This window comes from Spongiactinospora sp. 9N601 (genome assembly GCF_044326295.1).
GTDB classification, from domain to species: domain Bacteria; phylum Actinomycetota; class Actinomycetes; order Streptosporangiales; family Streptosporangiaceae; genus Spongiactinospora; species Spongiactinospora gelatinilytica.
In genome coordinates this window covers 1-55,247 of sequence record NZ_JBIRBB010000027.1, presented here as the reverse complement: position 1 = coordinate 55,247, position 55,247 = coordinate 1, and the positions used below count along the sequence as shown (strand labels likewise).

General features: G+C 70.8%; 55 protein-coding genes (1 of these 55 running past the window's edge). 31 read left to right on the top strand and 24 right to left on the bottom strand.

From position 1 onward, the window contains the following. Nucleotides 1-295 carry the 3' end of an aminotransferase class IV family protein gene (locus ACH34R_RS41035; RefSeq protein ID WP_397567024.1) on the top strand. 491 nt of this gene lie to the left of the window's left edge, so only the last 295 of its 786 coding nucleotides appear in the window; its start codon lies off the left edge, out of view; it ends in the stop codon at nt 293-295. A 21-nt stretch (nt 296-316) separates the two neighbouring features. On the opposite strand, the gene ACH34R_RS41030 is transcribed toward ACH34R_RS41035, so the two are convergent. Next, entirely contained in the window at nt 317-775 is a 459-nt protein-coding gene (locus ACH34R_RS41030; protein ID WP_397567023.1) for a GNAT family N-acetyltransferase, read from the bottom strand. 53 nt (nt 776-828) lie between these two features. After that, nucleotides 829-1,836 carry a hypothetical protein gene (locus ACH34R_RS41025; protein ID WP_397567022.1) on the bottom strand — a complete coding sequence of 336 codons (1,008 nt, stop codon included), beginning with the start codon at nt 1,834-1,836 and terminating at the stop codon, nt 829-831. 174 nt (nt 1,837-2,010) lie between these two features. On the opposite strand from ACH34R_RS41025, the gene ACH34R_RS41020 reads away from it, so the two are divergent. The 13 genes from ACH34R_RS41020 (at nt 2,011) to ACH34R_RS40960 (ending at nt 15,589) form a co-directional block, all read left to right on the top strand. Next, nucleotides 2,011-2,997 carry a radical SAM protein gene (locus ACH34R_RS41020; protein WP_397567021.1) on the top strand — a complete coding sequence of 329 codons (987 nt, stop codon included), beginning with the start codon at nt 2,011-2,013 and terminating at the stop codon, nt 2,995-2,997. Nucleotides 2,998-3,005: 8 nt separating this feature from the next. Next, entirely contained in the window at nt 3,006-3,857 is an 852-nt protein-coding gene (locus ACH34R_RS41015; RefSeq protein ID WP_397567020.1) for an aminoglycoside phosphotransferase, read from the top strand. 65 nt (nt 3,858-3,922) lie between these two features. Further along, the gene (locus ACH34R_RS41010) at nt 3,923-4,591 is read left to right on the top strand and encodes an AAA family ATPase (protein ID WP_397567019.1); all 669 of its coding nucleotides are present in this window, start codon (nt 3,923-3,925) and stop codon (nt 4,589-4,591) included. A gap of 580 nt (nt 4,592-5,171) precedes the next feature. Then, complete coding sequence (locus ACH34R_RS41005; RefSeq protein WP_397567018.1) at nt 5,172-5,945, top strand: IclR family transcriptional regulator; 774 nt, start codon at nt 5,172-5,174, stop codon at nt 5,943-5,945. Nucleotides 5,946-5,991: 46 nt separating this feature from the next. Then, nucleotides 5,992-7,296 (top strand): aspartate aminotransferase family protein, encoded by a 1,305-nt coding sequence (locus ACH34R_RS41000; RefSeq protein ID WP_397567017.1) that lies wholly within the window; start codon nt 5,992-5,994, stop codon nt 7,294-7,296. Further along, complete coding sequence (locus ACH34R_RS40995) at nt 7,293-8,342, top strand: ABC transporter ATP-binding protein (protein ID WP_397567016.1); 1,050 nt, start codon at nt 7,293-7,295, stop codon at nt 8,340-8,342. The genes ACH34R_RS41000 and ACH34R_RS40995 overlap by 4 nt, the downstream gene beginning before the upstream one ends. A gap of 22 nt (nt 8,343-8,364) precedes the next feature. Then, a complete protein-coding gene (locus ACH34R_RS40990; RefSeq protein ID WP_397567015.1) occupies nt 8,365-9,471 on the top strand; it encodes a PotD/PotF family extracellular solute-binding protein in 1,107 nt (368 codons plus the stop codon). 49 nt (nt 9,472-9,520) lie between these two features. After that, nucleotides 9,521-11,194, top strand: a complete 1,674-nt coding sequence (locus ACH34R_RS40985) for an ABC transporter permease subunit (RefSeq protein WP_397567014.1) — start codon at nt 9,521-9,523, stop codon at nt 11,192-11,194. Next, complete coding sequence (locus ACH34R_RS40980) at nt 11,191-12,129, top strand: succinylglutamate desuccinylase/aspartoacylase family protein (protein ID WP_397567013.1); 939 nt, start codon at nt 11,191-11,193, stop codon at nt 12,127-12,129. Before ACH34R_RS40985 ends, ACH34R_RS40980 begins: the two co-directional genes overlap by 4 nt. A gap of 46 nt (nt 12,130-12,175) precedes the next feature. Beyond that, a complete protein-coding gene (locus ACH34R_RS40975) occupies nt 12,176-12,796 on the top strand; it encodes an NADPH-dependent F420 reductase (RefSeq protein ID WP_397567012.1) in 621 nt (206 codons plus the stop codon). A gap of 49 nt (nt 12,797-12,845) precedes the next feature. After that, on the top strand, nt 12,846-13,418 hold the full coding sequence (locus tag ACH34R_RS40970; protein WP_397567011.1) for an ArsR/SmtB family transcription factor: 573 nt from the start codon (nt 12,846-12,848) through the stop codon (nt 13,416-13,418). A 111-nt stretch (nt 13,419-13,529) separates the two neighbouring features. After that, on the top strand, nt 13,530-15,011 hold the full coding sequence (locus ACH34R_RS40965) for an alpha/beta hydrolase family protein (RefSeq protein WP_397567010.1): 1,482 nt from the start codon (nt 13,530-13,532) through the stop codon (nt 15,009-15,011). Between the two features lie 80 nt (nt 15,012-15,091). Beyond that, nucleotides 15,092-15,589, top strand: a complete 498-nt coding sequence (locus tag ACH34R_RS40960) for a hypothetical protein (RefSeq protein WP_397567009.1) — start codon at nt 15,092-15,094, stop codon at nt 15,587-15,589. Here the strand turns inward: ACH34R_RS40960 and ACH34R_RS40955 are convergent. Next, nucleotides 15,561-15,752 (bottom strand): WYL domain-containing protein, encoded by a 192-nt coding sequence (locus tag ACH34R_RS40955; RefSeq protein ID WP_397567008.1) that lies wholly within the window; start codon nt 15,750-15,752, stop codon nt 15,561-15,563. The genes ACH34R_RS40960 and ACH34R_RS40955 overlap by 29 nt on opposite strands. On the opposite strand from ACH34R_RS40955, the gene ACH34R_RS40950 reads away from it, so the two are divergent. The 3 genes from ACH34R_RS40950 (at nt 15,678) to ACH34R_RS40940 (ending at nt 17,340) form a co-directional block, all read left to right on the top strand. Beyond that, nucleotides 15,678-15,908, top strand: a complete 231-nt coding sequence (locus tag ACH34R_RS40950) for a hypothetical protein (protein WP_397567047.1) — start codon at nt 15,678-15,680, stop codon at nt 15,906-15,908. The genes ACH34R_RS40955 and ACH34R_RS40950 overlap by 75 nt on opposite strands. Nucleotides 15,909-16,013: 105 nt before the next feature. Further along, the gene (locus ACH34R_RS40945) at nt 16,014-17,015 is read left to right on the top strand and encodes a hypothetical protein (protein ID WP_397567007.1); all 1,002 of its coding nucleotides are present in this window, start codon (nt 16,014-16,016) and stop codon (nt 17,013-17,015) included. Between the two features lie 22 nt (nt 17,016-17,037). Next, nucleotides 17,038-17,340 carry a hypothetical protein gene (locus ACH34R_RS40940; protein ID WP_397567006.1) on the top strand — a complete coding sequence of 101 codons (303 nt, stop codon included), beginning with the start codon at nt 17,038-17,040 and terminating at the stop codon, nt 17,338-17,340. Between the two features lie 8 nt (nt 17,341-17,348). Here the strand turns inward: ACH34R_RS40940 and ACH34R_RS40935 are convergent, their stop codons facing one another. After that, the gene (locus ACH34R_RS40935; RefSeq protein WP_397567005.1) at nt 17,349-19,181 is read right to left on the bottom strand and encodes a helix-turn-helix domain-containing protein; all 1,833 of its coding nucleotides are present in this window, start codon (nt 19,179-19,181) and stop codon (nt 17,349-17,351) included. On the opposite strand from ACH34R_RS40935, the gene ACH34R_RS40930 reads away from it, so the two are divergent. Next, complete coding sequence (locus ACH34R_RS40930) at nt 19,180-19,449, top strand: hypothetical protein (protein ID WP_397567004.1); 270 nt, start codon at nt 19,180-19,182, stop codon at nt 19,447-19,449. The two genes, ACH34R_RS40935 and ACH34R_RS40930, sit on opposite strands and share 2 nt — an antisense overlap. Before the next feature lie 276 nt (nt 19,450-19,725). Here the strand turns inward: ACH34R_RS40930 and ACH34R_RS40925 are convergent, their stop codons facing one another. The 4 genes from ACH34R_RS40925 to ACH34R_RS40910 all read right to left on the bottom strand — a co-directional run bounded on the left by ACH34R_RS40925 (nt 19,726) and on the right by ACH34R_RS40910 (nt 25,023). Further along, nucleotides 19,726-19,962 (bottom strand): type II toxin-antitoxin system VapC family toxin, encoded by a 237-nt coding sequence (locus tag ACH34R_RS40925; RefSeq protein WP_397567003.1) that lies wholly within the window; start codon nt 19,960-19,962, stop codon nt 19,726-19,728. Next, the gene (locus ACH34R_RS40920; RefSeq protein ID WP_397567002.1) at nt 19,959-20,198 is read right to left on the bottom strand and encodes a hypothetical protein; all 240 of its coding nucleotides are present in this window, start codon (nt 20,196-20,198) and stop codon (nt 19,959-19,961) included. Before ACH34R_RS40920 ends, ACH34R_RS40925 begins: the two co-directional genes overlap by 4 nt. Before the next feature lie 1,586 nt (nt 20,199-21,784). Then, the gene (locus tag ACH34R_RS40915) at nt 21,785-23,812 is read right to left on the bottom strand and encodes a SpoIIE family protein phosphatase (protein ID WP_397567001.1); all 2,028 of its coding nucleotides are present in this window, start codon (nt 23,810-23,812) and stop codon (nt 21,785-21,787) included. Between the two features lie 89 nt (nt 23,813-23,901). Next, nucleotides 23,902-25,023 (bottom strand): acetate/propionate family kinase, encoded by a 1,122-nt coding sequence (locus ACH34R_RS40910; protein WP_397567000.1) that lies wholly within the window; start codon nt 25,021-25,023, stop codon nt 23,902-23,904. A gap of 92 nt (nt 25,024-25,115) precedes the next feature. On the opposite strand from ACH34R_RS40910, the gene ACH34R_RS40905 reads away from it, so the two are divergent. Together ACH34R_RS40905 and ACH34R_RS40900 are read left to right on the top strand one after the other, a co-directional pair. Beyond that, a complete protein-coding gene (locus ACH34R_RS40905; RefSeq protein WP_397566999.1) occupies nt 25,116-27,467 on the top strand; it encodes a phosphoketolase in 2,352 nt (783 codons plus the stop codon). Beyond that, nucleotides 27,442-28,623 (top strand): zinc-dependent alcohol dehydrogenase, encoded by a 1,182-nt coding sequence (locus tag ACH34R_RS40900; protein WP_397566998.1) that lies wholly within the window; start codon nt 27,442-27,444, stop codon nt 28,621-28,623. The genes ACH34R_RS40905 and ACH34R_RS40900 overlap by 26 nt, the downstream gene beginning before the upstream one ends. Here ACH34R_RS40900 and ACH34R_RS40895 read toward each other — a convergent pair. Genes ACH34R_RS40895 through ACH34R_RS40850 form a run of 10 tightly spaced genes read right to left on the bottom strand, consistent with a single transcriptional unit; the run spans nt 28,601 to nt 39,108 of the window. Next, complete coding sequence (locus ACH34R_RS40895; RefSeq protein ID WP_397566997.1) at nt 28,601-29,635, bottom strand: NAD-dependent epimerase/dehydratase family protein; 1,035 nt, start codon at nt 29,633-29,635, stop codon at nt 28,601-28,603. The two genes, ACH34R_RS40900 and ACH34R_RS40895, sit on opposite strands and share 23 nt — an antisense overlap. Nucleotides 29,636-29,645: 10 nt before the next feature. Continuing rightward, complete coding sequence (locus ACH34R_RS40890; RefSeq protein WP_397566996.1) at nt 29,646-30,611, bottom strand: UDP-glucuronic acid decarboxylase family protein; 966 nt, start codon at nt 30,609-30,611, stop codon at nt 29,646-29,648. Then, a complete protein-coding gene (locus ACH34R_RS40885) occupies nt 30,608-31,588 on the bottom strand; it encodes a glycosyltransferase family 9 protein (protein WP_397566995.1) in 981 nt (326 codons plus the stop codon). Before ACH34R_RS40885 ends, ACH34R_RS40890 begins: the two co-directional genes overlap by 4 nt. Continuing rightward, nucleotides 31,579-32,283 carry an SDR family oxidoreductase gene (locus tag ACH34R_RS40880; protein ID WP_397566994.1) on the bottom strand — a complete coding sequence of 235 codons (705 nt, stop codon included), beginning with the start codon at nt 32,281-32,283 and terminating at the stop codon, nt 31,579-31,581. The genes ACH34R_RS40885 and ACH34R_RS40880 overlap by 10 nt, the downstream gene beginning before the upstream one ends. Nucleotides 32,284-32,287: 4 nt before the next feature. Beyond that, nucleotides 32,288-33,619: a PfkB family carbohydrate kinase gene (locus ACH34R_RS40875; protein ID WP_397566993.1), complete on the bottom strand. Its 1,332-nt coding sequence runs from the start codon at nt 33,617-33,619 to the stop codon at nt 32,288-32,290. Beyond that, nucleotides 33,616-34,167, bottom strand: a complete 552-nt coding sequence (locus tag ACH34R_RS40870) for an SIS domain-containing protein (protein WP_397566992.1) — start codon at nt 34,165-34,167, stop codon at nt 33,616-33,618. Before ACH34R_RS40870 ends, ACH34R_RS40875 begins: the two co-directional genes overlap by 4 nt. A 3-nt stretch (nt 34,168-34,170) precedes the next feature. Further along, nucleotides 34,171-35,367 (bottom strand): glycosyltransferase, encoded by a 1,197-nt coding sequence (locus ACH34R_RS40865; protein ID WP_397566991.1) that lies wholly within the window; start codon nt 35,365-35,367, stop codon nt 34,171-34,173. Continuing rightward, nucleotides 35,364-36,431, bottom strand: coding sequence for a glycosyltransferase family 9 protein (locus ACH34R_RS40860; protein WP_397566990.1), 1,068 nt, complete (start codon nt 36,429-36,431; stop codon nt 35,364-35,366). Before ACH34R_RS40860 ends, ACH34R_RS40865 begins: the two co-directional genes overlap by 4 nt. Next, entirely contained in the window at nt 36,428-37,471 is a 1,044-nt protein-coding gene (locus ACH34R_RS40855) for a glycosyltransferase family 2 protein (protein WP_397566989.1), read from the bottom strand. The genes ACH34R_RS40860 and ACH34R_RS40855 overlap by 4 nt, the downstream gene beginning before the upstream one ends. Then, on the bottom strand, nt 37,468-39,108 hold the full coding sequence (locus tag ACH34R_RS40850; RefSeq protein ID WP_397566988.1) for a carbamoyltransferase: 1,641 nt from the start codon (nt 39,106-39,108) through the stop codon (nt 37,468-37,470). Before ACH34R_RS40850 ends, ACH34R_RS40855 begins: the two co-directional genes overlap by 4 nt. A 207-nt stretch (nt 39,109-39,315) precedes the next feature. Between ACH34R_RS40850 and ACH34R_RS40845 the strand changes: the two genes are divergently transcribed. The 6 genes from ACH34R_RS40845 to ACH34R_RS40820 all read left to right on the top strand — a co-directional run bounded on the left by ACH34R_RS40845 (nt 39,316) and on the right by ACH34R_RS40820 (nt 44,116). Beyond that, nucleotides 39,316-39,840 carry a D-glycero-alpha-D-manno-heptose-1,7-bisphosphate 7-phosphatase gene (locus ACH34R_RS40845; protein WP_397566987.1) on the top strand — a complete coding sequence of 175 codons (525 nt, stop codon included), beginning with the start codon at nt 39,316-39,318 and terminating at the stop codon, nt 39,838-39,840. After that, complete coding sequence (locus ACH34R_RS40840) at nt 39,837-40,781, top strand: glycosyltransferase (protein WP_397566986.1); 945 nt, start codon at nt 39,837-39,839, stop codon at nt 40,779-40,781. Before ACH34R_RS40845 ends, ACH34R_RS40840 begins: the two co-directional genes overlap by 4 nt. 12 nt (nt 40,782-40,793) lie before the next feature. Beyond that, entirely contained in the window at nt 40,794-41,708 is a 915-nt protein-coding gene (locus ACH34R_RS40835; RefSeq protein ID WP_397566985.1) for an SDR family oxidoreductase, read from the top strand. A 71-nt stretch (nt 41,709-41,779) separates the two neighbouring features. Further along, nucleotides 41,780-42,133, top strand: coding sequence for a DUF3140 domain-containing protein (locus ACH34R_RS40830; protein WP_397566984.1), 354 nt, complete (start codon nt 41,780-41,782; stop codon nt 42,131-42,133). A gap of 23 nt (nt 42,134-42,156) precedes the next feature. Next, entirely contained in the window at nt 42,157-43,119 is a 963-nt protein-coding gene (locus tag ACH34R_RS40825; RefSeq protein ID WP_397566983.1) for a zinc-binding dehydrogenase, read from the top strand. A 151-nt stretch (nt 43,120-43,270) separates the two neighbouring features. Next, nucleotides 43,271-44,116, top strand: a complete 846-nt coding sequence (locus tag ACH34R_RS40820) for an LLM class flavin-dependent oxidoreductase (RefSeq protein WP_397566982.1) — start codon at nt 43,271-43,273, stop codon at nt 44,114-44,116. A gap of 182 nt (nt 44,117-44,298) precedes the next feature. Here ACH34R_RS40820 and ACH34R_RS40815 read toward each other — a convergent pair whose 3' ends face one another. Next, on the bottom strand, nt 44,299-44,652 hold the full coding sequence (locus ACH34R_RS40815) for a hypothetical protein (RefSeq protein ID WP_397566981.1): 354 nt from the start codon (nt 44,650-44,652) through the stop codon (nt 44,299-44,301). A 759-nt stretch (nt 44,653-45,411) separates the two neighbouring features. Here ACH34R_RS40815 and ACH34R_RS40810 point away from each other — a divergent pair. Beyond that, entirely contained in the window at nt 45,412-45,675 is a 264-nt protein-coding gene (locus tag ACH34R_RS40810; protein ID WP_397566980.1) for a hypothetical protein, read from the top strand. Between the two features lie 1,185 nt (nt 45,676-46,860). Here ACH34R_RS40810 and ACH34R_RS40805 read toward each other — a convergent pair. From ACH34R_RS40805 to ACH34R_RS40795, 3 genes are read right to left on the bottom strand one after another with little or no spacing between them, the layout of a single operon-like run. Further along, a complete protein-coding gene (locus ACH34R_RS40805) occupies nt 46,861-47,277 on the bottom strand; it encodes a type II toxin-antitoxin system VapC family toxin (RefSeq protein ID WP_397566979.1) in 417 nt (138 codons plus the stop codon). Beyond that, complete coding sequence (locus ACH34R_RS40800) at nt 47,277-47,528, bottom strand: type II toxin-antitoxin system Phd/YefM family antitoxin (RefSeq protein ID WP_397566978.1); 252 nt, start codon at nt 47,526-47,528, stop codon at nt 47,277-47,279. Before ACH34R_RS40800 ends, ACH34R_RS40805 begins: the two co-directional genes overlap by 1 nt. 32 nt (nt 47,529-47,560) lie before the next feature. Further along, on the bottom strand, nt 47,561-48,481 hold the full coding sequence (locus ACH34R_RS40795; protein ID WP_397566977.1) for an AEC family transporter: 921 nt from the start codon (nt 48,479-48,481) through the stop codon (nt 47,561-47,563). A 230-nt stretch (nt 48,482-48,711) separates the two neighbouring features. Here ACH34R_RS40795 and ACH34R_RS40790 point away from each other — a divergent pair, with 230 nt between their 5' ends. After that, nucleotides 48,712-50,634 carry an ABC transporter ATP-binding protein gene (locus tag ACH34R_RS40790; RefSeq protein WP_397566976.1) on the top strand — a complete coding sequence of 641 codons (1,923 nt, stop codon included), beginning with the start codon at nt 48,712-48,714 and terminating at the stop codon, nt 50,632-50,634. Between the two features lie 119 nt (nt 50,635-50,753). On the opposite strand, the gene ACH34R_RS40785 is transcribed toward ACH34R_RS40790, so the two are convergent. Further along, nucleotides 50,754-51,554, bottom strand: a complete 801-nt coding sequence (locus ACH34R_RS40785; RefSeq protein ID WP_397566975.1) for a Clp protease N-terminal domain-containing protein — start codon at nt 51,552-51,554, stop codon at nt 50,754-50,756. Between the two features lie 190 nt (nt 51,555-51,744). Between ACH34R_RS40785 and ACH34R_RS40780 the strand changes: the two genes are divergently transcribed. From ACH34R_RS40780 to ACH34R_RS40770, 3 genes are all read left to right on the top strand, one after another. After that, nucleotides 51,745-52,077, top strand: a complete 333-nt coding sequence (locus tag ACH34R_RS40780; protein WP_397566974.1) for a hypothetical protein — start codon at nt 51,745-51,747, stop codon at nt 52,075-52,077. Between the two features lie 114 nt (nt 52,078-52,191). Further along, nucleotides 52,192-52,656, top strand: coding sequence for an RrF2 family transcriptional regulator (locus ACH34R_RS40775; RefSeq protein ID WP_397566973.1), 465 nt, complete (start codon nt 52,192-52,194; stop codon nt 52,654-52,656). Between the two features lie 122 nt (nt 52,657-52,778). After that, a complete protein-coding gene (locus tag ACH34R_RS40770) occupies nt 52,779-53,918 on the top strand; it encodes an MFS transporter (RefSeq protein ID WP_397566972.1) in 1,140 nt (379 codons plus the stop codon). A 291-nt stretch (nt 53,919-54,209) separates the two neighbouring features. Here ACH34R_RS40770 and ACH34R_RS40765 read toward each other — a convergent pair whose 3' ends face one another. Then, complete coding sequence (locus tag ACH34R_RS40765; RefSeq protein WP_397566971.1) at nt 54,210-55,139, bottom strand: LLM class F420-dependent oxidoreductase; 930 nt, start codon at nt 55,137-55,139, stop codon at nt 54,210-54,212. Nucleotides 55,140-55,247: the final 108 nt, after the last annotated feature.

Below are 55,247 nucleotides of genomic sequence, written 5' to 3'. Positions count from 1 at the left end.
GGGCCCGACCTGGAACATCGGCTTCTTCGACGGCGAACGCGTCATCTGGCCGGACGGCGGCGGCACCATCCTGCCCGGCATCACCATGCGCCTGCTCCAGCAGGCCCACGACGCGACCATCACCGCCCCCGTCGGCTCCCGCGACCTCCCCGCCATGCGGGCCGCCTTCGCGACCAACACCGCGATCGGCGTACGGCCCATCACGGCCATCGACGGCCATTCCTTCCCGGCCGACCACCCGATCATCGGCCTGCTCCGCGACCGCTACGAAGCGATCCCGCAGGACCAGGTGTAGTCCCCGCGGGACGGGGTGGTCTCAGCGCGGATCGTAGTGGGGCCGCTCGAAGGGCCAATGCGTGGACAGCCAGGCTGATACGCCTTCGTACAAGGGCACGTCCAGCTCGGCTCGATCGGCCCTGACCCAGGAGCTCACATCGGCGTCGTGGTCGTCGCTGTCAGAGGGATAGATGTAGACACATCCGATCACCTCGCCGCTCGCCGGTTCGAGAACGGTGTAGGTGAATCCGCGGCGCTCGGTGAAGTGGTCCGCGTGGCGCCGCAGGTCGGCGAGGTTGGCCTCCAAGGTCATGCCGTCCACAGGAGGCCATCTTCCGTCCGGGAAGCCCGGGGTCGCGCGGATATGCTCGATGCTGCTGGTCCAGGCGGCGTGGTCGGCGGCGTTGTGCTCAGGGTTGAGGGGTTCCAGACGGAACCGCGGGGTGACCAGGGACCGGGGGACGGCGAAGTCACCGGGGACGAAAGCATGATCGCTCATACGCCGAGGCTATGCGGCCCGGCCGCCGCATGGCGACCGGCCGGCGCGGTGGCTCACGGGGTGTCATCCGCCGACCGATCGTCACAGAGCCGGTAGAGCGTGGGCAGGTGGCTGGTCAGCACGCGGGCGTACGCGGCCAGCCGGTAGGGCAGCTCATCGCCCTGCTTCCACGCGGCATTGGCCTGGTCCTCCAGTTGGCGCACCTTGTCCGCCACGCCCTCGCTCTGGTCGTCGGCCAGCTCCTCCATGCGCTTTTGCAACTCGTCCGCGTGGACCTTGGCCTCGACGGTGTTGTCCACGCCCACCGCCACCTCCCTGATCGCGGCGATCATCGCGGTCGGCGCGTCCACCTCCGCGAGATGCCGGATGAGCAGGCCGGTGTCCGGCAGGACCGGCGCCCGGTGCTCCAGCCACTGCGGCCCCCACAACCGCCGTCGCCGCGCCTCCGGCCACCCACCGGCCACCACCGTCACCCTGCCGTCGGGCAGCGAGCGCACCCGCAGCCCGACCCGCTCGGCGTACTCCCGCCCGCCCACCGGCAACAGCCCGGGACCGAGGTCGTGGCCGCTCAGGAACGGCTCGTCCAGCAGGACGGCCAGCTCGGCGTACTTCTGCACGTGCTCAGGGACGGCCGGCAGCAGGGCCAGCTCGTCATCCTCCATGTTCGCGGCCGGATCGGCCGCCCGTACGCGGACCACCGTCACCGACAGCCCGGTGAGCGCCGCCGCCACCGCGCACACGGACACATCCGCCCACCAGGCGGTGAACGCGTACGCCGCGTCTTCCAGCCGGTCTTCGCACTCCTCGGCCAGCAGCGTCCGGTGATTGATCATCGACCCCACCGGATCGATGCTCACCTCGGGCGTCGTACGCTTCCCCATATCGGGATGCCGGACCTCCTCGGCGTCGTACAGCTCCTGCCTGTTCCGCGCGGCGGCGGTGAAGTCGGCCAGCACCTTGTCGGTGACCTCCTCCAGGGTGTGCAGGATCCGCAGGATCATGTCCCGCTCCAGCACCTCCCCGGGCATAGCGGTGATCAGCGGTTCGCCATCGATCTTCATGCGTGGGGGGCTCCCTCGGCTGGGGTTCGAGCGTTCGTCTGTGTACCGCGATTCACGTATGGATGCGGAGTGCGTTCGCATGACTACGCTCAGGTTACCGGCCCACCCCGCCCCCGCCACCGAAATTCATCTCTTGGGTCTCCCGAGACGCATCCGACCTACGCAGGAGGTACGTTGCCCGAGCTTGACCTTCTCGATCACGCGTGGTGGGAGATCACGGGGCGATGCCAACTCGCTTGCCGCCACTGCTACGCCTCGTCCGGCCCCGACAAGGCCCATGGAACGATGACCGTCTCGGACTGGTACCGCGTCATCACCCAGACTCGCGCGGCCGGGGCGACGATGGGCCAGTTCATCGGAGGTGAGCCGACCCTGCACCCGGCATTGCCACAGCTCGTACGGCATGCTCTCGACATGGGGATGGAAGTCGAGATTTACACGAATCTCGTCCATGTCACCCCGGTGATGTGGGAGACCTTCCGCTTGCCCGGGGTTCGGCTGGCGACCTCCTACTACTCCGACCAGGCCGACGAACATCGGGCCATCACCAAGCGGCCATCCCTCCGGGCCACGACGAGGAACATCGCTCGCGCCAGGGAGTTCGGTATCCCGCTTCGCGCCGGCGTGATCAACGTTCTCCATCGGCAGCGTATCGACCAGGCCACCGCCGTCCTCGAACGACTGGGCGTCTCTGACATCGGGCATGACGATCTACGGGAAGTCGGGCGTGGCATCCGGGAGAGGCGTGGCATCCGGGAGAGCGGATCGGGCGTCGATCAACTCTGTGGCAACTGCGGAGACCGGCAAGTCGCCATCTCCCCCACCGGGGAGGTCTGGCCGTGCGTGTTCGCTCGTTGGCTGCCCGCAGGCGATGTCCATCGATCGTCACTACCGGCTATCCTCGTCAGCGAGACGTTCGGCCAGATCATGAGCGATCTGCGCAGGAAATTCGGGGAGCGTCCGGCTTGTAGTCCCAACAAGCCATGCCGACCCGACCCGTGCAGCCCAGACTGTAGTCCCTCGTGCCGGCCTCAGCACAACTGCCGCCCAACGAACAATTGCGCGCCGAACTATGGCTGCGGGCCCTGCGCCCCCAAAGATCAGAACTGTAATCCGGTAAGGAACTGCAAGCCCAACAAGTGCCGCCCCACGGAGAAGTAGGGATCGACATGACCAGCCGACACCACACGCCCGAGTCGGGGCAGCGCGCCTTTCTCCGTCGCGTTCTCGCCGACGGCGCCACCCGCCTTGGTGTGGCCCTCACCGGGGACGCGGTGTTCGGCTGGCATGACCGAACGATCGGTTCGGCGTGTTTCATGGGAGAGGACCGGCTGTGGCTGCGCGCCACCGCCGAGCACCACGATTGGGCGCAGGGCGAAACATGGACCGGCAATCAGGACGCCACTGCGATCACCGGGGTACCTAAACCCATCTTGATCTCCCGCACAGAATGGGATGAGACGCCGGTATCGATATACGTTGAATTGCTGACCTATGTGCCCGACCAGCCGTGCTCCGCCACCCCGGAATTGACAATGCCGCTGACATTTTCCGATTCCTGGTGGGCTGATCTGCGCGCGGCCGTCGACGCGCTTGCCGGACACTCGACCTCGCGAGGCAGTCGTGACCCGTCCGCACTGCCCCGCAATGTCGAAGCCTTCTACGGCAGAACGCTCGACCTCCCGGAAACGCCGAGCATTCGCACCGAGCACACCGACCTGCATTGGGCCAACCTCACTCGGCCTCGCCTGTGGCTTCTGGATTGGGAGTATTGGGGCCGCGCCCCCACGGGGTACGGCGCGGCCGTCCTCTACCTGCACAGCCTGCTGGTACCTACGACGGCCGCCCAGGTCTACGAGGCTTTCGCTGATGTTCTGGAAACCCCCACCGGCCGTCTGGCGCAACTGTCGGCTGCCGCACACATCCTCGACCGTGCGGAGCGGAGCGGCGACTATCCGGCGTTGGCCGGCCCGGTGCGCGCTCTTGCCGATCGGCTCGTGTCGCATGCCGGGAGCCGTTAGCCGTGCTGCTCACCCGACTGGCGGCCCGTAGTGTTCCTCCGGGGTGGCCCGCCGCTTTGGCACCTGTGGTGCAGCTCGCGCAGGATGGTCTCACACTGACCGACCCGGTTACCTTTCTCGTGGGTGAGAACGGGTCAGGAAAGTCCACTATCCTGGAGGCGATCGCCGATGTGTGCGGTATCAATTCCGCGGGCGGGAAGGCCGGTACCCGGTACGCCAGTAGTGGCGGGTCTCGGACACCCCTTGGAGAAGTTCTTGACGCCGACCTCACCGCAAGGGGGCTGCGACTTCTACATGGCCCCCGCCTAAAGCGGCGAGCCTTCTTCTTTCGCGCCGAAACGCTTTTCAACCTTGGGCAGAACGTTTCCGGCCGACATGGTTTCTGGGAGGACGACCTTACCGGGCAGTCCCACGGTGAGGGGTTCTTCACAGTGCTGGAACGCATGGTGTCCGGTCCGGGACTGTTCCTGATGGACGAGCCGGAAGCCGCCCTCTCCTTTCATTCGTGCGTCCGCCTGGTCGGTCTCATGGACCGGGTCGCACGGGCGGGTGGACAGATCATCTGTGCAACCCACTCGCCGATCCTCACTCGGCTTCCGGGCGCACAGATCGTCGAACTCGGTGACCATGGCATTCGCATGAGCACGTGGGAGAGCCTTCGCATGGTCGATGACTGGCGGCGTTTCCTTGCCAAGCCGGACTTCTATCTCCAGTACGTGCTGGACACGGAGTGAGAAGGTACGGGCCGGTTTCTATAGGGGAATCGAGGGCTCTGTCCCGGTCGCCAGGCGTTCAACGGGGGTGAGGCGGGTCTCGCGAGTGCGGCGCGGCGGCAGCGTCGGGCGAAGCCCGACACGGGAAAAGCGTCCGAGCGACAGCGAGGCCGATTGGGCGCGCGGGAGCGCGGGGCCCTGCTGAAGGCGGGTGGGGTGGGTTTCAGGCGGTGCTGGAACGGCGGGGTGGCACGGCGCATGCGAAACGCCGGGCACTGGGGCGCCACTGGGGACTGCGGGCGGCTGGTAGGAGGCCCTGCCGTACACCTGCGGGCGGCGCGGCGCCGGCGTCGGGCGAAGCCCGACATGAGAAGGACAGTCCGAGCGACAGCGAGGCCCATTGGACGCGCGGCAGCGCGCCTCCCGCCGGAGGCGGGGGTTTGGCGCGTAGCGCGGCCTTCTGCCGGGGGCGGGCGGGGTGTGCAGGACCGAAACCGGCGGGGGCTCGGGGATCTCAGCAGGTAAAACGTCTGATTTGGGAGATTTTGGTTGGACCGGAACCGTTGACACCCGATGCATGCCCTTCCTAGGGTGCTTCCCAATGAATGCAACCCCGCTTCCACTCAGTGGGAATGAGTCGCGTACCAGCTACCTCGCCAGGCTGCTGGACGTGATGGACGTGGCCGTCACCCACGAACGCGTCCCGCTGCAACTCGGTGAGATCGCCGCCGCCGCCGGTGTGCCGATGTCCACCGCGTCCCGCCTGTTGTCCCTGCTGGTCGAGCGGGGCATGCTGATCCAGCTCGGCAAGAGCGGCTACGCCCCCGGCCCCCGCCTGCTGCACATGGCGGTGCGTACGCTCGACCAGGTCCACGGTACCGACCGGCTGAAGGACGCCGTCGAGACGCTGTCGGAGGCGACCGGCGAGAGTGTCAGCGCCGGGGTGCTGGTCGGCGACCAGATCGTACTGGTGGCCAGGAAGGAACCGGACCACTCGCTGCGCGCCGTGGCCAGGATCGGCGACATCATCACCCCGCACACCTCGGCGATGGGCAAGGCGGTGCTGTCCCGGCTGCCCGCCGAGCGGCGGCTCGCGCTGGTGGCGGCGGCGGTGGGCGACGGCGACGCGGAAGGTACGCTCGCCGCCCTGCACGCCGAGCTGGCCACCGCCACGGCCGACGGCTATGCGATCGACGAGGAGAGCTACGCCGTGGGGTTGCGCTGCCGCGCCACCGCGCTGCTCGACCGGACCGGGCACGCCGTCGGCGCGATCTCGATCGCCGGCCCCGCCGCCCGTTTCACCAGGGAGAACGCCGCGGCCTGCGTGCCGACGCTGCTCGCCGAGGCGGCGCGGCTGTCCCTGGACACCCCCTGAGCGCCATGACCCGCCACCACCACCACATGAACAGGAGAACCCACCCGTGATCAGCTCGCGTGCGCTCTACCAGCGAGCCACCAGGCACGTCCCCGGCGGTGTGCACTCCAACACCCGCTTCCAGGCGCCGCACCCCACCTACTTCGCCCGCGCCGAGGGTGCCCACCTGTGGGACGTGGAGGGCAACCGCTACCTGGACTGCACCATGGGCAACGGTTCGGTGCTGCTCGGCCACGCGCACCCGCAGGTGGACGACGCCGTGTGCGCCGCCGTGCGCAGCGGCCTGACCACCGGCGTGGAGACCGAGGCCGCCGTGGTCGCGGCCGAGCTGATGGCGCAGATCATCCCCGACTTCGGCAAGGTCAGGTTCGCCAACACCGGCACCGAGGCGCTGATGCACGCGCTCGCCATCGCCCGGCACCGGACCGGCCGGGAGAAGGTCGCCAAGGCGGAGGGTTCCTACCACGGGTGGTTCGACCCGCTCTGGGTCTCGACCTGGGCGACCGCCGAGCAGGTCGGACCGGCCGAACGACCGGCGGCCCCGCCCAGTTCGGCCGGGCTGTCGAAGGTCGCGGCCGACACCGTCGTGCTGCCCTACAACGACCTGGACGCCACCGAACGCCTGCTCCGCGAGCACGCCGCCGAACTGGCCGCGGTCGTGGTCGAGCCGGTACTGATCGACATCGGCTTCATCCCGGCCACCGCCGAGTACCTGGCCATGCTCCGCGCGCTCACCACCGAGCTGGGCATCGTGCTGATCTTCGACGAGCTGCTGACCGGGTTCCGGCTCGCGCCCGGCGGGGCCCGTCAGGTGTACGGGATCGTGCCGGACCTGACCACGTACGGCAAGGCGCTCGCCAACGGCTACCCGATCGCCGCCGTGGAGGGCGCAGCCGAGCTGATGGCCGCCACCGACCCCAGCGTGGGCGGCCCGGTCGGCTGGGTCGGCACCTACAACGGGCACGGCACCGCCGTCGCCGCCACCGCCGCCGCGCTGCCGCTGCTGGCCGACGGCACCGCCCAGGGCTACCTGGACAAGCTGGGCGAACGGCTGCGCGACGGGTTCGGGGAGCTGGCCGGGCGGCACGGCATCCCGGTCGTGCTCGCGGGGGCCGGCGGCCACTTCCAGCCGTACTTCCTGCCCGCCCCGGCCACCGGCTACCGGACCGCGATGGCCAGCGACGCCCGCCGGTACGCGATCCTGCACAGGACCGCGCGCGAGCACGGCGTACTGCTGCCCGCCAAGCCGCTGCTGCACGCGGCCCTGTCCACCGCGCACACCGAGGACGACGTGGACCTGCTGCTCGGTGCCGCCGCCGAGGCGTTCGCCACCATGGAGCGTGAGACATGACCCCCCAGGCCCCCGACGCCGAGCTGCGCGAGATCCGCAAGGTCTACGACAACGGGGCGCGCGGCGTCGAACAGGTCGATTTCACCGTGGCCAAGGGCGAGTTCTTCGCCCTGCTGGGCCCGTCCGGCTGCGGCAAGAGCACCACGCTGCGCATCCTGGCCGGGCTTGAGGAGCCGACGTCCGGCGAGGTCTACATCCGGGGCGAGGCGATGCGCGGCCGGCCGTCCCACCGGCGGCCGACCAACATGGTGTTCCAGAAGCTGGCGCTGTTCCCGCACCTCACCGTGGCCGGCAACATCGCGTTCGGGCCGCGGCTGCGGCGGCGTCCGGCCAAGGAGGTGTCCGCCAAGGTCGCCGAGATGATCGAGCTGGTCGGCCTCTCCGGGTACGGCGACCGCCACCCCGCCCAGTTGTCCGGCGGCCAGCAGCAGCGGGTGGCCATCGCGCGGGCGCTGGCCAACGAGCCCGCCGTACTGCTGCTCGACGAACCGCTCGGCGCGCTGGACCTGAAGCTGCGGGTGCAGATGCAACAGGCGCTCAAGCGCATCCAGCACGACTCCGGCACGACCTTCGTCTACGTCACCCACGACCAGGTCGAGGCGCTGACCATGGCCGACCGGATGGCGGTCATGAACGAGGGCCGAATCGAGCAGCTCGGCCCGCCCGCCGCGCTGTACCGGCGGCCGGAGACGGTGTTCACCGCGACGTTCCTGGGCGACACGAACCTGTTCCGCGGCACGCCGCGCGGCGGCGTCCTGGAGGCCGAGGGGATCATCATCAAGATCCCGCAGCCCGGGTCGGTCGTGTCGGTGCGGCCCGAGCACGTCGCGGTCGGCGGCACGCTCGGGGATCGGTACGGCAACCGCTACCAGGGCCGCCTGGAGGACGTGATCTTCCAGGGCGCGAGCACCCGGTACCACGTCCGCCTGCCGTCCGGCGTGCTGCTGATCGCCGAGCAGCGCGAAGAGGCGGACCTGGGCATTTCCATCGGCGACGACATCGAGGCCGGGTGGAACATCACCTCGGCCGTCGTCCTGGACCACTGAACAGAAGGCTATGGAGGCAGTGATGCCGGAACGTTCCATTTCACGTCGGCGGCTGCTCACCGGCGCGGCCGGCGCCGCGGGACTCGCGCTCGCCACCGCGGCGTGCGGCGGCGTGCGGCCGGAGCCGTCCACCGGATCGACCGGGGCGGGCGGCAAGGTCAAGGTGACGATGTTCGCCTTCCTCGGCGGCGACCTGGGCAAGATGCCCAAGGAGTTCGCCAAGGAGTACGAGCAGGCGCACCGCAACGTCGAGGTCGAGATCTACGAGCAGTCCAACTCGGTCGGCTACACCCGGATGCTGGCCCAGCAGAAGGCGTCGCCGGACCAGCCGCTGGTCAACTTCGGCTTCTTCAACGCGCAGACCTCGGTGCAGGGCATCGACGACAAGATGTGGGCCAAGCTGGACTACTCCGCGATGTCCAACTCCGCCGACATCGACCCGCGGTTCCAGCGCGAGGACGGGTACGGCATCGGCATCGGCGTGGACCAGTTCGGCCTGGTCTACAACAAGGACAAGATCGGCAAGGCGCCCACCTCCTGGGCGGCCCTGTGGGACCACGCCTACCAGGGCAAGGTGTCGTTCTTCGGGTTCCCGTGGTACGCGGTCTACATGGCCGCCAAGCTCAACGGGGGCGGGCTTGACAACATGGAACCCGGCTGGGACCTGTGGGAGCGGGAGGCCAGGCAGATCCGGCTGCTGGTGGAGTCCAACCCGCAGTACCTCAACGTGCTGAGCAACGGCACCGCCCCGATGACCGCGTACTTCGCGGGCACCGGGCAGCAGTGGATCAACTCGGGGGCCCCGCTGACGTACGTCGTGCCGTCGGAGGGCGCGATTCCGCTGCCGATCTACATGCAGGCCGTGCAGGGTTCGACGCCACAGCAGCTCGAAGTCGTGCACGACATGATCAACGAGATGATCTCCCCCAAGTGGTGCGCCCGCTGGGCCGAGGTCAGCGTCGAGGCCCCGGCCAACGTCAAGACGCCGCTGCCGGCCAAGCTCAAGGACCTGCCGGCGTTCCAGAAGTCCACCACGGACGCCTTCCAGGACATCGACTACACGATCGTGGGGCGCAACAACGCCCAGTGGCAGAAGCGCTGGGAAACCGACATCGCCTCCCGAATCTGAGCCTCGCGCATCTGACCCCGCACCTTTCGCATCTAGGGAGAATCCGCCGATGCTACGCCGGCACCGCTCGGCATACCTCCTCGCCGCCCCCAGCCTGGTCGTGCTGGCCGCCGTCTTCGTCGGGGCGATGCTGACCCTGCTGGAGTACAGCTTCCACGAGTACGTCCCCGGCGGCGCGGACATCCCCGGCACGCTCGCGACCTGGGCGGAGTTCCTGACCAGCGGCTACCACTGGGGTGTGGTGGGCGAGACGGTCCGGCTCGGGCTGCTCAGCACGGCCGTGGCCGCGCTGGTCGGCTACCCCACGGCTCTCGCGCTGCACCGCATCCGCCGTCCCGGGTGGCGCTACGCCGGGCTTTTCGTGATCTTCGCGCCGCTGCTGACCAGCGTGGTCGCCCGCACCTACGGCTGGGAGCTGGTGCTCGGCGACAGCGGCCTGCTGAACGGCGTGCTCGGCGGGTTCGGGCTCGGCCCGGTGGAACTGCTCTACCAGCGCAGTTCGGTGGTGATCGCGCTGGTCCACATCCTGCTGCCGTTCATGGTCTTCCCGATCCTGAGTTCGCTCGGCCAGCTCGACCCGGCGCTGGACGAGGCGGCGGGCGACCTCGGCGCGGGGTCGCTGCGGCGGTTCGTCAAGGTGACGCTGCCGCTGACCGCGCCGGGGCTGCTCGCCGGGGCGCAACTGGTGTTCGCGCTGTCGATCAGCTCGTTCGCCACGCCCAGCCTGCTCGGCGGCGGCCGGGTCAACGTACTGGCCACCGACATCTACGACAACGTCAACAACGTGGACTGGCCGCTCGCCGCCGTGTCGTCGTACGCGCTGCTGATCCTCGCGGTGGTCGCGCTGGCGATCTTCGGCTGGCTGCAACGCCGCACCGCGCGGGCCGAGCAGGGCGGCGTGACCGCGGCGGGCGCGGCCTCGCGCGGGGTGCGCGGCTGGGGCGTCTGGCTCGCGCTGGTCTACGCGTTCGTCCTGCTGCCGCTGGCGATCATCGTGGTGAACTCGTTCTCCTCGGTGTCGTTCGGCACCTGGCCGCCGCCGGGCTTTTCCACCAAGTGGTACGCGAACCTGTTCGAGCAGGACGGCCTGGGCGAGGCCGCGCTGCTCAGCCTCCAGGTCGCGCTGATCGCCACGGTCATCACGGTCGCCATCGGCACCGCGGTGGCCACGGCGCTGGTCCGGTACCGGATGCCGGGCAGGTCCTTGATCCAGTCGCTGGTGCTGTCGCCGACCGTCGTCCCCAAGGTCGCGTTCGGCTTCGCGGGGTTCATCTTCCTGCACCGGCTCGGCCTGTTCGGCGGTACGGCGGGCCTGGTCGCCACGCACGTCGTGATCATGCTGCCGTTCGTGGTGATCGTGCTGACCGCCGCGCTGATGCGGGCCGACGCCACCCTGGAGGCCGCCGCCAAGGACCTCGGGGCCGCGCCGTTCCGGGCGTTCCGGCTGGCCACGCTGCCGCAGGTCCGGCCCGCGCTGATCGCGGCGGCGCTGTTCGCCTTCGTGGTCAGTTTCGACGAGGTGGACATGACGGTGTTCCTGCTCGCGCCGGACCAGAGCACGCTGCCCGTCTGGATGTTCGTTTACATGCAGAAGTACCAGGACCCGACGCTCGCGGCCCTCTCGACGCTGCTCATCGGGGCCGCGCTGATCATCGCCGGGTTCGTGGCGCTGCTGCTGCTCCGCTCCGGCATTCTCGCAACCAAGAAGGGGAACAACGAATGACCACCGCACACACCATGGAGCAGGTACCTGTCACGACGCTCGCCAACGGCCACCGCCTGGAACTCACCGTGCACACCCTGCGCGGCGCGTCTGCGGGCCCGCGCATGGTGATGTTCGGCGGCGTCCACGGCGACGAGCCGATGGGCGCGGAGACCGTACGCCGGCTGGTCGCCGCCATCGACCCGGCCGCGCTGCGCGGCACGGTCGTCCTGGTGCCGGTCGCCAACCCGTACGCCCACGCGGCGCTCACCCGAAACACGCCGCTGGACGGCATGAACCTCAACCGGACCTTCCCCGGTGACCGGGGCGGCAGCGTGACCGAGCAGCTCGCCGCCGTGCTGTGCGAGATCCTGACCGGGGCCGACTACTTCATCGACTACCACTCGGGCGGCAACTTCGCCAGCGTGGACTACGCCTACATCCACGACGAGGGCGCGGAGATGTCCAAGGCGTACGGGTGCCGGGTGCTGTACGCGGGCACGCCGTACCCGGGTTCGGCGACCGGCTGGGCGCTCACCCACGGCATCGCCTGCATGGTCAGCGAGCTGGGCGGCGGCGGGCAGCGCATCGACGAGTACCTGGCCAGGGGACTGGACGGCACGCTCAACGTGCTGCGCACGCTGAACATGCTGCCCGGCGAGCCGGTCGCGCCGCCCGCCGACCAGGTCGTGGTCGGCACCCTCAGCACGCTGCGGCCCACCGTGGGCGGCACGATGCTGTGCGAGTACGGCGTGGACCGGATCGGCGAGCGCGTCGCCAAGGGCACCGTGCTCGCCCGGATCGTCCACCCGGCGACCTCCGAGGAGCTGGAAGTCCTCACCGCGCCGTACGAGCCGAGCATCCTGGTGCTCGGCCGCGAGTCGCTGACCAACGTGGCCCCCGGGGACTACGGCCTGATGGTCGCCGACGGCTCGACCGCCACGCCCGCCGCCTGATCAGGGGGTATAGGGCGGCGGGGCCGCCGGCGGGTATGACACCGGCATGGTCATCGGATTCATCGGCAGCGGGCACATCGGCGCCACGCTCGCGCGCCTTTCCGTGAACGCCGGTCACTCGGTGGTGCTGAGCAACTCACGCGGCCCCGAGACACTGTCCGCCCTGGTGGCGGGGATGGGACCACACGCCACGGCGGCGACCTCGGCCGAGGCCGCCGCCCGGGGCGACATCATCGTGGTCTCCATCCCCTTCGGCCACTACCTCGACGTACCCGCGGAGCCGACGGCGGGCAAGGTCGTCATCGACGTCGGCAACTACTACCCGAAGCGGGACGGGGCGTACGCACAGCTCGACGACGGCACCACCACGAGCAGCGAACTCGTCGCCGCCCACCTCCCGGACGCCCGGGTGGTCAAGGCGTTCAACGTCATCCACTTCCAGGACCTCGCCGACGAGGGCCTGCCCGCAGATCATCCGGAGCGCCGCGCGCTGCCCATCGCGGGCGACGACGCCGACGCCAAGAAGACGGTGACCGAGCTCATCGACTCCTTCGGCTTCGACGTGGTGGACACCGGCCCGCTCGCCGAGGGCCGCCGCTTCCAGCCCGGTACGCCCGCCTACCTCACCCGGCTCACCGCCGCCCAGCTCCGCGAGGCCCTGTCCTAGAGTTGCAAACATGGTTTGCAAACACGCTTTGCAACTGTATAGTGCTCGCATGCCCGATCAGCCGGAGCCGCAGGAGATCACCGACGTCGCGGCGCTGAAGCTGCTCGCCCACCCCATGCGGCAGCGGATCGAACGCGTGCTCAGAGACGGGCCGGCCAACTCCACGGCGCTGGCCCGCGCTTTGGGCCAGAGCACCGGGGTCACCAGCTACCACCTGCGGCAGATGGCCGAGCACGGGTTCATCGAGGAGGTGCCCGAGCTGGCCAAAGGCCGGGAACGCTGGTGGCGGCACGTCCCGGCCGACCGGCGCGTCCCGCCGTACAGCGAACAGAGCCCGGAGATGCGCGCGGCGGTCGAGGAGATGAGCCGTCTCGACCTCGCCGACGACCTGGAGCAGTTCGCCCGCTTTCAGGTCGCCCGTGCCGAGCTGGGGGAATGGGCCGACGCGCTGGCCTGGTCCCGCTCGACGATGCGGCTCACGGTGGCGGAGCTGGCGGAGTTCCTTGAGGAGTACGTGAAGCTGCTTTACCGCTACAAACGGCCCGAGGAGGACACACCGCCGGAGGCCCGGACCGTCGTCGCCCGGCTGCTGGCCTTCCCCGCGACCGACGACGATCAGTGATCGGGCCGCCGAGCTGGCACTCGGCGGCCCGATGCGCAGGAATCACGCACCACCACGCCCGAGGGCGTGTCTCGACGTGTGCGCAACCCCACCAGGAAAGGAGAGCAGTTCATGCTGCTCCCATGCAAACCGGTTGTTGTGGTCGCCTTACTCGCGTCCCTGCTGACCGCGACGCCCGCGACGCCCGCCGATGCCGCCGCAACGGAGGTCTCCTTCACCGGAGGCGGCGGCGTCACATTGCACGGCACGATCGTGGCCCCGGCTCAGGCGCGGGGTCGCGCCCCCGGCATCGTCATGGTCCACGGCGCGGGGCCGGTCACCCGCGCGGAGTACCGGGACGAGGCCGAGGCGTACGCCAGGCGCGGCATCGCCACCCTCATCTACGACAAGCGCACCACCGGGTACTCCACCGTGGACCGCGACTACGACACGCTGGCCGAAGACGCCCTCGCCGCGGTACGCGCCCTGCGGGCCCGCCCCGAGGTGAACCCCGGGCGGGTCGGGATCTGGGGCCTGTCCGAGGGCGCGTGGGTGGCCCCGCTCGCGGCCGTCCGCTCGCCCGAGGTGGCCTTCCTCGTCGTGGCGGGCGCGATCGGCACGACCCCGGCCAGGCAGCAGTCCTGGGCGTACGGCCGGCGGCTGGACCACGCCGGGGTCCAGGGGTCCCTCGTCACCACCATGCGGCACCGGCTCATCCGGTTCGCCCAGGCCGCCGGCCTGTTCGCCGAGGCGGCGCACGATCCCGTGGCGAGCTGGGAACGGGTCCGCCAGCCGGTGCTCGCGGTTTGGGGCGCTTTGGACAGGGAGGCGATGCCCGCCGAGAGTTCGCAGGTCATCCGGCAGGCCCTGGAACGCGGAGGCAACGAGCACCACACGATCCACTTCATTCCGGGCGTACGACACAACCTCAACGGCACCCACGACGACGGCTTCGACCGCCCGGACCTGGTCCCCGCCGGTTACGCGGAAGTCGAGGCCGCCTGGATCAAGAACCTCGCGGGGCGGCGAAAGCCTGCGCCCGAGAACAGCGGCCCACCGGACACGTCCGCCACCTGGCACAGGCCCCCAGGCAAGCCGGACACTTCGCGGAACACACCCGCCGCCTGGCCCAAGACACCGGAGACACCGGACACCCTGCCGCGTCAGGCCGACGCCCAGGGGGACGCGCCCGCCGCCTGGTACGAGGCCCCGGGGTTGCAGTTGGCCGCCGTTCTGGTCTTCCTGGCCGCACTGCTCGGGCACCTCGCCATGGCGGTCGTCCGCCGCCTGCGCGGTCATCGCGGCGCGGTCCCGGGGACCCGCCCGGCCCGCTGGTTCCTGATCGGCCTGCTGACCACGGTGTTCGGCTTCCTCGTCTACCTCGGCGTCCAGGTCATCACCGGTGCGTACCTCATCGGCCCGGTCGTACTCGGCCGCCCGCTCCCCTGGCTGGCACTCCAGCTCACCGCCGTCGCCACCGTGGCCGCCGCCGTACGCACGGCCGTCAGCGCCTGGCCCGCCCGGCGTAGCGAACGAGCCCGAAGGGCGCTCGCGCTCGCCGCCGCGGCGGCCTTCGTGCCCTGGGCGCTGTACTGGGGCCTGCTCATACCCTGAGTGAGCCGATGAGAGCGGAGGGTGATTCCCGGGTACGCCATCGCCGGACGATAGACCGTCGATGAGAAGGGCGCTCCGAGTTGACCGGTACCGGTACCCACATCACCCCCCGCCGGCGGGTCCGGCCCCGCGTACGCAAGTTCCTGCTGGTGCTGCACGTCTGCGTCAGCGTCGGCTGGTTCGGCGGCGGCTACGCCATGCTCGTGCTCGGCGTGGCCGCCCTGACCAGCGCCGGTTCCCCGCTGCGCCCGGCCGCGTACCAACTGATGCACCTCGGCGACCGGGCCATCATGATCCCCGGCAGCCTCGGCGCGCTGGGCACGGGCCTGACGCTCGCCCTGTCCACGCAGTGGGGCCTGCTGCGGCACTGGTGGGTGGTCGCCAAACTGACGCTCACGGTCGGGACGATGGCCTTCGCGTACGCCTTCATCTCCCAGAACGTCAAGGCCGCGCTCACCGGCCACGAGCTGGGCGCCCTGCCGCAGTACGTGATCGCGGGCTGCGGCACGGTGCTGGTCACGCTGGCCACCACCATCGCCGTGTCCATCTTCAAGCCGTGGGGACGCATCCGCCGGTGATCGCCACACGGCCCTCGCCGGCCCCCAGGACCGTCAGACCGTAGCGACCGGCCGTGGCCACCAGTGCCTCCGCCATCCGCTCGCGGAGGTGTTCGGGGGCGATGACCTCGGCGTCCGGCCCGAACCGCAGCAGGTCGCCGACCGCCTGACGTTCGCGGCCCACTGCGCCGGCGCGGTGACCATCGACCGGATCCTCATCGACGGGCAGGCGGTTCTCGATGACCTTCGCTTCGCCCTGCACCTGTCCGTCCACAACGGCCTGATCACCCGGCACCACATGTACGAGGACAGCCTCGCCGTCGCCGAGGCGTTCTGCTAGGCGCTGCCGTGCGACTTTCGTCGGGGGTCTCCCCGGAAAAGGGAGATCCTTTGGCGGTCGTGTCCTGGGGAGCACTTCTCTAGCGTCGGGCAGCGGGAAGGAGAAGTGCTCACCTTGAACGCGCTACGACGAAACTGGAAGCCGATCCTGCTGCTCATGCTGGTATCACCGCTACTGGCGGAGGTCTTCAGCGGTTCCATGCCGGCTTCCGACTATTTCCAGCCGGGGATCTTCCTGCCCTTCACCATTTTCGTGTACGGCCTGCCGATCCTGGTGCTGCGCGAGCTGGCGGCCCACAGAAGGGTGGGGCTGCTCGGCCTGTGGGGCCTGGGCATCATTTACGGCCTTTTCAACGAGGGCCTGATCTCCGAAACCCTCTACCACCCACTCGATCCGGCGAACCCGGCCTACGATTCCTACGGGCTGGTGGCCGGGCTGCGCATCCCTTGGACGCTTTTCATCCTGCCCTGGCACGGGGTCTTCTCCCTGGTCACCCCGGTGGTCCTGATCGATTTCCTGTTCCCGGGCCAGGCGGGCAGGCCATGGCTGCCGAAGAAGGCGACCTGGGTGCTTGCAATCGTCACGGGCGGCCTGGCCGTGGCCCGTTTCGTCTTCTGGGGCGAGAACCGAACCGTCCAGGAAAGCGGCGTGTTCGCACTCCAGGCCGCGATCGTGCTCGGTATCGGAGTACTGGCGTACCTGCTGGCCGACCGGCTCCCACGCCCGCTCTACATCGCCTCGGACCGACGCCCCGTTCTGTGGAAGCCCTTCGCCGCCGGAGCGGCCCTTTACGCGGCCTGGTTCGTCGGGACCGAACTGCTCGTGTCCATCGTCCGGCCCCCCTGGCCGATCACTGCCCTCTACACAGTGGCCGCGGTGACGGTCGGCCTATGGCTGATCTCCCGCCGCCGCGAGATCCGCCCGACGACCGCGGCGGCCTTCGTCCTCGGCATCGGCACGGCCCAGGCCGCGGTGACCGTACTGCTGAACGGCCTCCTGGTGGCCGACACCTTCAGAGCCGCCTCCGGAGCCGTCTTCATCACCATCTACCTGATCACCTTGAGCAAAGTGGGTGCGCAACGTCGAACCGCCGATTACCCTGAGTAGCCCATCCTGAGGAGCCGCCGCGATGCCACCGCAAGAAGACGGCCACTTCGCCGAGATCATCACCCCGGGCGGCAGCCACGTCGTGATGTACGGCATCACCGCCGCCCACGCCGCCGACGTCGCCGCCCGCCACGCCCCTGAGGAACGAGGCCCCGACCCCACACCACAGGTGGCGGCAGAACCCACTCCCTGTACCAACTGCCAGGGCGCCGGTGGATGGTTCGAGGAGGTCATCACCAAGACCCCTTCCGGCGGAACCGTCATCACCAAGAAATGGATCGCCTGCCGCCCCTGCAAGTCCACCGGCCAGATCCCTCCGCCCTGACCCATATCTCATGCTGGGGGAGAACCTGCGGCCTGATCGAAGCGCACGCGGAATTCTTCGGCATCGGCCTGCTCGGAAGCGGCCCTGAGCGGTTGCAGCTCGTTGAGTGTGCGGCGCGGGACGGGGCTACCTGAGGCCAGGATGGAAATCCCTTCATTGATCGCCTGTGCCCGATCTCCGCTGTGCAGCAAAGCACCGGCGAGATATGCCCGGTAGTGAGTGCGGTCGCGAAGAGAGCGCCGGGTATCGCTCACTACCTTCGAGTAGAGATCAATGGCTCTCGGTGAGGAGCCCAGGTGCACGAATCCGGTGGCCTCGCACCCGTTGATCTCTGATGCGGTGACGAACCGGGTCCATGGTGCGTCATCGGGATGATCGCCCCGCTGGAGTTCGTCCTTGGCCTGGCCGAGGCTCCGGCGAAAGGCCGGCTCATCACCGAGGCGGACGTACGCGAGCGCCTGCCGTATCTGGATGAGCGCGTGCAGGCGTGGCGACCTCTCATGACGGGCGAGGTGAGCGGCGCGATCGGCGAAGCGCAGTGCTTCCCTCGCCATCCCGGGCGTGCCGTGCACCCTGGCGAGATACGAACTTTGCTGGGACATGTTCAGGTAGACGTGAATCGAGGTCTGAGCGTCATCGGCACTACCCGCCAGCAGACCGGCTTCACCGTACAGCGCTCGGGCCGCCTTCTGGTCTCCGTTCTCATAGGCCAGCCACCCGCACAGCGTCCCAAGGTCCGCGCCGACCATCAGAAGTTCGCGGCCGACGCTGTCCGTATAGTCGCTTTCATCAATGATCCGCCGGGCCCGTGCGAACAGCCGTAATGCCTGAGGCAGGGCCACATCCCCACCGAGCTTCTCATCCTGTTCCCGCAAACTCGCCAGGCCAGCGCGTAGGTATCTAACATACGCCGCATCGGCACGGTCGGGTACCTGGATCAGGTCCAGGCCACTGGCCGTCACCAGGCCGAGCAGCGAACCAGTGAAACTGCGCCGATCCACTCCTGCCAACCCCTCGCTCGCCTCGAAAGCCCTGGATGAGGACAAATCCAGGGTGTCACTTTCAAGGCCGAGTACAACAGGCAGGAGTACCTTACGCGGAATGTCGCATGCGTCGGCGAACCTCCGTAGCTCGCGGATGTCGTACAACGTGTCCCGCTGGCCGGTTTCAATCAAACTGATCGCGCTTTGCGACAGGCCGAAAATATTTCCAAGATCAAGCTGGCTCAACCCGGTCGCGGCCCGCAGGATCGTCACGAACGTACCCAGCTCATGATTGGCAAGGGCGCGGCGCATCGGAAGCGAGTCCCACAGCCATTCGGGAGCATTGACACCACCCGGCTTCACGGCCCTGGTACACGGCGCGCATAGAAGATCATTGTTGTAACGGTTCAGCAGCGTCGACTTGCACGCCGGACACAACCGCTCACCTCGGGCCATCGATCCCCTTCCCGCGCGCCTCACTCCCACCAACGGTCCCAGCCGCACGCTAGCGCACTCACCGTTACTATTCCATGACCATCTGTAATAACGGCCTCCGGACAGGTCCCGCCGCCAACGTGCCGGGCATGTCACATCGGGCGCACCTTCGTCCATCTTGTGGCCGAGGCCGGAAACGATCTGGCCATCGCCTACGGAAAGGGCTGGAAGCAAAGTGCGCAAACGCTCGTTGATCATGGCCGCGGTGACCTCGGCGGCTCTGGTCGTATCGTCCGTCGATGCCTCGGCCATGGCCGGTGAACGCGGGTCCGTCCCCGTCAAGAGCGGACCATCCGTCGCCGCAGCGGCCCCCGAGCGCTCGAACGCGACCCCGGCGAAGAACGCTCTGAGGGACATCGTCATGAGGGACTCCGTTCGCTGCCCGAGGCCCAAGTCGAAGTCCGTCAACTACTCGTGGGGCATCGGCGAGAACCACAAGTCCACGACGGTGTACTTCAATAATCACTGCTCGGTGCGGGTGGAGACGAAGCTGTTCTTCAGGACCAAGCGCCGATTCCAGGGGCCGAAGCGCTGGACCAGGTGCCTCACCACCAACGGCGGAACCCAGGGCAGGAAGAAGTACCACCACGCGATGCGGACCCGGCTGCTGGCCGTAATGCCTGGCTGCTAGAACCCGGCCGCCCGCCCGGACAGCACTCCACCCCGGCCCCGGTGTCCACGGCACCTTGGACCGCACACCCCCATCCCCTGCCGGGAGGGCGATGGGGGATGGGCGGGCGGCGAGAGGATTCGTCAACCGTTATGGCTGTGCGGGGGTGATGTCGGTATGCAGGAAGTCCTCGCCTTTGAAGAGCAGGGGTTGGTCGAGGTCCTTGCGAGGGCGTAGGCATTCACCCATGTTGAGTTTGGCCTTGGAGGCGTTGCCCTTGCCGTAGCCTTAGTAGGCTCAGCGCGCGATCCTGGCCTGGTTGGGTGTTACAGGCTCAAGGATGAGGCCCATCTCGTTGATGAGCGTGTCCAAGGCGGTGCGCATGGCCTCGCCGCGGTTGTCTGCCACGATTGCCGCTTCGACATAGTTGACAGCCGATATACGGCACGCGGTTGCGGCGATGGCGTGGGCGAATTGGGTGGCCTCGGGCTCACCGTTGATGACAGCGATGATGGCGCTGGAATCGACGATCATGCGGGAAGGCCGGTGTCCGGGTCGTACAGGTCTTCAACGGAGAGCCGGTCCTGACCCAGGTGGGTTCGCATGCCGGCGGCGATGCTCAGGATGCGTTCGGCCCTCCCAGCGGTGCCGGTGCGGCGCTCCAGCGCTTCCAGACGGCGTTCGAGCACTTGAGCGGCGTGCTGAGTCTCCTCGGCCAACCGGATGACCCGGCGCGCGAGATCATGAATGGGTTCGCGTTCGAGGTCCACGCCCTCCGTCGCTCGACTCCTTCGGTCGCGTCACCTGAGTTGCCCTTCTAGCGTAGCCGGTAGCCGAACTGGACTCGTTGCAACGAGTGACATCCGTCCGCGTCACGACGTTTTGTCGAACCGGGTCACGGGTTCTTCTCAGGCATAAGGCCGACGGCGGCATGTCAGGCTTCCCAGATCTCGGGGTGGAGCCTGCCGCAGGCAGCGATTCGGAACCCTTGCTCCCGAGCCCACGCGCGTACATGCGAGACGGTCAGCTGCTGGTCCGCTTGGCCTGCGACCTCTGTCGACGTCCTTGGCGGGAAAGGGTGCGGGAGAGCATCAGTGGTCGGTAGGTACCCGTCTGAGCCGGACGTCGTGTGGTGAAGCCGACGGATTAGGGTGCGGCGCCACTTAGGCGTGTGGCGGCGCGGCTGTCGGCCAGCGGCCGAAGGCGGTACATGGGAAGGGGAGAGGGAATGGGTGACGGCGGGAGAGGATCAGGCGGGAGAAGACGGGTTCAGCCGGTGCCGGAACGGCGAAGTACCACAGCTCACGCGAAATGCCGAGCATCGGGCTGTCCCTGAACACGGCGGGCGGCGAGAGGCGGCATGCCGTACACCCGGGCGAAGCCCGGCCCTGAGAAAACAGCCCGAGCGCCAGCGAGGCCCACTCCCCGCCGAAGGCGGGCCCCTGGCGCGACAGCGCGTCTACTCCGCCGAAGGCGGGGGCCTTGAGCGCGAGGGGCGCAGCGGAGACCCGAGATACGTCTGAGGGGGCGGGTTAGGTGGTGCTGGAACGGCGAAGTACCACAGCTCATGCGAAATGCCGGGCACCGGGGCATCACTGAAAACGGCGGACGGCGAGAGGAGGCCTGCCGTACGCCGAGCGAAGCGAGGCCCCTGGAAAAACAGGCCGAGCGCCAGCGAGGTCCATTTCCCGCCGAAGGCGGGGCCCTGGCGCGACAGCGCGTCCTGTTCCGCCGAAGGCGGGCACCTGGGCACACGGCGCGCCGGAGGCCAGGGGGCACCTGGAGGAGGCGCGGAATTGGGCAACCGGGGAGAGGATCAGGCGGGGAGAAGGCGGGTTTAGCCGGTGCTGGAACGGCGAGGTACCACGGCTCATGCGAAATGCCGGGCACCGGGGCGTCACTGAAAACGGCGGACGGTGAGAGGGGGCCTGCCGTACGCCGAGCGAAGCGAGGCCCCTGGAAAAACAGGCCGAGCGCCAGCGAGGTCCATTTCCCGCCGAAGGCGGGGCCTTTGGCGGGACAGCGCGTCTAATCCGCCGGAGGCGGGGTTCTTGGGCTCGCGGTAGCGAGTTCCACCCGCCGGAGGCGGGGCCTTTGGCGCGGTAGCGCGTTTACTCCGCCGGAGGCGGTCCTGGCCCGCCGGAGGCGGTCCTGGCCCGCCGGAGGCGGTCCTGGCCCGCCGGAGGCGGGGGCGCGAGCGGAGCGAGGCGCTTTGCTTTGCCCGGGCGCGGCCGTGGTCTGGACTGACGAGCGAAGGAGTGAGGAGCGAGGAACGAGCGAGTGAACGGATGAGCGAGGAGGGAAGACCGCGGCCTCGAAAGCGCCCGGGCCTCAGCGCGAGCGGAGCGAGCGCAATCTAGCAGGGAAGGCGGAGGGCGATGGCGGCGATGTCGTCTTTGCCGGTGGTGGGGAGGCCCGTGACGAGTTCCTCGCAGAAGGAATCCAGCGGTTCCGTGGCCAGGGCGGTGGCGTGGTCGCACAGCCGGGCGAGGCCCACGTCGAGGTGTTCGCCCGGCCGTTCGATCAGACCGTCCGTGTAGAGCAGCAGCGTGTCCCCCGGTTCGAGCGGCGTGAAGGCGCTGGGCCGTTGCTCGTCCAGGCCGATGCCGAGCAGCGCGCTGTGCGCCTCCTCCAGGTAGCGGCCGGTACCGGTGGCCGTGATCAGGAGTGGCGGCGGGTGGCCGGCGGCGGAGTAGTTGAGCCGCCAGCCGTCGGGTACCTGTTCGACGCGGGCCAGTACGCAACTCGCCGTGCCGGCCGTGTGCAGGCTCTCCATGGTGCTGTCCAGGCGGCGCAGGATGTCGCCCGGCGGTTCCTTGCGGTCCACCACCAGGCCGCGCAGCATGTTGCGGAGCTGGCTCATGGTGACGGCGGCGGGGAGGTCGTGCCCGGCGACGTCGCCGATGGTGAGGACGAGGGCCCCGTCGGGGAGTACGAACGAGTCGTACCAGTCGCCGCCGACCTCGGCCGCGGCCGGGCTGGCCCGGTACCGGGCGGCGATCTCCAGGCCCGCCACCTGGGGCGGGTCGGCGAGCAGGCTGCGTTGCAGGGCGAGCGCCATGCGCTGGGTGCGCTGGAAGCGGATGACGTTGCTGAGCGGGCCTTGCGCGTGGTCGAGGATCTGGGTGATGAGTTTGGCGTCGCTCATCTCCAGGGCGGGGCGGGGGGTGCAGACCCCGACGGTCACCACGGCGGCCACGACGCCGTCCACCACCAGGGGCAGCATGACGACGTCGTGCATGCCGGTCGAGGCGACCCATTTCTCGGTGGCGGTGCGGAGGATGCCGGAGGGGATGCCGGGCGGGTTGGGTACGCGTACCGGCGATGCCTCGCGTACGGTACGCGCGAACGGCCCGTTGGGGCCGAAGACCTCGTGTCCGCCTTTGGGCGGTATCGGCAGCCCGTCCCGTACCGCGGCGGCGACCCGTTCCGCGACGATGGGCGCGTTGTCCGGACGTTCGACCGAGTCGAGCAGCAGGTAGAAGGAGCAGGTGTCGGCGAGTTCGGGGACGATGACGCGGGCCAGGCCGGTCACCACGTCCTCCAGTCCGGACACGCCGCCCGCCACCGCGCCCGCGCGTTCGAGGAGTTCTCTACGCCGGTTCTCCTGCCAGCGTTCCTCGACGTTGGAGACGGTACCGACCCATTCGACCACTTTGCCGTTCTCGCGTACCGGTACCGACCGGGCGTGGAAGTGCTCGTATTCGCCCGCGGGGGTGCGCATCCGGAAGGTGGCCTCCCACAGCGGGTGTACTTCGGCGAGCGCCCGCAGCCAGGAGGCGACGGCGGCGGGCTCGTCCTCGGGGTGCATCACCGGCGACCAGTTGCCGCGTTTGAGGATCTCCGCGGACCTGCCGATCACCCGTTCCCAGCCGGGGCTCATGTCGACCACCCGGCCTTCGGCGGTGGCCACCCACACGACCTCGACGCCGACGTTGACCAGGCTGCGGTAGCGGCGCAGCACGCGCAGCCGTTCCTCGGACAGTTCGTGGATGCGCCGTTTGGCGACGACCTGCGCGGTGGTCTCCATGCCCACGGTCAGCACGCCGCGTTCCCCGTCGTGCAGGGAGATGGGTGAGAGGCTGAAGGTGAAGTACCGTTCCCTGATGTCAAGGTCGGGGTGGTCGGCCGGTACGGCCAGGTCGCTGGCGAGGGCCGGTTCCCCGGTCGCGAGCACCTTGTCGAACAGGTGGATCGCGCCGAGATTGGGCAGGTCGTGGAACACCTCGGACATCGGCGCGCCGATCTTCCGGTCGCCGAAGTACTCGCGGTAGGCCGCGTTGGTGTAGACGAGCCGGTGCGTGGGTCCGGCCGTCACGAGTACGCCCACCGGCGCGGGATCGAAGACTTCGAGCCCCAGCCCCAGCCCGCGAACTCTCCCCATCAAGCTTCCCCTCTTGCGCATGTCCGGGACGTCCCCCAACACCCGAAAACACGCATGCTCCCCAGGTCGGCATACTATGCGGGAAATAGTCAGACATATCCCACCGCTGGGTAAAGCACCGAGAGGGTCTCCCGGGCGAGTTGCAACTCTTCCCGGGGCTCGATCACCAATACCGCCGTTTCCGCGTCCGCCGCGCTGACGACGCGGTCGATCCCAGGATCGCCGATCGCCGGGCGCCCGATGCCGAGCAGGCCGAGGCGGTCGCACACCGCCTCGCGTACCTCCGGCTGGTCCCAGCCGATCTCGCCGGTGAAGACCAGGGCGTCCAGCCGGGCGAGACTGGTGGCCTCCGCGGCGATCTCCCTGCTCACCCGGTGCGCGAAGACCGTGAGGGCCAGTTCGGAGGTCGGGTCGCCGGCCTTGACGAGGTCGCGGGTGTCCCCTGACCTGCCGTCGGACAGTCCGAGCAGGCCCGAACGGTGTTCCAGGCCCTCGCGCAGCTCGCTCACCGAAAGGCGGTTGCCGCTGAGCAGCCACAACAGCATGCCGGGGTCGATGCTGCCGGACCGTTTGCTCATCGGCACGCCCTCAAGCGGGGTGAAGCCCATCGAGGTGTCCACGCTGCGGCCCTCGCGCACCGCGCACACCGAACACCCGCCGCCGAGGTGGGTGAGCACCATCTGAAGTTCATGCACCGGCCGGTCCAGGAGTTCGGCGGCCCGGCGCAGCGCCCAGGCGTAGGACAGACCGTGGAACCCGTACCTGCGCAGGCCGTACCGGCGCCGCCACTCCTCGGGCAGCGGGTACGTCGCCGCGTACTCCGGCAGGCCGGCGTGGAAGGCGGTGTCCGGGCACAGCACATGTGGCACGTCGGGCAGGCACCGCCGTACCGCCTCCACCAGCGCCAGCGCGGGCGGGATGTGCAGCGGCGCGAGGTCTTCGCGGGCGGCGACCTGGGCGACGATCTCGTCGTCCACCACCATCGGGGCCGGTACTGCGACGCCCCCGTGTACCAGCCGGTGCCCGACGGCCGCCACGTCGAGATCTCCCACCTCGCCGAGGAAGTCCGCGACGGTCTCCTGCGCCGCGTCCGGGTCAAGACTCTGCTCGGTGTGCCGCCCGGCCAGGACCTCATCGCCGCGGACCAGGTTGAGCCGCAGGCTGGAGGACCCCGCGTTGACCGTGAGCACGGCCGGATCGGAGCTTGCCATGGTTGGTCGCGTGCCCGAGACCAACGACCCCAAACAGCCCACCCGAACACCACGGACGGGTTTGAAAGCCTGACTGGAGGAACTGTCCGGTAATGGACGTACTCGAATCCGTGGACGCGTACTGGCGGGCCGCCAACTACCTGTCGGTGGGACAGATCTACCTGCTGGACAACCCGTTGCTGACCCGGCCGCTGCGCGCCGAGGACGTCAAACCCCGGCTGCTCGGCCACTGGGGCACCACCCCCGGCCTGAACTTCTGCTTCGCGCACCTCAACCGCGTCATCAAGGAACGCGACGAGAACATGATCTACATCGTCGGCCCGGGCCACGGCGGGCCGGCGGCGGTGGCGCACGCCTGGCTGGAAGGCACCTATACCGATAAATATCCCGACGTCACCCAGGACGAGCCGGGCATGCGCGCGCTGTTCCGGCAGTTCTCCTTCCCCGGCGGCATCCCCAGCCACGTCGCGCCGGAGGTGCCCGGTTCCATCCACGAGGGCGGTGAGCTGGGGTATTCGCTGGCGCACGCGTACGGAGCGGCGTTCGACAACCCGGAGCTGGTGGTGGCGTGCGTGATCGGCGACGGGGAGGCCGAGACCGGCCCGCTGGCCGCGAGCTGGCACGCGAACAAGTTCCTCACCCCCGGCCGGGACGGCGTCGTACTGCCCATCCTGCACCTGAACGGGTACAAGATCGCCAACCCCACGATCCTCGCCCGCATCCCCGAACAGGAGCTGGCCGCCCTCCTGGAAGGCTACGGCTATCACCCGCACCTGGTCGCGGGCGAGGAGCCACTGGCCGTCCACCGCCGGATGGCCGACGTACTGGACACCGTGTTCGACCGGCTCAGGGACGATCCCACCGCCCGCCCGCCGATGATCGTGCTGCGCACGCCGAAGGGCTGGACCGGCCCGCACGAGGTGGACGGCCTGCCGGTGGAGGGCACCTGGCGGGCTCACCAGGTGCCGCTGACCGAGGTGCGCACCCGCCCGGAGAAGCTGGCCGCGCTCGCCGCCTGGATGCACTCCTACCGCCCGCGCGAACTGTTCGAGGGCGACGGACGCCCGGCCGAGATCGTGCGCGCCGCCGTGCCGGAGCAGCGGCGCAGGATGAGCGCGAACCCGCACGCCAACGGCGGCGAACTGCTCCGTCCGCTGCGCCTGCCCGACCACCGCGACTACGCGGTCGAGGTCGAGAGCCCCGCCGCCCGCACGAGTTCGCCCACGGGGGTGCTGGGCACGTACCTGCGCGACGTACTCGAACGCAACCCGACGGCGTTCCGGCTGATGGGCCCGGACGAGACCGCCTCCAACCGGCTGTCGGCGGTGTACCAGACCACGGCCAAGGCGTGGAACGCCGCCACCCTGCCCACCGACGAGCATCTCGCCCCCGACGGGCGGGTCATGGAGGTGCTGAGCGAGCACCTGTGCCAGGGCTGGCTGGAGGGCTACCTGCTGACCGGCCGGCACGGCCTGTTCAACTGCTACGAGGCGTTCATCCACATCGTCGACTCGATGTTCAACCAGCACGCCAAATGGCTGGAGTCGGCCCGGCGCATCCCCTGGCGGCGGCCCATCTCCTCACTCAACTACCTGCTGTCCTCCCACGTCTGGCGGCAGGACCACAACGGCTTCAGCCACCAGGACCCCGGTTTCCTGGACGTGGTGATGAACAAGAAGGCCGAGGTCGTGCGCGTGTACCTGCCGCCGGACGCCAACACGCTGCTGTCGGTCGCCGACCACTGCCTACGCTCGCGCGACTATGTCAACGTCGTCGTGGCGGGCAAGCACCAGGTGCACGACCTGATGCCGATGGACGACGCCGTCGCGCACTGCGCCCGCGGGCTCGGCATCCTGCCGTGGGCCTCCACGGACGCGGGCGAGCACCCTGACGTGGTACTGGCCTGCGCGGGCGACACCCCGACCATGGAGACGCTGGCCGCGGCGGCGCTGATCCGCGAGCATCTGCCGCGGCTGAAGGTCCGCGTGGTGAACGTGGTGGACCTGATGCGGCTGCTGCCGCCGTCCATGCATCCGCACGGGATGGCGGACGCGGAGTTCGACACGCTGTTCACCGCCGACAGGCCGATCATCTTCAACTTCCACGGCTACCCGTGGTCGATCCACCGCCTCATCTACCGCAGAACCGGGCACGCCAACTTCCATGTGCGCGGGTACCGCGAGGAGGGCACCACGACCACACCGTTCGACATGGCCATGTTGAACGGGATCGACCGCTACCACCTGGTGATGGACGTGATCGACCGGGTACCTGGCATCGGGGCCACCGCCGGTCACCTGCGCCAGCGGATGGCGGACGCCCGGCTGCGGGCCCGCGCCCACACCCGCGAGCACGGCGAGGACCCGCCCGAGATCAGTGAATGGACCTGGCCCGCAAGAAATGGCGAGAGGAGCAGTGATGAAGGCCGTCACCTGGCACGGTAAGCGCGACGTCCGCGTCGAGGAGGTCACCGATCCGGCCGTCAAGGAGCCCACCGACGCGGTGATCAAGGTCACCTCGACCGGTATCTGCGGCTCGGACCTGCATCTTTACGAGGTGCTCGGGCCGTTCATGGGCGAAGGCGACATCCTCGGCCACGAGGCGATGGGCATCGTGGAGGAGGTCGGGGCGGAGGTCCGCCACATCAGTCCGGGCGACCGGGTGGTGGTGCCGTTCAACATCTCCTGCGGCCACTGTTATATGTGCGACCGCAAGCTGTACGCGCAGTGCGAGACCACCCAGAACCGGGAGTACAACACGGGCGCGGCCCTGTTCGGCTACACCAAGCTGTACGGCGAGGTCCCGGGCGGGCAGGCGGAGTACCTGCGGGTGCCGCAGGCGCAGTTCGGCCCGATCAAGGTCCCGCAGGGGCCGCCGGACGAACGGTTCGTCTACCTGTCGGACGTACTGCCCACCGCCTGGCAGGCCGTGGAGTTCGCGGACGTGCCCGAGGGCGGCGAGGTGGCCGTGCTCGGCCTCGGCCCGATCGGCCAGATGTGCTGCCGGGTGGCCCGGCACCGCGGGCTGCGGGTGATCGGCGTGGACGGCGTGCCGGAACGGCTGGCGATGGCCCAGCGGCACGGCGTCGAGATCGTGGACGCCTCGGCGGTGGACGACGTGCCCGACGCGGTCAGGGACCTCACCGCGGGCCGGGGCACCGCGAGCGTGATCGACGCGGTCGGTATGGAGGCGCACGGCTCGCCGATGGCGCACCTCGCGCACACGCTGACCGCCCTGCTGCCCGGCCGGGTGGCCGCGCCGATGATGACCACCGCGGGCGTGGACCGGCTGGCCGCGCTGAACCAGGCCATCGACATCGTGCGGCGCGGCGGCACGATCTCGGTGAGCGGCGTGTACGGCGGCATGGCCGACCCGATGCCGATGCTGCGCATGTTCGACAAGGGCGTCACCCTGCGGATGGGCCAGGCCCACGTACGGCGCTGGATCGACGACCTGCTGCCGCTGGTGCTGAACGACTCCGACCCGCTCGGCACCGAGGACCTGGCCACCCACATCCTGCCGCTGGACCACGCCCCGCACGGCTACAAGATCTTCCAGAAGAAGCGGGACCGGGCGATCAAGGTGCTGCTGACGCCTTAGCCTCCTCCGGCCGCGGGGACAGCGGCGGCGTGTCCATGCCGCGCGGGTCGCGCAGCCCGGCCGCGAAGTCGCGCAGCGCGTCCAGTGCGGTGTGCCGGGGCCGCCAGCCGAGTTCGTCGCGGGCCCGGCCGGCGTCCATCAGCGGCAGCCGCAGGACCAGGTCCACCAGGCCCGGCGAGGCGGGCACCAGGTGCAGCCGCCAGGCCGCGGCCACCATGCCGGTCAGCAGCGGGCCGGGCACCTTGACCAGCCGCGCGCCGAGCAGCGCGGCCAGCGTGGCGGGTTCGATGACGGGGTCGGCGGCGATGTTGAACGGCCCGGACACGTCCTTGGTGACCGCCAGCCGGTACGCCTCGCCGATGTCGTCACCGTGTACCGCCTGGAAGACCAGCCCCGGCGTGTCCGGTACGAACGGCACCAGTTCCGGCCGGGCCAGCCGGGCGACCCGGTTCGGCAGGAACGGCCCGGCGAACAGCCGGCGCTGCTCGACCGCCGACTCCCGTTTGAAGACGAACGAGGGCCGCATCCGCACCACGCGGATGTCCGGATGCTCCCGCTCGTAGGCGTCCAGCACCCGTTCCAGGTACGCCTTCTCCCTGGCGTAGGCGGCGCGCGGCCACCCGTGGGTGGGCCAGTCCTCGCCCACCCGGCGGTCCTTCGGGCCCGGCGAGTACGTGCCCACCGAGGAGGCGTGGACCAGCACCGGCACCCCGGCGTCGGCCACCGCGCGGAACACCCGGATGCCGCCCAGCACGTTGTTGCGCCAGGTGACCACCGCGTCGCGGGTGGGCTGGAACAGCCAGGCGAGGTTCACCACCGCGCCCGCGCCGGCGAAGTGCTGACGCAGGTCGTCCTTGCCGATGTCGGCCTGCCGCCATTCGACCTTGGCCGGCCGCCACTCCGGCTCGCGCCTGGCCAGCCCGAGCACCGAACTCACCGCGGGGTCGGCGGCCAGCGCGGCGACCACGCTGGTCCCCACGTTCCCGGTCGCTCCGACAACCACTACACGCATCGTTCCTCCCTCATCCCACCGTCTCGGTGACCGGCTCGGCGGCGAACCACGCGATGGTGCGGCGCAGTCCCTCCTCCACCGGCACGACCGGCCGCCAGCCGAGCTTCTCCTCGGCCAGCGACGTGTCCGGCCGCCGTACCTTCGGGTCGTCCACCGGGCGCTCGATGAAGCGGATCGGCGAACGCGACCCGGTCATGTCCCTGATCAGCCCGGCCAGGGCGAGCATGGTCAGCTCCTCCGGGTTGCCGATGTTGACCGGCCCGGCGAACCCGCTGTCGGCCAGCGCCAGGATGCCCGCCACCGTGTCGTCCACGTAGCAGACGGACCTGGTCTGGCTGCCGTCGCCGGTGACCGTGATCGGCTCGCCGCGCAGGGCCTGGCCGACGAAGGTGGGGATGGCCCGGCCGTCGGCGGGGCGCATCCGCGGGCCGTAGGTGTTGAATATGCGCACGATGCCGGTGTCCACGCCGTGCGCGTTGCGGTAGGCGGTGGTCAGCGCCTCGGCGAAGCGTTTGGCCTCGTCGTAGACGCTGCGCGGGCCGACCGGATTGACGTTGCCCCAGTAGGACTCCCGCTGCGGGTGTTCCAGCGGGTCGCCGTAGACCTCGCTGGTGGAGGCCAGCACGAACCGCGCGCCCTTCTCCTTGGCCAGGCCGAGCGCGTGCAGGGTGCCGAGGCTGCCGACCTTCAGCGTCTCGATCGGGTGGCGCAGGTAGTCGGCGGGCGAGGCGGCCGACGCGAAGTGGAGTACCAGGTCCACGTCACCGGGGACGTGGACGAATCCGGTCAGGTCGCAGTCCAGCAGCCGGAACCCGGGAGCGCCGAACAGGTGCTCCACGTTGGCCGGGGCGCCGGTGAGGAAGTTGTCCATGCAGATCACCTGGGCGCCCCTGGCCAGCATGCGCTCGCACAGGTAGGAGCCGAGGAATCCGGCTCCGCCGGTCACCACGACGGTGCCCGTCGTCGGTGTCGTCACGTCTTCACCCCATCCGTCGATCGCGGGCGGCGAGCGGGCTCGCCGTCCAAGGTCGCGCACACGGCGTCGAGCACCTGGCGCACCCCGATGTCCAGCAGCCCCGGGTCGGGGCCGTTCGCGTGCGGGTCGCCGGTACGGCCGGCCCACAGGGCCACGTGCCGGTCGCGGCCCGGCGGCGGCCCCCACAGCGCGGGCGAGACCGGGCCGCAGATCACCACGGACGGCGTCTCCATGGCCACGGCCAGGTGCGCGATGCCGGTGTCGCCGCTGATCACCATCCGGGCGCGGGCCACCAGTACGGCCAGCTCCCCCAGCCCGGTACGGCCGGCCAGCACGCGGTCCCCCGGCAGCCCGGCGAGGTCGGCGATCTGCCTGGCCAGCACGCGTTCGGCGACGCTGCCGGTGATCAGCACCCGGTGCCCGGCCGCGCTCAGCTCGGCGGCCAGCTCCGCGTACCGGGCGGGCGGCCAGCACCGGGCCGCCGAGGACGCGCCGGGATGCACGATCACCGTCGCGTCCCGCCGTTCGGCGCGCAGGTCCAAGGTGAGGTCGTCGGGGTCGGCGGCGATGCCGTACCAGTGCAGCATCGCGCACCACCGGTGCACCTCGTGCAGGTCGGCCCGCCAGGCGGGGCCCTCGACCCCGGGCAGTCCGGGGTGGGCGTGGGTGAGCAGCGTGCCCGGGCGGATGCGGCGCAGCGCGGTGGTGCTCTGCGGGCCGCTGCCGTGCAGGTTGACCGCGATGTCGGCGCCGTCCAGCGGGACCGGGCCGGTGCCGCTGGTGTGGACGAGTTCGTCCACCGCGCCGATCAGCGGCAGCAGAGGCCGCAGCGAGGACGGCGCGGCCAGCGTGATGCGGTGCCGTGGGTGCGCGCGGCGCAGCGCCCGCAGCGCGGGCACCGCGGTGAGCAGGTCGCCGAGGCCGAGCCCGCGCAGCGCGACCAGCGCGGGCCGGCTCATGGCCGTGTTCATGGCCATGACGTCTCCGTGGCGGGGCAGACGACCAGTTCGCGCACCTCGCAGCCGGCCGGCTGGCCGAGCGCGAAGACGATGGTGGCGGCGACGTCCTCGGGCTGGTTGAGCCCGGCGTCCGGGCCGGGCCGGTACTGCTCGTCGCGGCCGTCGAAGAACGGCGTGCGCATGCCGCCGGGGATCAGCAGCGTGACCCCGACCTGCCCGGCCAGCTCCGCCGCCAGCGCGCGGGTGAACCCCACCACGCCGAACTTCGCCGCGCAGTACGCGCTCGCGTCGCTGAGCGCGCGCAGTCCGAGCGTGGAGGCCACGGTGACGACCCGCCCGCGGCTTTCGGCCAGGTACGGCAGCGCGGCCCGCACCACCGAGGCGGTGCCCAGCAGGTTGACCTGGATCACCCGCTCCCAGGCGGCGGCGGGCACGGCGTCGAGCCGCCCGCAGGCGTCCACCCCGGCCGCGGTCACCACGGCGGACAGCCCGTCCGCCCGGCCGGCCAGCTCACGTACGGCGCTCTCGGCCTGCTCCCGGTCGGACAGGTCGGCGATCACATGGTCGTAGTCGCCGATGGGAGCGTTGACGTCGATGATCAGCGGGCGGCCCCCGGCCTTGGCCACGGCCTCCACGGTCGCCTGGCCCAGCCCGGACGCGCCACCGGTGATCAGGATGTTGCCCAGCACGATAGGTCCCCTCTCGGTTGTCATGTCCTCATGCGATGGCCCGCGCCGCGGTGATCAGGCCGGTGGTGGAGTGGCCCGGGAGGGTGGGCAGGATGACGACCTCGCCGCCGATCCGCCGCATCACCTCGCTCTCGGGCAGGTCGGCGGCGGCGTAGTCGCCGCCCTTCACCCACGCGTGCGGGCGCAGCCCGTCGATCAGCGCCGACGGGTCGTCCTCGTCGAAGACGACGACGCCGTCCACGCAGCCGAGCGCGTTGAGCACGGCGACCCGGTCGGCCTCGCGGACCACCGGGCGGCCGGGTCCCTTGAGCCGTCGTACCGAACGGTCGGAATTGACGCACACGATCAGCGCGTCGCCGAGCGCCCTGGCCCGGCGCAGCAGGCTGACGTGCCCGGCGTGCAGCAGGTCGAAGCAGCCGCCGGTGGCGATCAGCCGCCCGCCGGACGCGCGTACCGCCTCGGCCGCCTCGCGCGGGGTGCGCGGGTGGTCCGGCGCGGCCTTGACCCGGATCGCCGCCGCGCCGCCCGCCGCCACGAACCGGCCCGCCTCGCGCACGGCGACGGCGACGGCCTCCTCGGGGGTGGCCCCGTCGCGCAGCGCGAGCGCCGCCGCCACCGCGAACCGGTCGCCCGCGCCGCAGGAGTCGCGGCCCGCGGCGACCTCGGACGCGGGCACCCGCACGTGTTCGCCCGTGCCGCGGGCGACCGTCGCGCCGTCGTCGCCGAGCGTCACCGCCACGGCGTCGGCGTGGCAGGAACGGGCCAGCCGTACCGCGGCCTCGCCGGGAGTCTCGGCGGCGTCGCAGAGCAGGCGGGCCTCGGCGGCGTTCGGGGTGACCAGCGCGCACCCGTACGGCGGGGCGCCGCCGTTCGGGTGCGGGTCCCACACGACCGGGATCTCCAGGCCGTGCAGCAGCGGGCGGGCCAGGTCGGCGACCCCGCGCCCGTAGTCGGAGACCAGCACCACGGCCGCGTCGCGCAGCACGTCGGGGGGGATCCGGCCGGGCCCGGCCCGGCCGTCGCCGTCGTCCACCCGCACCAGGGTCTGGCCCTTGGCGCGGATGCGGGTCTTGCTCGCCGTACGTCCGCGCAGCGGGAGCGCCGCCAGCCGCACCCGGCCCGCCAGCAGCTTGCGCAGGACGTCGCCCGCCGGGTCGTCGCCGATGGCGGTGACCAGCGTGACGTCGGCCCCGTCCGCGGCGGCGAGCAGCGCGGCCAGCCCCGCCCCGCCGGGACGCTGGTGGCGGCCGGACTCCACCACCACGGGAACCGGGGCGTCGGGCGCGATGCGATCGGCGTCCCCGTCGATGTCGATGTCCAGCAGCACGTCACCGATCACCACGATGGGCCCGCGGGTCACTGCGGCACCTCCTCGATCACGTCGCAGAGCATGTGGATGAGCGCCAGGTGGAGTTCCTGGACGGTGCAGGAGTCGGCGGCGGGCACCGGCAGGGCGTCGTCGCAGAGGTCGGCCAGCGGGTTCGGCGCGGGGCCGGTGAGCGCCCAGGTGAACAGGCCGCACTCGCGCCCGGCCGCGGCGGCGGCCAGCACGTTCGCGCTGGTCCCGCTGGTGGACAGGCAGATCAGTACGTCGCCGGGGCGCCCGTGCCCGTGTACTTGGCGGGCGAACACCGACTCGGGCCCGAAGTCGTTGCCGATCGCGGTGACCGTCGAGGTGTCGGCGTGCAGCGCGATGGCCGCGTAGGGGCGGCGGTCGGCGCGGAAGCGGCCGACCAGTTCGGCGGTCAGGTGCTGGGCCTCGGCGGCCGAACCGCCGTTGCCGCAGGCCAGCAGCCGTCCGCCGCCGGTCAGCACGGCGGCCAGCTTCTCCCCCCAGGCGTGGATCTTCACCGTCTCGGCGTCCAGCTCGCGGATGGCGTCGCTCAGTTTGGCCAGGTGATGATGCATCGGTCACCCTCCTGCCACGGCCACCCGCTGCCGCCGGGCGGCGATGGCGTTGAGGTAGACGGTCTCGGTCGCGGCGGCCACGGTGGGCCAGCCGTAGCGGGCCTGGGCCCGGCGTTCGCCCGCCTTCTCCAGGGCGGCCCGCAGATCGGGGTGGCAGAGCAGTTCGCGCAGCGCGGCGGCGAGCGCGCGGGGGCGGCGCGGCGGGATCAGCAGGCCGCAGCCCGCGACGCTGTCCAGGTGGCCGCCGACCGCGGAGGCGATCACCGGCACGCCGCAGGCCATCGCCTCCAGCGGGACCATGCCGAACGGTTCGTACCACGGCACGGTCACCAGCACGTCGGCCGAGCGCAGCAGCGCGGGCACGTCGGCGCGGGCCACGCTGCCGATCAGCCGGACCCGGTCGGCCACGCCCCGGCGGGCCGCGAGCCCGGCCAGCCGTACGGCCTCCGCGTCGCGTACGTCGCCACCGGCGATCACCAGCTCGGCCTCCGGCACCTGGCACAGCGCCTCGATGATCGTCTCGACGCCCTTGCGGGGGACCAGGCGGCCGATGCTCAGCACCCGGGGCCGGTCGCCGTCCCGGGCGGCCATCGGGCCGTCGGGCCGGAACAGTTCCAGGTCCACCCCGCACGGCACGACCCGCACGCGAGACAGCGGCACGCCCATCGCGCGCAGCTCCTCGGCCTCGTCGTGGCAGGTCGCCACGATGGCGTCGGCCCGTACGCCGATCTCGGTCTCGATGCCGACGCGCCGCGCCGGGCTGGTGTCCGCATCGCCCTGCCAGCGCCGTTTCACCGTGCCGAGCGCGTGATAGGTGTGCACGACGGGCACCGGCACCTCGCGGGCGGCGGCGAGCGCCGCCAGGCCGCTCATCCAGAAGTGCGTGTGCGCCACGTCCGGCGGGTCGGCCGCCCAGCGCGCGGCCAGGTGCCGGGCGAAGGCCGGCATGTGCGGCAGCAGTTCGTCCTTGGGCAGCGGCATCGCCGGCCCGGCCGGTACGTGCTCGACGGTCACCCCCGGGGCCATCGGCACGGCCTGCGGCCCGTCCGGGGACGTGCGGCGGGTGTGGACGGTGACCTCGTGCCCGCGCGCGGCGAGGGCCGTGGCGAGCGCGGCGACGTGTACGTTCTGACCGCCCGCGTCCACGCCGCCGACGGCCGCCAGCGGGTCGGCGTGCTCGGAAACCAGGTCGATTCTCACAGGATCGCCTCCTCCAGTGCGGCCGGGCGGTGTGCCGTCAGCCGGTGTACCGCGGTCACTACGTCGTCGGCGGTCACGGACGAAAGACAGGGATGGCCGGGGATCGGGCAGACCCTCGCCCGGCTGGCGCGGCAGGGCGCGCGCTGGTCGCCGAGCAGTTCCACCGGGACGCCGTAGGGGGCCCAGCGGGCGGCCGGGACGACCGGCGCGAACAGGCTGACCACCGGCGTGCCGACGGCGGCGGCCAGATGGGCGGGGCCGGTGTTGGGGGCGACCAGCGCGGCGGCCCCGGCGAGCACGGCGGCCAGTTCGGCGAGCGTCGTGGCGCCGCCCAGGTCGCGGGCGTGGGCACCGGCCACCTGGGCGGTGAGCGCGCGTTCTGCGGGGGTGCCGGTGACCACGACGCGGTGGCCGGCGCGGGTCAGCGCGGTCACCGCCCGCGCGCACAGGTCCGGCGGCCACCCCCGGGCGGGCGCGGTCACGCCGGGGTGGACGACCACGTAGCCCGGCGGGCCGGTCAGGCGGCCGACGGCGGGCAGCGGGCGGCGTACGGCGAGCCGTCCGTCGTCACCGGGCGGCAGCGGGAAACCGGCGGCCCTGACGAGGGTGAGCATGCGCACCGGCTCGGGGACGTCGGCGTCCTCGTCCACGGCGTGGCGGTGGTCCAGGAGGGAGCCGGGGTAGTCGTTGCTGATCGCGGCGATCCTGGGCACTCCGGCCAGGCGGAGCAGCAGGGCCAGGGGGAGCGCGGACTGGTGGAAGGACGTCAGGATCACCGCGGCGGTGGGGGCGGCCCGGCGTACGGCGGTGAGCAGTTCGTCCACATGGTCGTGGGTGACGGGCGGCGGCTCGGGATCGATCCACGGGACGCGCCAGGTGATGATCTCCGACACGCCGGGCAGCAGGCGGGCCGCCGCGCCGCCGTACGGGCCGGCCAGCAGCACGACTTCGGCGCGGGCCGCGACGGCCCTGATGGCGGGGCCCGCCAGCAGTACGTCGCCGGCGTTGTCGGTCCGCGCCACCAGGACCTTCTCCCGGCGGACCTCCTCGCGCGGGGCGGTCATGCGGCCTCGCCCGTCCGCCGCGCCCCTCGTTTCGCGCGCAGGTCGCCTCGTCTGGCGCGCAGGTCGCCTCGTCTGGCGCGCAGGTCGCCTCGTCTGGCGCGCAGTTCGCCTCGCAGCCGCCACGCACAGGCCACCGGTGGAATGAGCACGCTGGTGATCGACATCCACCGGATCTCCTCCGTCGTGCGCGGCCCGGGCGCGAGGCGGGCCCAGGCGAACTCGGTGGTCAGGCCGAGCCAGGTCAGCGCGGCGAGCGCGGCGACCCTCCTGGTACGCCGCCCGTGCGACCTCCCGGCGAGGATCGCCCCGTAGAGCGAGACCGCGAGCAGTCCGGCGGCGGTGGTCAGCGCGTGTTCGCGCAGCCGTCCCGGCGCGCCGATCGCGGACCGCCAGGCGGGTCCGTGGACCTGGCGCATCAGGGCGTCGTCGGCGTTGCCGCGCTGGCGCAGCACGCTGGCCCACGGGCCGTCGTAGCGTACCGGGTGGCGGGTGACGCGGCAGCCCTTGACCAGCCGGTATCCGGCGGCGGCGACACGCAGCGCCAGGTCGGCGTCCTCCCGGTAGGCCCGGGGGAAGCGCTCGTCGAACCCGCCCACCCGGTCCAGGGCGTCGCGCCGGTAGGCGATGTCGGCGGTGATCCAGTCGGCGGCGGCCAGCCCGGCGGTGTTGCGTTCGGCGTCGGTGGGCCTGCGGTCGGCGGGCAGCGGTACGTGCAGCCTTGCCTGGCTGGCGGCCACGTCGTCGCCGAGGTCGCTCAGGTCGGCGCGGAGGGCGTCCCACCAGCCCGGTTGCGGGATCACGTCGTCGTCCAGGAAGGCGACCCAGGGGGTGCGGGCGGCCCGCCAGCCGGCGTTCCGCGCGGCGGCCGGGCCCTTGCCGCCGGTGCGCAGGACCTCGGCTCCGGGCGCTTTGAGCAGCTTCGCGGCGCCGGGGCGGTCGTCGACGACGATGATCCGCGCGTCCGGCGGGGCCGGGGTGAGCGCGGCGAGCACGTCGGCCAGGCACGGGCGGCCGATGGTCGGGATGACGACGGTGATCACGAGGCGAACACCCCGCTCCTGCGCACCACGTACGGGCCGAGCACCAGTACGTCCACCGGGGCCGAGCCGAAGCACTCCAGCGCGTCGCGCGGGTCGTCCACCATCGGGCGGCCCGCCGTGTTGAGGCTGGTGTTGACCACGACCGGCAGGCCCGTCCTGGCCTCGAACTCGGCCAGCAGCCCGGCCAGCAGCGGCTGCGCCGCGCGGTCCACGGTCTGCACGCGGGCGGTGCCGTCCACGTGGACCACGGCCGGGATGCGGTCGCGCCACTCCGGCCGTACGTCGTGGACGAACAGCATGTACGGGCTTTCGGCCGGACCGCGGGCAAAGATTTCGGACGCCCGTTCGGCGAGGACCATGGGGGCGATGGGCCGGAACTGCTCGCGGCCCTTGACGTCGTTCAGCCGTTCGGTGTTGCGGGCGTGGCCGGGGTGGGCGAGCAGCGAGCGCTGCCCGAGGGCGCGCGGGCCGTACTCGGCGCGGCCCTGGAACCACGCCACGATCCGGTCTTCCGCGAGGTCGGCGGCGATGGCGGCGGGCAGGTCGGGCGGGCGTTCGCAGGGGACGCGGGCGGCGTCCAGCCAGGCGGCGAGTTCGGCGTCGGTCCAGCTCCGGCCGAGGGCGGCCCCCGGCATCGGGGCGGCCGGCTCGCCGCACATGCTCGCCAGGTGCAGCGCGCCGCCGAGCGCGGTGCCCGCGTCGCCCGCCGCGGGCTGCACCCAGATCCCCTCGAACGGCCCTTCGGCCAGCAGGCGGGTGTTGGCGACGCAGTTGAGCGCGACCCCGCCGGCCATGGTCAGGTGGCGCTCGCCGGTGCGTTCGTGCAGCCAGCGGGCCAGGTCGAGGAGCACCTCCTCCAGGCGGGCCTGGACGCTCGCGGCGAGGTCGGCGTGGCCCTCGGACCACGGTTCGCCCCTGGCCAGCGGCTTGGCGAAGACCGACCAGTCGATCGTGTCCACATGGAAGCCGCCGTCGCCGGTGGCCATGATGAGTTCGCGGAGTTCGGGCAGGTGGCGTGGGGTGCCGTAGGAGGCCATCGCCATGACCTTGTACTCGTCGCTGGACCGGAGGAAGCCTAGGTGTTCGGTGACCTCCTCGTACATCAGGCCGAGGGAGTGCGGCAGGTCCTGGGTGGCGAGCACGGTGAGTTCGCCGTCACGGTAGTGGCCGGCCAGGTGGGAGACGGCCTCGCCGCGTCCGTCGCAGACGAGTACGGCCGAGTCGCGATACGGCGCGGCCAGCCCGGCGGACGCGGCGTGCGCGATGTGGTGCGGGACGTAGCGGACCTGGGCGGAGTCCAGGCCGGGCAGCGCCGTGGCCAGGAACGCGGGCGCGCGGCGGGCGAACGTCGTGCGCAGCGGCTCCCAGCGCGGGTCCTGCCCTTGCTGGCCCGCTCTGACCAGGTCGGGGTCGTAGGAGTACGCGACGCCGTCCAGATCCTCTGGGCGCAGGCCGGCGTGGGCCAGGCACCAGGCGGCGGCCTGTTCGGGGAGTTCCCAGGCGGAGAACGGGACCGGGCGCTTGCCGTGCTTGCGCCTGCTGAACCGCTCCTCCTCGGCGGCGGCGGCGATCTCGCCGTCGATCACCAGCGCGGCGGCCGGATCATGGAATATGGCGTTGATTCCGAGAAACCGCATCTCATCTCCCCCGGGCGGTGGATCTGGTTCGGTCGGGCCATTGCTGACATTCGGGCTCTGACACCGCTACCGAGCGAAGCGCTTCTCAAACCTCGCGTTCTGTAGAAGTCCATGTGGGAGGTGGTCTGTACTGGGAACCGTCACTCTCCGTGGTTGTTACCCCAGGCTGGGGGCGGGTAGTGCGGAATTGTGGCGACAAATGTTGATTTGCCGGACTATCGCCGTTCGCTTGCCGTACTGTTCGACCGCGACGGGACCCTCGTGCGGGACGTCCCGTACAACGCGGACCCCGCGCTCGTCACCGTCATGCCGGGGGCGCGCGCGGCCGTGGACCGGCTGCGACGGGCCGGCGTTCCGGTCGGCGTGGTCACCAACCAGTCGGGGGTGGCCAGGGGGCTCATCGCCCCCGGCGCGCTGCGGCGGGTCAACGAACGGGTCGAGGAACTGCTCGGCCCGTTCGACGTGTGGGCGGTGTGCCCGCACGCCGAGGACGACGGCTGCGACTGCCGCAAACCGCGGCCCGGCCTGGTGCTGCGCGCCGCCGCCGCGCTCGGCGTACGGCCGGGCGACTGCGCGGTGATCGGCGACATCGGCAGGGACATGGCGGCGGCGCGGGCCGCCGGGGCCAGGGGCATCCTCGTGCCCACCCCCATCACTCTGCCCGCGGAGGTCGCGGACGCGCCGGAGGTCGCCGCCACGATCGGCGAAGCCGTGGAGAGGGCGCTGGGATGAGAGTTCTGTTGTGGCACGTCCACGGGTCGTGGACGACGTCGTTCGTCCAGGGCGGGCACGAGTACGTGGTGCCGCTCACCCCGGACCGGGGTCCGGACGGCAGGGGCAGGGCACGGACCTACCCCTGGCCGGACAACGTACGCGAGGTCCCGTGGGACCGGCTGCGCGAGGAGCCGGTGGACGCGCTGGTGCTCCAGCGGCCCCACGAGATCGAACTGGCCGAGCGGTGGCTGGGGCGGCGGGTCCCGGCCGTGTACGTCGAGCACAACACCCCTGGCGGGGACGTGCCCCGGACCCGGCACCCGCTCGCGGACCGCGACGACATCCCGATCGTCCACGTCACCCACTTCAACCGGCTCATGTGGGACTCGGGGCGGGCCTTGACGCTGGTCATCGAGCACGGGGTGGTCGATCCGGGGCACCTCTACACCGGTGAGCTGGCGCGGGTGGGGGTGGTGGTCAACGAGCCGGTACGGCGGACGCGGGTGGCGGGGACGGACCTGCTGCCGGAGTTCGCCCGGGCGGTCCCGCTGGACGTGTTCGGGATGAAGGTGACGGACCTGGCCGTTGAAGGGCCGTACGGGACCTTCGAGGACCTGCCGCAGCGGGAGATGCACGCGCAACTGGCCAGGCGGCGGGTCTACCTGCACCCTTACCGATGGACCTCGCTCGGCCTGTCGCTGATCGAGGCGATGACGCTCGGCATGCCGGTCGTCGCCCTGGCCACCACCGAGGCCGTCGAGGCGGTACCGCCCGAGGCCGGCGTGATCTCCACCCGGACGGACACGCTCACCGAGGCCCTGCGGGCCTTCGCCGCCGACCCTGCCTATGCCAGGCAGGCCGGCAAGGCGGCCCGCGCCGCCGCCCTGGCCCGCTACGGGCTCGGCCGCTTCCTGGGCGACTGGGACCGGACGCTGGCGGAAATTGTCGGAGGCGTTTGACATGGTGTGCTCATGAGCGGAGCACTTGAGGGTAAGGTCGCGCTGGTCACCGGCGGCACGCGGGGCACCGGCCGGGGGATCGCGGTCGAGCTGGGCGCGGCGGGCGCGACGGTCTACGTCACCGGCCGCAGCACCCGCGCGGGCCGTTCGGAGGTCGACCGGCCGGAGACCATCGAGGAGACCGCCGAGCGGGTGACCGCGGCGGGCGGCGCCGGCATCCCGGTCCGGGTCGATCACCTGCGCACCGACGAGGTGGCCGCGCTGGCCGAGCGCATCGACCGCGAGCAGGGCCGGCTCGACATCCTGGTCAACGACATCTTCGGCGGCGACCACCTCACCGAGTGGGACACCCCGGTGTGGGAGCACTCCCTCGAAAACGGCCTGCGCCTGCTGCACCTGGCGATCGACACGCACGTCATCACCAGCCACCACGTGCTGCCGCTGCTGATCAGGCGGCCGGGCGGGCTGGTCGTGGAGGTCACCGACGGCACCACCGACTACAACGCGGTCAACTACCGGCTCAACACCTTCTACGACCTGTCCAAGTGGTCGGTCATCAGGCTCGCGTTCTCCCAGGCCCACGAGCTGGCCCCGCACGGCGGCACGGCCGTGGCGCTGTCCCCCGGCTGGCTGCGGTCAGAGGCCATGCTCGACCACTACGGCGTGACCGAGGCCAACTGGCGCGACGCCACGGCGAAGGTCCCGCACTTCGTCATCTCCGAGACCCCGGCGTTCACCGGGCGCGCGGTGGTGGCGCTGGCGTCCGACCCCGAGCGCGCCCGGTGGAACGGCCGGTCGCTGTCCAGCGGCGGGCTGGCCCAGGTCTACGGGTTCACCGACGTCGATGGCAGCCGGCCCGACGCCTGGCGCTACCTGGTCGAGGTACAAGACCCTGACCGGCCCGCCGACGCCACCGGCTACCGCTGACCTGGTTTCCGCGCTGCCCGAGGGGTAGGCGCGACGGTTGGGAGATCCAGAGCTTCGAGAAGGAGGGGCTGATGTCCGATCGAATCGAGCCCCAGACCGACCTGCTGTGGCAGGAGTTCCACCGCATCGTCAACATGACCTCGGAGGAGCTTCGCGCCTGGCTGCTGACCGACGCGTCCGGCGAAGACGCCTTCGACGCCGATCCCGATCTGGGCGTCGCGGGGCTGGGCCGAAGCGTGCTGCACATCCTCGGCAAACGGAAGGTCGATCTCACCGGCGACGACATCGAGGTGATGCGCCGCACGATCGACTACGTGGAAGACCGGCTGGCCGACGCGCCGCGCGACGCCGTCGCCGACGACGAGTGGCGGCACGAGCTGATGTCCGTGGGGCACGATCCGCTGCGTTCGACGGCGGCCGGCTGATGGAGTCTTCTTAGGGGGTGCCGATGCGCGCCGCGTACATCGAACGGCCCGGTCCGGCGACCGAGATCAAGTACGGCGAGCTGCCCGACCCCGAGTGCCGGCCGGGCGAGGTCGCGGTCCAGGTGGCGGCGGTGGCGGTGAACCACGTCGACACCTTCGTCCGGTCCGGCGCGTACGCCACGCCCGTCCCGATGCCGCTGGTCCTCGGCCGTGACCTGGTGGGCAAGCCGGTCGGCACTGATCGGTGGGTCTGGTGCAACAGCCTGGGGCACGACGGCCGCCAGGGCGCGTCCGCCGAGCTGGCGTGCGTACCGGCCGACCGGCTCTACCCGCTGCCCGACGGCGTCGATCCCGTCGCGGCGGTGGCCGTCCTGCACCCCGCCGCCACCGCCTACACCGGCCTGATCCACCACGCCCGGCTGCGGCCGGGGGAGACGCTGTTCGTGGAGGGCGGCAACGGCGCGGTCGGCTCGTGCCTGATCCGGCTGGCCACCGGGCTGGGCGCCCGCGTGATCGCCTCCGCCCGCGGCCCGGCCAAGGCCGAGACCTGCCGATCTTACGGCGCGCACACCGTGATCGACACCACCACCGCCGACCTCCGGGAAGCGCTGGAAGACCTCGCCCCCGGCGGCATCGACGTCTACTGCGACACCACCGGCCGCACGCCCCCGGCCACAGCCGTCCCCACCCTCGCCACCAGGGGCCGCGTCCTGGTCCTCGCCGGATTGGCCACCGGCCACCCGGCCCCGCTCGACGCGGGCGCCCTGTACGTCCACGACCGCTCGATCATCGGCTTCGTGATCAGCCTCGCCACGGCCGAAGAGCTCGCCGAGGCCGCCGAATGGATCAACGCCGAACTATCCGGAGGCCGCCTCCGCCTGGACACCAAGGAAATGGACCTGTCCCGCGCCGCCGAGGCCCACGAAACCCTGGAATCCGGCTCCCACAAGGGCCGCCGCCTCATCCTCCGAGTAAGCCAGGGGTGATTTGCCGAGGAACAGCGTTCGTCCTACAGTGTGACCACTTCGACGAGACGCTCTCCAGAAGTACGCCGCAGGGCGAGAGCGTCCCACCTCGCTGAGGTGCCGGAGGGGCGGCAGCCGTCTTTGCCGACCCTTCCCCTCGGAGGCATCACCCATGAACATCGGTATCGGCCTGCCCATCGGCGACCCGCCCGTCCTGCTGGACTGGGCCCGGCGCGCCGACGCCGGCCCCTTCAGCACGCTCGGCCTGCTCGACCGGCTCGTCTTCCACAACCCCGAACCCCTGGTCGCCCTTGCCGTCCTGGCGGGCGCCACCTCCCGCGTCCGGGTCCAGACCGAAGTGCTTTTGGCCCCGCTGCGCGAGCCCGCCCTGCTCGCCAAGCAGGCCGCCACCTTGGACCAGATGACCGGCGGCCGGCTGACCCTCGGCCTGGGCGTCGGCGGCCGACACGACGACCACCAGGTCGCAGGCGTCGACATGCACACCCGGGGACGCCGCCTGGACGAGCAGATGGCGGTGATGCGCCGCATCTGGTCCGGCAAGCCGTACGGCCAGGACGCCGGCCCGATCGGCCCCGCACCCGCCCGCCCCGGCGGCCCTCCGGTACTCTTCGGCGGCTTCCGGCCCGCCGCCCTCGAACGCGTCGCCCGCTGGGGCGACGGCTTCCTCGCCGCCGCGCCACCGACGTGGGCGGGCGACCTGTTCGACACCGTCCGCGCGTTCTGGAAGCAGTACGACCGTGCCGGCCGGCCCCACATCGTCGCGCAGGTCAACATCGCACTCGGCCCCCAGGACGTGATCGACGACGCCCGCGCCAACATGCACGCGTACTACGCCTTCACCGGCATGGCCGACCAGATGGTCTCCGGCATGCTCACCACCCCCGCCCAGATCCGCGAAACGATCACCGCCTTCACCGACCTGGGCGCCGACGAGGTCGTGTTCTACTGCTACGGCCTGGACCCATCCCAGGTAGACCGCCTCGCCGAGGTCGTGTGAAGGCATAACCGGTAAAGCCGCCCAAGTGGGTGGACCGAGGCCCCTGTCCCGTCCACCCACCGGCCCGGCCACCCGAGGATGCAAAAGGGCCTCGCTGACGGCGAGCACATTGAAGTTCGCCCTGGGTATCCGGCGGGCGGCCGGATACCCAGGGCGGACTTCATCTCTCTACCAGGCAGAGATCACTGCTCCGGGTGCTGGGCGGGTGATTCGGAGAACCGGTTAATGATCCACATACCGCAGCCCAGGACCACGCACAGCGTGCTGACTGCGGCGGTGACGATGAGCCATCCCGGGGCCGAAGCAACGATCCCCAGCGCTATGAAGGCGCCAGGGATCATCAGGCCGGGAATTGTGATCATCACCATCGCCGGTGCGATCCCGCTGGGGGACCACGCCGGCGCGGAGGCATCGATCTGCTTACCGCCCGAAAGCGTGACTTTGAAGTTGACCTTCTCCCGCTCTTCCAGGACATCGGCGCGCTGAGTGGGGTCGCCTTCGGTTTTCGTCAGGTCGGTGACCACGGGTTTTTTCACGTGATTGGACGCTTTCTCGCTCAGCCTGAGGCATGGATCGGAAGGTGCATGATTTCCCCGATGCCCCAGGGGTGTGGGGCGTGCTCCGGGGAAACCGGGTGGACCTACAGCGTCAAGGTGCTACGCGCAACCTATCACCATGTATGAGTGACAGCCAGTCGATGTATGACTAATACACACATGAAGTACCCTTCTCAGGCGTATAGTATCAGGTAAGAAGTCGGATAAAAGCTTGACGCGAGATGGTCCACTGCCGTACGGTCGACCCGTTGGCCCGACCGAGAACACCAGCGGAAAAGCAGGTGGCCAGCACCGGGAAGGGGGAGTGATGATCATCGTTAACATGATCAAGGCAGGCTTATCGCTCCACCCCCAGCGACACCCGGCGCTCGCCGGGTGGCCGCGGCTGCGATCGGCGGCCGTTTGCGAGCTTGGCCGCAGCCGTCCTGGCGAGAGGCGGCGATTACCGCGCGGCCCTCCGCCGGCGAGCCGCTCCAGGGACCGCTCCGCATAGGGAGCAAGGTCGCCTTCTTTGTGATGCCACCGTGGCGCAGGCCGCGGGCACACGCGTAGCGTCAGCGCAGATAAGATTCTGGAATACGGAAGGATGTTGGCCCGTAACCGTCAATGGCTGACGGGGCCCCGCGTCTTGCACCGGGGCTGGGAAAGACATCGAAAGGCTCGGACCGGGACTGCCATCCTTGGTCTGTTTTAGCCATGTCTCCCCATCTCCATTGTGCGTGAGGAAAGCCCGAAAATATGCCGAACAAACTCCCTGGAACAGAGAAGCCCGCTCCCACCACCCGAGGTCACGGGCCGCTGGAGCGCGTCACGGTCAATCTCACCGAGCGGTCCTCGCGGGCACTCGAAGAGGTCGTGCGCCTGCGCGGTGAGACGAAGACAGACGCCATCAACAGGGCACTTCAGGTGTACAGCCTCATCGAGCACATCCTCCACACCGGAGGCAAGGTCTACGTTCAGGAAGCGGGACAAGACGAGCTAGAGCGCGTGCGGTTCTTTTAGGCGGATGTTCTCCGTACCGCCGCGCGATTCACTGATCGACCTGCGTATCCCCTAGACGTCCAGGGCAGAGCAAGGCATCTGGACGCCGCCCTCGCTCACCACCGCCTCAGCAGCCGAGTGGTATGCGGGCGAAGTATTCTGCAGAACCCTACGCGCGGGCCTCTGACCCCGGCCCACGCACACTCACTCTGATCCTTCCGGCAACTCGGCGGCCGGCCGCCGCGCCCCAGCGGGAAAATCGAGCCGCGTTAGGGCCCTTTGCCTACCATCTCCCCGTTCGACGTGCGTGACGCGGTGATCTCGGGACCCGCGCCAACCGACTGATTCGCCGTCGGTCCGGATGATGTACAGATCGGCCACTCCACCGTGTACAAGGCCCGGACTCCAGCGTCTGAGCAGCGGCAACGCGATCCAGCGGCTCGCTTCTGCCACACAGCCGACGCCTTCATGTCCATTCCCCTGCCAGGTCTGGAACGACGCGATGACCGCCTCCACCCCAGGCAGCACGATCAGCTAAATTCCACCACTCGGCGGGACGCCATCACCGCATCTGGTTCACTCGCCGACCGCGCTCGCCCGCTTCCCGAACTCCTCAGCAAGTACAGGTTCCGCGAGGTGGGCCGCCGCGGGGGAGGTCGCCGCCATCCTCGGCGACGCGGTGTCCCGGGGAAAGGCCGATTCCCTGCGGATTCACACCATGCCGACGACCACCTGGCGAGTCCGGCTCACGGCGGAGCAGGCCGTCGATCGCCTCCAGCCGCATGTCAGGGACGATACCGGCGCGTCCGTGGCCGCCACAGTTGCCACCGACACCTCCCGCGCCCGGCAGCGGCGTGCTTGAGCCGGCTCGGAGAGTTCAAGAGCACCGCCTGGCCGAGCGCAGCGGAAGGCATACGGCCTTCCTGACCGATGTAGGACGGGGGCTGGCTCGCGATCCGCGTTCCAGGGAGCGGGCCGTCGAGTGGCTTCACCGCGCCGAGAACGTCGCCCCGCACAAGTTCCGCAACGACGCGAAGGCCCGTGAAACGGTCGGAGTACTGTGCAGCAGGTAAGCCCACCGCTGCCGGACGTGAATTGCGCGGCATGGTGGCCCGGATGGGTGCGGCGTGAGGGCGTGGCGGCGGGGCCGATGTACGGCCGCCTTCCAGAGATGAGAAGAGACCAGCGGACCGCACGCCGTATTGGTCAGGGAATGAAGGGGTCGACGACGGAGACGCCGGTGCCGGTGAAGTCCTTGGCGTTTCGAGTGACCAGGGTCCAGCCGTGGACTCTAGCCGTGGCGGCGAGCAGGCCGTCTATTACCGGGAGTGGGCGCACGGCGTTCAATCGGCCCCATTCTTCGGCGACTTCGCAGGTGATCGGGACGATGCGATCGGCGAACTGCCGGCGGAGTTCGTGCAGCCAGCGTTCAAGGACGGTCGCCTGGCTCGGGTCTGCACCCCGCCGGAGTTCGATGCCGCGACGGACCTCACCGATGGTCAGGCTGCTGAGGTAGAGGGTGGGCCCGTGCGTCCCGCCGATCCAGTTCTTGACGTGCGGGCTCCCGCTTCGCTTGCGGACTTCTGAGATCACGTTCGTGTCGATCAGGTAACCGGCGCCCATCAGCCGAAGTCCAGTTCGCGAGGCAGATCCTTGTTCCGGGGGAGCTCGATGTCGTCGTCCCAGTCAGGGTCGGCAAGGAGGAACTGGGCGAAATCCGGGGTTTCCCCCCGGAGGCGGTGGTACTCCGCGATGTCCATGACCACGGCGACCTCCTCGCCGTGCCGGGTGACCACCTGCGGCCCTTCCGCGACCGCCCGCCGGACGACCTCACTGAAGCGCTGCTTCGCCTCTTGGACCTGCCATGAGCTCATACTCAAAGTCTAGCCTGTCTAGACAGACTACGTCAGGCGAGTAGGGCGGTGATCAGGGCCATCAGGGGGACGGCGAGGGGGGTGGAGATGAGGACGGCGCCGCGGGCGAGGTTGGGGGCGGCGTTGAACTGTAAAGCGTAGACGTAGACGTTCTGGGCGGTGGGGAGGGCGGCGAAGAGGGTGGCGGCGAGGAGCATGGTGCCGGTCAGGTGGAGGATGTGGGCCGCGGTGAGGTACGCGACGGCGGGCATGGCGGTGGACTTGAGGAGGACGGCGAGCAGTACGTCCTTGCCGCCCTGCCGGGCCATGTCCGCGAGGCCGGGGCCGTTGAGGCTCAGGCCGTAGGCGATCAGTACGACCGGCACCGCGGCGGCGCCCACCAACTCGAAGGGGCGCATGATGGGCTCGGGGATCTCGATGCCCGACGCCGCGAACGGCAGGCCGAGGAGCGAGGCGACGGTGAGCGGGTTGCGCAGCGGGCGGAGCAGGGCCTGCCGTACGGAGCGGCCCGCGGACGGGGGTTCCAGGAGCAGGAAGGTGATCGGGGCCAGTACCAGGAGCTGGAACAGCACGATGGGCACCACCAGCGCGCCGTCCCCCAGGACGTAGACGCCGACGGCGATGCCGAGGATGCCGGCGTTGACGTACGACGACGCGATGGCCCCGACCGTCGTCTCGCGGCGGTCGCGCTTCCAGCGCAGCCGGGCCACGGGCACGTAGACGAGCTGGGCGGCGGCCAGTCCGGCGAGGCTGGTGAGCAGCACGGGGGAGAAGATCGACCGCAGGTCGGCGGTGGCCACGGTGCTGAACAGCAGCGCGGGCAAGGTGACGTAGAAGGCGAGGCGGGAGAGGACGAGTTCGTCCTGAAGGCGCAGTACGCCGAGCCTGCCCACGGCGTAGCCGAGCACCACGACGGAGACCAGCGCCGCGAACGCCGTGAAGACCCCCGACATCAGCCTGACGCGCCCATGCGCCTGGACTCGTGCTTGCCAGGCAACCGCCGCTCCTTGGTCCACCCTGCCCGACGCCACCACCCGCCCCGGCGATCAGCGGCGCTTTCCGACGAACCACGATAGAACGGACCTTTTCCACGAGGTCGCGGCCCCCTCGCGGTCCAGTTGACCTCAAGTTAGCTTGAGGTCATACCGTCCTTTCTGTCGTAGCCGTATGGAAAGGTTCGGGCATGGACATGGAAGTGACCGCGTGGCATTCGCTTTACAACGCCATGCACGCACAGTCGGACCAGCGCCCGTTCTCCAAGGCGACGCTGCGGCGGATCGCCGGGTTCGCGCGTCCGCATCGCGTGATGCTGGCGTGGTACCTCGCGCTCGGCGTGGTGCTGGCGGTTGCCGCGGTCGCGACCCCCATGCTCGCCGGGCAGGTGGTCAACGCCATCGAGCAGCGCGGCGAGCTCGGCGTGGTGGTCTGGCTGGCGGCGGTGATCGCGGTGATCGCGGTGGCCGAGGCCGGGCTCGGGCTGGCGTCGCGGTGGCTGTCGGCGCGCATCGGCGAAGGGCTGATCCTCGACCTGCGCCGCACGGTCTTCGACCACGTGCAGCGCATGCCGATCGCGTTCTTCACCCGCACCCGCACCGGGGCGCTGGTCAGCCGGCTCAACAACGACGTGATCGGCGCGCAGCGGGCGTTCAGCGACACGTTGTCCGGAGTGGTCAACAATGTGGTGACGCTGGTGCTCACGCTGGTGGTGATGGTCCAGATCTCCTGGCAGATCACGCTGGCCGCGCTGGTGCTGCTGCCGGTGTTCGTGCTGCCCGCGCGGCTCATGGGCAAGCGGCTGGCCCGTCTGGAGCGCGAGGCCGCCGACCACAACGCGGCCATGGGCACCCAGATGACCGAGCGCTTCTCCGCGCCGGGGGCCACGCTGGTCAAGCTGTTCGGGCGGCCCGCCGACGAGTCGGCCGAGTTCAGCGGGAGGGCCAGGCGCGTTCGTGACATCGGGGTCCGCACGGCCATGCTGCAAACGACGTTCGTCACCGCGCTCACCCTGGTGTCAGCGCTGGCCCTGGCCCTCGTCTACGGCCTCGGCGGCTTCTTCGCGCTGCGCGGCGCGCTCGACACCGGCGCGGTCGTCTCCCTCGCGCTGCTGCTCACCCGGCTCTACACGCCGCTGACCGCCCTGGCCAGCGCCCGCGTGGAGGTGATGAGCGCGCTGGTCAGCTTCGAGCGGGTCTTCGAGGTGCTCGACCTCAAGCCGCTGATCGCCGAGAAGCCCGACGCGGTGCGGGTGCCGGAGGGGCCGGTCGCGGTCGAGTTCGACAACGTCTCGTTCGCCTATCCGGCGGCCGACAAGGTCTCGCTGGCCTCCCTTGAGGAGGTCGCCACGCTCGACACCCGGGGCGGGGTGCAGGTGTTGCACGACGTGTCGTTCCGCGCCGAGCCCGGCCAGATGGTCGCGCTGGTCGGCTCCTCCGGAGCAGGTAAGTCCACTATCGCCCAGCTTGTCCCGCGGCTCTACGACGTGGACGCGGGAGCCGTACGACTGGCGGGCATCGACGTACGCGACCTGTCCGCCGACTCCCTGCGCGACACGCTCGGCATGGTGACCCAGGACGGTCACCTGTTCCACGAAACCGTGCGGGCCAACCTGCTGCTCGCCCGCCCCGGCGCCTCCGAGGAAGACCTTTGGGACGTCCTGCGCCGCGCCCGCCTGGAAGACCTGGTGGCCACGCTTCCCGACGGGCTGGACACGGTGGTCGGGGAGCGCGGCTACCGGTTGTCCGGAGGCGAGCGGCAGCGCCTGACCATCGCCAGGCTGCTGCTGGCCCGGCCCCGGGTCGTCATCCTGGACGAGGCCACCGCGCACCTCGACTCCACCTCGGAGGCGGCGGTGCAGGAGGCGCTGGGCGAAGCGCTGGCCGGCCGTACCGCGGTGGTGATCGCGCACCGGCTGTCCACGGTCAGGGCGGCCGACCTGATCCTGGTGGTGGAGAACGGGCGGGTCGTGGAGCGGGGCACGCACACCGAGCTGCTGGCGGAGGGCGGGCGATACGAAGAGCTGTACCGCACACAGTTCGACCACCAGGAGCACTCCGCCGCCGGCCGTGCACTCGTGGAGCCGGCCGTGACCGCGGAGGCGCTGGCCTGACGCACCGCACGGCGCGCTGCGTGCTGTGTCCTGCGTCCTGCGTCCTGCGTGCTGCTAAAGGACCGTCACGACCCAAGCGAGGACAACGATGATCAGTATGGCTCTGACCACCAATCCGTTCACCCGCCGGAACCCGAGTCCAGCCGCTGCTCGATGCGGTCGATGCGCCGAGCCAGCGGCTCGACCGCCCGCTCCACCGCCGCCGCCAGCAACTTAGCGGCGTCGCCGCCGACGGCGGGCGCGGGGCCGGCCTGCTGCGCGCCCGTGAGTCCCTGCACTCCCTGGGCGCGCAGGTGTACGTATCCGGCGAGGGCGGCGACGACGGCCCGCCGGGTCAGCCTGGCCTCGGCGCCCAGCGAACGCAGCACCTGCCCGGCCGTGCCGTCCGGCTCGCTGATCAGGCCGAGCAGCAGGTGCTCGCAGCCGACGTAGTTGTGCCCGAGGCCGTGCGCCTCCGACACCGCCATCTCCAGCGCGTTGGCCGCCGCTCGGCTGAACCGGCCCGCCGTCCCTGCCTCTGACTGCGACTCGGCGTCCGTGGCCTGGTCGTCGGGGATGGCGGGGAGGGCCTGCCGCACTTGGTCGGGGTCGACCTCGATCGCCCGCAGCACATGGAGCGCCAGGTTGGTGCCCTCGGCGAGCATGCCGGCGAGCAGGTGCTCGGTGCCCACCTCGGCGACACCGGCCGCCCGCGCCTGTGCCACCGAGAGCTTCATCACCTCTCTGGTCCTGGCGGTGAAGTGCGGGAAGCGGGAGGCGGGGTCGGTCGTCTCCAGGTCGCCGAGCGCCAGCTCCCTGATCGCCACGACCCGCCGTACGGCCTGCTCCAACGCACGCTGACAAACCGCGGAGACCGGCACGCCCGCCGCCTTGACCGCCTCGGCCAGCTCATCGGGCAAATAGACATTGATCTTCGGCATCCGGCGTCGCCCTCCTATGGGGTTACCTTGGGGGTATGACTACTTTATACCCCCAGCAGGGTTACATGGCCAGAGAAAGGCTCCGGAGTTCCCGGGGAAGGGGAGGTACGGTCGTTCCAGCCGTCGCGCGTGCGATGGGCCCGGCGGCCGGTGAACCGGTGTCCACCGCCTACTGACCGTCACCGCGCTGATGGCGGCCGGAACGGCGTCACCCACCAGGGCGTCGGCCACGGCCATCTCGTGCAGCGGCTCGCAACTCACGTTCTTCAACCCCGGGTCGCGCGACACGCCCCCCGCCACCGCCGCCGTCCGTCCGTACCCGCCGATCAACGACTGCTCCCCCGCCCATCCCGGCCGCCGCAGCACCGCGTGGTTCCTGTGCCGGGCCGGATCAGCCGAGTCGCTGCCCGTACCGCCGCCGGAGATCGGCGTCCTCTACCTGGCCCTACCTGGCCGGCCGGATCAGCGGCGGCACGCTGGACGGGTACGGCGTGGCCGCGTACTTCCGCGTCTCGTTCGGTGACTCGCTCGAAGGCACCTCGAACGCAGGGATGAGCCTGGTAATCGGTGCGGCTACGTTCACGCTGACCCCGCGGGAAGGGAGTCAATCGGGATATGTAGTATCCCTTTTGTGAACATGGGCGAAGGAGTCGAGTGGGGGTTGCACTGCTGTGTGACCCTGGGCTGGCTCGACGGCGAGGGTCCGGTGCCCATCCGCAGGCTGGCGGCCTGGTTCGACCTGCCGCAGGAGTACCTGAAAAAGCGCCTTCAGGCGCTGACCAAGGCGGGCATCCTGGCGTCGGCGCCGGGCGCGCGCGGCGGGTTCACGCTGGCCAGGCCGCCGGAGCAGATCACGCTGATGGACGTCGTCACGGCCCTGGAGGGCAGCGCGGAGGCGTTCCGGTGCGATGAGATCCGCCAGCGTGGGCTCGGGGCGGAAGGCGGCGGCTTCGACCGGCCCTGCGGCATCGCCCGCGCCATGCGCCGCGCCGAACTCGCCTGGCGGCGCGAACTCGCCGCCCAGACGATCGCCGACCTAATGGCCGACAATCCGGCGAACGCCGCCCGCACCCGGACGAACTACGCCCGCCTCCGCGACTGACGACGGAAACAGCGGACGGCGGTGACCTCATCATGAAAGGAAAGGGGATGTCTAGTATCCCGATTAGCGACTCACGTGCCGCGAAGCCTTCCGGCGCTGCCGCCCCCGAAAGCACGAGGGGGTTGGGAAGGACGCTGGTGCTGGCGCTCGGGGCGTTCGCAGTGGGGACGGACGCCTACGTCGTCGCCGGGTTCCTGCCCGGGATGGCGCGGTCGCTGGAGGTCTCCGAGGCCGCCGCCGGGCAGTCGGCGACGGTGTTCGCGGTGGCGTACGCCCTGCTCTCCCCCGTACTGGCCACCCTCACCGCCCGGGTGCCGCGCCGCCCGTTGCTGGTGGCCGCGCTGGTCGTGCTCGCGCTGGCCAACCTCGGCTCGGCCCTCGCCCCCGATTTCGGGGCGCTGATGGCGAGCCGGGTCCTGGCGGCGGTCGGGGCGGCCGGGTTCACGCCGATCGCGGGCGCGGTCGCCGCGTCCCTGGTGGCCCCGGCGCAGCGGGCCAGGGCCCTCGCCGTCGTGGTCGGCGGGCTGACCGCGGCCACCGCGCTCGGCGTGCCGCTCGGCAACCTGGCCGGCCGGATCATGGACTGGCGGGCGGCGCTCGGCCTGGTCGCCCTGCTCAGCGTGATCTGCGCGGCGCTCGTCGCGCTCACCCTGCCCGCGCTGCCCGGCGGCCCGCGCATTCCGCTGCGCCGCCGGCTCGCCGCGCTACGCCATCCCGGTGTGCTGGCGGTGCTGCCGCTGAGCGTGTTCGGGCTGATGGCGAGTTACGGGCTGTACGCGTTCGCGGTGCCGCTGCTGCACGCGCTCGGCGCGACCCCGGCGGACGAGAAGTGGCTGCTCTTCCTGTACGGCGTGGGCGCGGTCGGCGGCAACCTGCTCGCTGGGGCCGCCGTGGACAGACGTGGGCCGATCCGAGTACTCGCCACCGGATACCCGGCGCTCGCCGTGACGCTGGCCGTGTTCGCCTGGGCCACCAGCGCGCAGGTCCAGTGGCTGCCGCTGACCGCGCTGCTGATGCTCGCGTGGGGCGCGAGCACCTGGTTCCAGACCCCCGCCCAGCAGGTGCGGCTGATCTCCGCCGCGCCCGAGGAGACCGCCGTGGTCGTCGGGCTGAACGGCTCGGCGCTCTACTTCGGCATCGCCGCGGGCACCGGGCTCGGCGGACTGCTGCTGCCGGTGGGTGTGCCGGTCGCGCTCGGCGTGAGCGCGGCACTGGCCGTACTGTGCCTCGGGTACCTCGCCCTGACCCGCCACCACCGCTGACCTCGCCCCCGCGGGGGTCAGGCGACGGCCGGGGCCAAGGCCCGCCACTGGGCCAGCGGGATGACACGCGAGTCGTCGCCGACAGCTTGGATGCAGACGTGGTCGCCCCCCGCGCCCTGACCCGCCACCACCGCTGACCTCGCCCCCGCGGGGGTCAGGCGACGGCCGGGGCCAAGGCCCGCCACTGGGCCAGCGGGATGACACGCGAGTCGTCGCCGACGGCCTGGATGCAGACGTGGTCGCCCCCCGCGCCCTGACCCGCCACCACCGCTGACCTCGCCCCCGCGGGGGTCAGGCGACGGCCGGGGCCAAGGCCCGCCACTGGGCCAGCGGGATGACACGCGGGTCGTCGCCGACAGCTTGGATGCAGACGTGGTCGGCCCCCGCGGCGAAGTGCTCGTCCAGGCGGCGGTTGATGTCGTCCACGTCGCCGTACGCGACCAGGGCGTCCACCAGGCGGTCGCTCGCGCCGCCGGATGGGCCGCCGGTGAAGTCGTCGTCGGTGAAGCCGAGCCGGCGCAGGCTGAGGTGGTAGACATCGCGGCCGAGGTAGCCGTTGACGTGGGCGGCGGCCAGGCGCCTGGCCTCGGCCTTGTCCGGATTCAGCACCACGGCCTGCTCCACGGCCAGCAGCCGGTCCGGCCCGAGCACGGCGCGCGCCGTGCGGGTGTGCTCGGGGGTGACCAGGTACGGGTGCGCGCCCTGGCTGCGGTCCCTGGCCAGCTCCAGCATCTTGGGGCCGAGCGCGGCCAGCACCCTGGGCGCGCGGGGCACGTCCTCGCGGGGCACGAGCGCCGGTAGGACCGACTTCACCGTGTCGCGCATGCCGTCGATCTCGTCGAGGTAGGTGCGCATGGCCGTGTACGGCTTGCCGTACGCCGTGCCGAGCAACGTCTCCACACCGAACTTGTGGCTCGTGCCCAGGCCCAGCAGGAAGCGGCCCGGGTACGCCTCGGCGAGGCCGTCGGCCAGACCGGCGACCACCCGTGGACGGCGGGCCCAGATGCTGGCGATGCCGGTGGCGAGGGTGAGCGTGGACGTCGATTCGAGGGCGAGGGTGGCGTCCAGGAAGGGGTCTCTGACCAGGCCCTCGCTCAGCCACAGCGTGCCGTAGCCCAGTTGTTCCAGCTCGGCGGCGACGTCACGGGCCCGGCTCGGCGGAGCGAAGCCGAGCGCAGAGGTCCAGACGCCGATCCGTCCGGTCCTGGGGATGTCGGTCATGACACGATCCTTTCCGGAGGCTTCCTCCGGAAAAAACTATACGGAGTGTGCCTCCGATTAGCAATCGCGGGCCGGGATCGGGTGGGCCGGGCCGGGCCGGGTGGGGTC

Excerpts from the sequence above, each read along its gene's own strand:
- ACH34R_RS41015 (WP_397567020.1), top strand. The coding sequence starts at position 3,006 with ATGACCAGCCGACACCACACGCCCGAGTCGGGGCAGCGCGCCTTTCTC.
- ACH34R_RS40775 (WP_397566973.1), top strand. The coding sequence starts at position 52,192 with ATGGGCGAAGGAGTCGAGTGGGGGTTGCACTGCTGTGTGACCCTGGGC.
- ACH34R_RS40800 (WP_397566978.1), bottom strand. The coding sequence starts at position 47,528 with ATGAGCTCATGGCAGGTCCAAGAGGCGAAGCAGCGCTTCAGTGAGGTC.
- ACH34R_RS40995 (WP_397567016.1), top strand. The coding sequence starts at position 7,293 with ATGACCCCCCAGGCCCCCGACGCCGAGCTGCGCGAGATCCGCAAGGTC.
- ACH34R_RS40810 (WP_397566980.1), top strand. The coding sequence starts at position 45,412 with ATGCCGAACAAACTCCCTGGAACAGAGAAGCCCGCTCCCACCACCCGA.
- ACH34R_RS41025 (WP_397567022.1), bottom strand. The coding sequence starts at position 1,836 with ATGAAGATCGATGGCGAACCGCTGATCACCGCTATGCCCGGGGAGGTG.
- ACH34R_RS40895 (WP_397566997.1), bottom strand. The coding sequence starts at position 29,635 with ATGCGTGTAGTGGTTGTCGGAGCGACCGGGAACGTGGGGACCAGCGTG.
- ACH34R_RS40790 (WP_397566976.1), top strand. The coding sequence starts at position 48,712 with ATGGACATGGAAGTGACCGCGTGGCATTCGCTTTACAACGCCATGCAC.
- ACH34R_RS40985 (WP_397567014.1), top strand. The coding sequence starts at position 9,521 with ATGCTACGCCGGCACCGCTCGGCATACCTCCTCGCCGCCCCCAGCCTG.
- ACH34R_RS40970 (WP_397567011.1), top strand. The coding sequence starts at position 12,846 with ATGCCCGATCAGCCGGAGCCGCAGGAGATCACCGACGTCGCGGCGCTG.
- ACH34R_RS41030 (WP_397567023.1), bottom strand. The coding sequence starts at position 775 with ATGAGCGATCATGCTTTCGTCCCCGGTGACTTCGCCGTCCCCCGGTCC.
- ACH34R_RS40795 (WP_397566977.1), bottom strand. The coding sequence starts at position 48,481 with ATGTCGGGGGTCTTCACGGCGTTCGCGGCGCTGGTCTCCGTCGTGGTG.
- ACH34R_RS40925 (WP_397567003.1), bottom strand. The coding sequence starts at position 19,962 with ATGATCGTCGATTCCAGCGCCATCATCGCTGTCATCAACGGTGAGCCC.
- ACH34R_RS40915 (WP_397567001.1), bottom strand. The coding sequence starts at position 23,812 with ATGGGGAGAGTTCGCGGGCTGGGGCTGGGGCTCGAAGTCTTCGATCCC.
- ACH34R_RS40880 (WP_397566994.1), bottom strand. The coding sequence starts at position 32,283 with ATGACAACCGAGAGGGGACCTATCGTGCTGGGCAACATCCTGATCACC.
- ACH34R_RS40940 (WP_397567006.1), top strand. The coding sequence starts at position 17,038 with ATGCCACCGCAAGAAGACGGCCACTTCGCCGAGATCATCACCCCGGGC.
- ACH34R_RS40850 (WP_397566988.1), bottom strand. The coding sequence starts at position 39,108 with ATGCGGTTTCTCGGAATCAACGCCATATTCCATGATCCGGCCGCCGCG.
- ACH34R_RS40860 (WP_397566990.1), bottom strand. The coding sequence starts at position 36,431 with ATGACCGCCCCGCGCGAGGAGGTCCGCCGGGAGAAGGTCCTGGTGGCG.
- ACH34R_RS40840 (WP_397566986.1), top strand. The coding sequence starts at position 39,837 with ATGAGAGTTCTGTTGTGGCACGTCCACGGGTCGTGGACGACGTCGTTC.
- ACH34R_RS40975 (WP_397567012.1), top strand. The coding sequence starts at position 12,176 with ATGGTCATCGGATTCATCGGCAGCGGGCACATCGGCGCCACGCTCGCG.
- ACH34R_RS40785 (WP_397566975.1), bottom strand. The coding sequence starts at position 51,554 with ATGCCGAAGATCAATGTCTATTTGCCCGATGAGCTGGCCGAGGCGGTC.
- ACH34R_RS40900 (WP_397566998.1), top strand. The coding sequence starts at position 27,442 with ATGAAGGCCGTCACCTGGCACGGTAAGCGCGACGTCCGCGTCGAGGAG.
- ACH34R_RS40765 (WP_397566971.1), bottom strand. The coding sequence starts at position 55,139 with ATGACCGACATCCCCAGGACCGGACGGATCGGCGTCTGGACCTCTGCG.
- ACH34R_RS40780 (WP_397566974.1), top strand. The coding sequence starts at position 51,745 with ATGGCGGCCGGAACGGCGTCACCCACCAGGGCGTCGGCCACGGCCATC.
- ACH34R_RS40805 (WP_397566979.1), bottom strand. The coding sequence starts at position 47,277 with ATGGGCGCCGGTTACCTGATCGACACGAACGTGATCTCAGAAGTCCGC.
- ACH34R_RS40820 (WP_397566982.1), top strand. The coding sequence starts at position 43,271 with ATGAACATCGGTATCGGCCTGCCCATCGGCGACCCGCCCGTCCTGCTG.
- ACH34R_RS40835 (WP_397566985.1), top strand. The coding sequence starts at position 40,794 with ATGAGCGGAGCACTTGAGGGTAAGGTCGCGCTGGTCACCGGCGGCACG.
- ACH34R_RS40930 (WP_397567004.1), top strand. The coding sequence starts at position 19,180 with ATGAGGGACTCCGTTCGCTGCCCGAGGCCCAAGTCGAAGTCCGTCAAC.
- ACH34R_RS40910 (WP_397567000.1), bottom strand. The coding sequence starts at position 25,023 with ATGGCAAGCTCCGATCCGGCCGTGCTCACGGTCAACGCGGGGTCCTCC.
- ACH34R_RS40825 (WP_397566983.1), top strand. The coding sequence starts at position 42,157 with ATGCGCGCCGCGTACATCGAACGGCCCGGTCCGGCGACCGAGATCAAG.
- ACH34R_RS41005 (WP_397567018.1), top strand. The coding sequence starts at position 5,172 with ATGAATGCAACCCCGCTTCCACTCAGTGGGAATGAGTCGCGTACCAGC.
- ACH34R_RS40990 (WP_397567015.1), top strand. The coding sequence starts at position 8,365 with ATGCCGGAACGTTCCATTTCACGTCGGCGGCTGCTCACCGGCGCGGCC.
- ACH34R_RS40885 (WP_397566995.1), bottom strand. The coding sequence starts at position 31,588 with ATGGCCATGAACACGGCCATGAGCCGGCCCGCGCTGGTCGCGCTGCGC.
- ACH34R_RS40870 (WP_397566992.1), bottom strand. The coding sequence starts at position 34,167 with ATGCATCATCACCTGGCCAAACTGAGCGACGCCATCCGCGAGCTGGAC.
- ACH34R_RS40965 (WP_397567010.1), top strand. The coding sequence starts at position 13,530 with ATGCTGCTCCCATGCAAACCGGTTGTTGTGGTCGCCTTACTCGCGTCC.
- ACH34R_RS40935 (WP_397567005.1), bottom strand. The coding sequence starts at position 19,181 with ATGACGATGTCCCTCAGAGCGTTCTTCGCCGGGGTCGCGTTCGAGCGC.
- ACH34R_RS40830 (WP_397566984.1), top strand. The coding sequence starts at position 41,780 with ATGTCCGATCGAATCGAGCCCCAGACCGACCTGCTGTGGCAGGAGTTC.
- ACH34R_RS40980 (WP_397567013.1), top strand. The coding sequence starts at position 11,191 with ATGACCACCGCACACACCATGGAGCAGGTACCTGTCACGACGCTCGCC.
- ACH34R_RS40905 (WP_397566999.1), top strand. The coding sequence starts at position 25,116 with ATGGACGTACTCGAATCCGTGGACGCGTACTGGCGGGCCGCCAACTAC.